The sequence below is a fragment of the Burkholderia sp. 4M9327F10 genome, assembly GCF_005503145.1.
Lineage (GTDB): Bacteria > Pseudomonadota > Gammaproteobacteria > Burkholderiales > Burkholderiaceae > Paraburkholderia.
This window is the reverse complement of record NZ_SCNV01000052.1, coordinates 1-57,671: the sequence shown is the minus strand read 5'-3', so window position 1 is coordinate 57,671 and position 57,671 is coordinate 1. Positions and strand designations below refer to the sequence as shown.

The 57,671-nt window shown below is 63.9% G+C and carries 46 protein-coding genes (1 of these 46 running past the window's edge); 24 read left to right on the top strand and 22 right to left on the bottom strand.

All coding sequences use genetic code 11. The features are described from left to right. The 10 genes from FFS45_RS32070 to FFS45_RS32025 form a co-directional block, all read left to right on the top strand. A protein-coding gene (locus FFS45_RS32070) for a phosphoribosylanthranilate isomerase (RefSeq protein ID WP_137958659.1) crosses the window boundary here: on the top strand, positions 1-256 show its final stretch. It extends 494 nt beyond the left edge of the window; 256 of the gene's 750 nt are visible here — the last part of the coding sequence; the start codon falls outside the window, past its left edge; it ends in the stop codon at positions 254-256. Positions 257-315: 59 nt separating this feature from the next. Next, the gene (trpB, locus tag FFS45_RS32065) at positions 316-1,509 is read left to right on the top strand and encodes a tryptophan synthase subunit beta (protein ID WP_137958658.1); all 1,194 of its coding nucleotides are present in this window, start codon (positions 316-318) and stop codon (positions 1,507-1,509) included. Positions 1,510-1,520: 11 nt separating this feature from the next. Then, complete coding sequence (locus tag FFS45_RS32060) at positions 1,521-2,513, top strand: site-specific DNA-methyltransferase (protein WP_137958657.1); 993 nt, start codon at positions 1,521-1,523, stop codon at positions 2,511-2,513. Positions 2,514-2,619: 106 nt separating this feature from the next. Further along, positions 2,620-3,435: a tryptophan synthase subunit alpha gene (gene trpA, locus FFS45_RS32055; protein ID WP_137958656.1), complete on the top strand. Its 816-nt coding sequence runs from the start codon at positions 2,620-2,622 to the stop codon at positions 3,433-3,435. A gap of 84 nt (positions 3,436-3,519) precedes the next feature. Further along, complete coding sequence (gene accD, locus FFS45_RS32050; RefSeq protein ID WP_137958655.1) at positions 3,520-4,392, top strand: acetyl-CoA carboxylase, carboxyltransferase subunit beta; 873 nt, start codon at positions 3,520-3,522, stop codon at positions 4,390-4,392. Positions 4,393-4,639: 247 nt separating this feature from the next. Next, positions 4,640-5,950 carry a bifunctional tetrahydrofolate synthase/dihydrofolate synthase gene (gene folC, locus FFS45_RS32045; protein ID WP_137958654.1) on the top strand — a complete coding sequence of 437 codons (1,311 nt, stop codon included), beginning with the start codon at positions 4,640-4,642 and terminating at the stop codon, positions 5,948-5,950. A 28-nt stretch (positions 5,951-5,978) separates the two neighbouring features. Beyond that, complete coding sequence (locus tag FFS45_RS32040; RefSeq protein WP_137958653.1) at positions 5,979-6,872, top strand: SPOR domain-containing protein; 894 nt, start codon at positions 5,979-5,981, stop codon at positions 6,870-6,872. A 7-nt stretch (positions 6,873-6,879) separates the two neighbouring features. Next, positions 6,880-7,374, top strand: a complete 495-nt coding sequence (locus FFS45_RS32035; protein ID WP_137958652.1) for a CvpA family protein — start codon at positions 6,880-6,882, stop codon at positions 7,372-7,374. 103 nt (positions 7,375-7,477) lie between these two features. Continuing rightward, positions 7,478-9,025, top strand: a complete 1,548-nt coding sequence (gene purF, locus FFS45_RS32030) for an amidophosphoribosyltransferase (RefSeq protein WP_137958651.1) — start codon at positions 7,478-7,480, stop codon at positions 9,023-9,025. Between the two features lie 321 nt (positions 9,026-9,346). Beyond that, positions 9,347-10,537 carry an O-succinylhomoserine sulfhydrylase gene (locus tag FFS45_RS32025; RefSeq protein WP_137958650.1) on the top strand — a complete coding sequence of 397 codons (1,191 nt, stop codon included), beginning with the start codon at positions 9,347-9,349 and terminating at the stop codon, positions 10,535-10,537. A gap of 42 nt (positions 10,538-10,579) precedes the next feature. Here FFS45_RS32025 and FFS45_RS32020 read toward each other — a convergent pair whose 3' ends face one another. Continuing rightward, positions 10,580-11,371: an AraC family transcriptional regulator gene (locus FFS45_RS32020; RefSeq protein WP_137958649.1), complete on the bottom strand. Its 792-nt coding sequence runs from the start codon at positions 11,369-11,371 to the stop codon at positions 10,580-10,582. Between the two features lie 16 nt (positions 11,372-11,387). Further along, positions 11,388-11,729, bottom strand: coding sequence for an FKBP-type peptidyl-prolyl cis-trans isomerase (locus FFS45_RS32015; RefSeq protein WP_090693236.1), 342 nt, complete (start codon positions 11,727-11,729; stop codon positions 11,388-11,390). 267 nt (positions 11,730-11,996) lie between these two features. On the opposite strand from FFS45_RS32015, the gene FFS45_RS32010 reads away from it, so the two are divergent. The 3 genes from FFS45_RS32010 to FFS45_RS32000 all read left to right on the top strand — a co-directional run bounded on the left by FFS45_RS32010 (position 11,997) and on the right by FFS45_RS32000 (position 15,049). Then, positions 11,997-12,755, top strand: coding sequence for a HAMP domain-containing sensor histidine kinase (locus FFS45_RS32010; RefSeq protein WP_137958665.1), 759 nt, complete (start codon positions 11,997-11,999; stop codon positions 12,753-12,755). A 112-nt stretch (positions 12,756-12,867) separates the two neighbouring features. Continuing rightward, the gene (locus tag FFS45_RS32005) at positions 12,868-14,220 is read left to right on the top strand and encodes a hemolysin family protein (RefSeq protein WP_137958648.1); all 1,353 of its coding nucleotides are present in this window, start codon (positions 12,868-12,870) and stop codon (positions 14,218-14,220) included. Positions 14,221-14,326: 106 nt separating this feature from the next. Further along, the gene (locus tag FFS45_RS32000) at positions 14,327-15,049 is read left to right on the top strand and encodes a sulfite exporter TauE/SafE family protein (RefSeq protein WP_137958647.1); all 723 of its coding nucleotides are present in this window, start codon (positions 14,327-14,329) and stop codon (positions 15,047-15,049) included. A gap of 97 nt (positions 15,050-15,146) precedes the next feature. On the opposite strand, the gene FFS45_RS31995 is transcribed toward FFS45_RS32000, so the two are convergent. Next, a complete protein-coding gene (locus FFS45_RS31995; RefSeq protein WP_249363015.1) occupies positions 15,147-16,655 on the bottom strand; it encodes a membrane dipeptidase in 1,509 nt (502 codons plus the stop codon). Positions 16,656-16,786: 131 nt separating this feature from the next. Continuing rightward, positions 16,787-17,443, bottom strand: a complete 657-nt coding sequence (locus FFS45_RS31990; protein ID WP_137958646.1) for a TetR/AcrR family transcriptional regulator — start codon at positions 17,441-17,443, stop codon at positions 16,787-16,789. 146 nt (positions 17,444-17,589) lie between these two features. Here FFS45_RS31990 and FFS45_RS31985 point away from each other — a divergent pair, with 146 nt between their 5' ends. After that, on the top strand, positions 17,590-18,054 hold the full coding sequence (locus FFS45_RS31985) for a nuclear transport factor 2 family protein (protein WP_137958645.1): 465 nt from the start codon (positions 17,590-17,592) through the stop codon (positions 18,052-18,054). A gap of 28 nt (positions 18,055-18,082) precedes the next feature. Here FFS45_RS31985 and treY read toward each other — a convergent pair whose 3' ends face one another. The 8 genes from treY to FFS45_RS31945 form a co-directional block, all read right to left on the bottom strand. Then, entirely contained in the window at positions 18,083-20,929 is a 2,847-nt protein-coding gene (gene treY, locus FFS45_RS31980; protein WP_137958644.1) for a malto-oligosyltrehalose synthase, read from the bottom strand. Beyond that, on the bottom strand, positions 20,926-23,130 hold the full coding sequence (gene malQ, locus FFS45_RS31975; protein ID WP_137958643.1) for a 4-alpha-glucanotransferase: 2,205 nt from the start codon (positions 23,128-23,130) through the stop codon (positions 20,926-20,928). The genes treY and malQ overlap by 4 nt, the downstream gene beginning before the upstream one ends. After that, entirely contained in the window at positions 23,127-25,037 is a 1,911-nt protein-coding gene (treZ, locus tag FFS45_RS31970; protein WP_137958642.1) for a malto-oligosyltrehalose trehalohydrolase, read from the bottom strand. Before treZ ends, malQ begins: the two co-directional genes overlap by 4 nt. A 49-nt stretch (positions 25,038-25,086) precedes the next feature. Further along, positions 25,087-27,207 carry a glycogen debranching protein GlgX gene (gene glgX / locus FFS45_RS31965; protein ID WP_137958641.1) on the bottom strand — a complete coding sequence of 707 codons (2,121 nt, stop codon included), beginning with the start codon at positions 27,205-27,207 and terminating at the stop codon, positions 25,087-25,089. Between the two features lie 124 nt (positions 27,208-27,331). After that, positions 27,332-29,548, bottom strand: a complete 2,217-nt coding sequence (gene glgB, locus FFS45_RS31960) for a 1,4-alpha-glucan branching protein GlgB (protein ID WP_137958640.1) — start codon at positions 29,546-29,548, stop codon at positions 27,332-27,334. Continuing rightward, positions 29,541-33,008 carry a maltose alpha-D-glucosyltransferase gene (gene treS / locus FFS45_RS31955; protein ID WP_137958639.1) on the bottom strand — a complete coding sequence of 1,156 codons (3,468 nt, stop codon included), beginning with the start codon at positions 33,006-33,008 and terminating at the stop codon, positions 29,541-29,543. Before treS ends, glgB begins: the two co-directional genes overlap by 8 nt. Next, positions 32,998-36,450, bottom strand: coding sequence for a maltotransferase domain-containing protein (locus tag FFS45_RS31950; protein WP_137958638.1), 3,453 nt, complete (start codon positions 36,448-36,450; stop codon positions 32,998-33,000). The genes treS and FFS45_RS31950 overlap by 11 nt, the downstream gene beginning before the upstream one ends. A gap of 446 nt (positions 36,451-36,896) precedes the next feature. Then, positions 36,897-37,559 (bottom strand): DUF1345 domain-containing protein, encoded by a 663-nt coding sequence (locus tag FFS45_RS31945; protein ID WP_137958637.1) that lies wholly within the window; start codon positions 37,557-37,559, stop codon positions 36,897-36,899. A gap of 296 nt (positions 37,560-37,855) precedes the next feature. Between FFS45_RS31945 and FFS45_RS31940 the strand changes: the two genes are divergently transcribed. The 4 genes from FFS45_RS31940 (at position 37,856) to FFS45_RS31925 (ending at position 42,598) form a co-directional block, all read left to right on the top strand. Next, entirely contained in the window at positions 37,856-38,461 is a 606-nt protein-coding gene (locus FFS45_RS31940) for a sugar dehydrogenase complex small subunit (RefSeq protein ID WP_137958636.1), read from the top strand. Positions 38,462-38,623: 162 nt separating this feature from the next. Continuing rightward, positions 38,624-40,225, top strand: coding sequence for a GMC family oxidoreductase (locus FFS45_RS31935; protein ID WP_137958635.1), 1,602 nt, complete (start codon positions 38,624-38,626; stop codon positions 40,223-40,225). Positions 40,226-40,249: 24 nt separating this feature from the next. Further along, entirely contained in the window at positions 40,250-41,704 is a 1,455-nt protein-coding gene (locus tag FFS45_RS31930) for a cytochrome c (protein ID WP_137958634.1), read from the top strand. A 156-nt stretch (positions 41,705-41,860) separates the two neighbouring features. Next, the gene (locus tag FFS45_RS31925; protein ID WP_137958663.1) at positions 41,861-42,598 is read left to right on the top strand and encodes a metallophosphoesterase; all 738 of its coding nucleotides are present in this window, start codon (positions 41,861-41,863) and stop codon (positions 42,596-42,598) included. 43 nt (positions 42,599-42,641) lie between these two features. On the opposite strand, the gene FFS45_RS31920 is transcribed toward FFS45_RS31925, so the two are convergent. Further along, positions 42,642-43,343, bottom strand: a complete 702-nt coding sequence (locus FFS45_RS31920; protein WP_137958633.1) for an RES family NAD+ phosphorylase — start codon at positions 43,341-43,343, stop codon at positions 42,642-42,644. Next, positions 43,340-43,702 carry an MbcA/ParS/Xre antitoxin family protein gene (locus tag FFS45_RS31915; protein WP_137958662.1) on the bottom strand — a complete coding sequence of 121 codons (363 nt, stop codon included), beginning with the start codon at positions 43,700-43,702 and terminating at the stop codon, positions 43,340-43,342. Before FFS45_RS31915 ends, FFS45_RS31920 begins: the two co-directional genes overlap by 4 nt. Positions 43,703-43,892: 190 nt before the next feature. On the opposite strand from FFS45_RS31915, the gene FFS45_RS31910 reads away from it, so the two are divergent. Further along, entirely contained in the window at positions 43,893-44,477 is a 585-nt protein-coding gene (locus FFS45_RS31910) for a hypothetical protein (RefSeq protein ID WP_137958632.1), read from the top strand. Between the two features lie 12 nt (positions 44,478-44,489). Here FFS45_RS31910 and FFS45_RS31905 read toward each other — a convergent pair whose 3' ends face one another. Together FFS45_RS31905 and FFS45_RS31900 are read right to left on the bottom strand one after the other, a co-directional pair. Beyond that, a complete protein-coding gene (locus tag FFS45_RS31905) occupies positions 44,490-45,431 on the bottom strand; it encodes an HTH-type transcriptional regulator ArgP (RefSeq protein ID WP_137958631.1) in 942 nt (313 codons plus the stop codon). Between the two features lie 129 nt (positions 45,432-45,560). Further along, on the bottom strand, positions 45,561-46,415 hold the full coding sequence (locus tag FFS45_RS31900; protein ID WP_137958630.1) for a LysR substrate-binding domain-containing protein: 855 nt from the start codon (positions 46,413-46,415) through the stop codon (positions 45,561-45,563). A 97-nt stretch (positions 46,416-46,512) separates the two neighbouring features. On the opposite strand from FFS45_RS31900, the gene FFS45_RS31895 reads away from it, so the two are divergent. After that, positions 46,513-46,896, top strand: coding sequence for a tautomerase family protein (locus tag FFS45_RS31895; RefSeq protein ID WP_137958629.1), 384 nt, complete (start codon positions 46,513-46,515; stop codon positions 46,894-46,896). 1,103 nt (positions 46,897-47,999) lie between these two features. Here FFS45_RS31895 and FFS45_RS31885 read toward each other — a convergent pair. Further along, positions 48,000-48,617 carry a LysE family translocator gene (locus FFS45_RS31885; RefSeq protein WP_137958661.1) on the bottom strand — a complete coding sequence of 206 codons (618 nt, stop codon included), beginning with the start codon at positions 48,615-48,617 and terminating at the stop codon, positions 48,000-48,002. 227 nt (positions 48,618-48,844) lie between these two features. Continuing rightward, positions 48,845-49,783, bottom strand: coding sequence for a transcriptional regulator GcvA (locus FFS45_RS31880; RefSeq protein WP_137958627.1), 939 nt, complete (start codon positions 49,781-49,783; stop codon positions 48,845-48,847). 135 nt (positions 49,784-49,918) lie between these two features. On the opposite strand from FFS45_RS31880, the gene FFS45_RS31875 reads away from it, so the two are divergent. Continuing rightward, entirely contained in the window at positions 49,919-50,527 is a 609-nt protein-coding gene (locus FFS45_RS31875; protein WP_137958626.1) for a LysE family translocator, read from the top strand. Between the two features lie 58 nt (positions 50,528-50,585). Further along, positions 50,586-52,268 (top strand): CHAD domain-containing protein, encoded by a 1,683-nt coding sequence (locus FFS45_RS31870; protein ID WP_137958625.1) that lies wholly within the window; start codon positions 50,586-50,588, stop codon positions 52,266-52,268. Positions 52,269-52,293: 25 nt separating this feature from the next. Here FFS45_RS31870 and FFS45_RS31865 read toward each other — a convergent pair whose 3' ends face one another. Further along, positions 52,294-53,004 (bottom strand): phosphatase PAP2 family protein, encoded by a 711-nt coding sequence (locus FFS45_RS31865; protein WP_137958624.1) that lies wholly within the window; start codon positions 53,002-53,004, stop codon positions 52,294-52,296. 408 nt (positions 53,005-53,412) lie between these two features. Here FFS45_RS31865 and FFS45_RS31860 point away from each other — a divergent pair, with 408 nt between their 5' ends. Both FFS45_RS31860 and FFS45_RS31855 read left to right on the top strand, forming a co-directional pair. Beyond that, positions 53,413-54,603: a PHB depolymerase family esterase gene (locus FFS45_RS31860; RefSeq protein WP_137958623.1), complete on the top strand. Its 1,191-nt coding sequence runs from the start codon at positions 53,413-53,415 to the stop codon at positions 54,601-54,603. A 131-nt stretch (positions 54,604-54,734) separates the two neighbouring features. Beyond that, complete coding sequence (locus FFS45_RS31855; RefSeq protein WP_137958622.1) at positions 54,735-54,911, top strand: DUF3563 family protein; 177 nt, start codon at positions 54,735-54,737, stop codon at positions 54,909-54,911. 113 nt (positions 54,912-55,024) lie between these two features. Here FFS45_RS31855 and FFS45_RS31850 read toward each other — a convergent pair whose 3' ends face one another. From FFS45_RS31850 to FFS45_RS31840, 3 genes are all read right to left on the bottom strand, one after another. Then, the gene (locus FFS45_RS31850; RefSeq protein WP_137958621.1) at positions 55,025-56,524 is read right to left on the bottom strand and encodes a deoxyribodipyrimidine photo-lyase; all 1,500 of its coding nucleotides are present in this window, start codon (positions 56,522-56,524) and stop codon (positions 55,025-55,027) included. Positions 56,525-56,650: 126 nt separating this feature from the next. After that, entirely contained in the window at positions 56,651-57,070 is a 420-nt protein-coding gene (locus tag FFS45_RS31845; RefSeq protein WP_137958620.1) for an organic hydroperoxide resistance protein, read from the bottom strand. A gap of 146 nt (positions 57,071-57,216) precedes the next feature. Continuing rightward, positions 57,217-57,669 (bottom strand): MarR family transcriptional regulator, encoded by a 453-nt coding sequence (locus tag FFS45_RS31840; protein ID WP_137958619.1) that lies wholly within the window; start codon positions 57,667-57,669, stop codon positions 57,217-57,219. Positions 57,670-57,671: the final 2 nt, after the last annotated feature.

The window sequence follows — 57,671 nt, the reverse complement described above, 5'->3', positions numbered from 1 at the left end:
GTTCGACACCCATGTTGAAGGCTTTGGCGGCGGCGGGAAGGTTTTCGATTGGTCACTTATTCCAGCAGAGCTCGCGCGTCGGGCCGTTTTGAGTGGTGGGTTGAACGCGCAAAACGTCAGTGATGCGATTCATCGCGTGCGCCCGTACGCGGTCGATGTCTCGAGCGGCATCGAAGTAGCGGGCGCCAAGGGCGTCAAAGATCACGCCCGGATGGCGGCGTTCGTACGCGCAGTGCGCGCGGCGGACGCAGAGTGATTCCGCCGGAGCCGGCTTCGTATGAAGCGGCCCGGCACACTGAGAAGAGTGACATCGTCATGTATAACTTGCCCGATGAACGAGGCCATTTCGGCCAATTTGGCGGCGTGTTCGTCGCTGAAACGCTGGTTCACGCACTCGACGAGCTGCGCGAAGCCTACGAAAAATTCCAGAAAGACCCCGAGTTCGTCGCCGAATATGAGCGCGAACTGAAGTATTTCGTTGGCCGTCCGTCCCCCATTTATCACGCCCAACGCTGGAGCGAACTGCTCGGCGGTGCTCAGGTGTTCCTCAAGCGTGAGGACCTGAATCACACGGGTGCCCACAAGATCAACAACGTGATTGGCCAGGCTTTGCTTGCGAAGCGCATGGGCAAGCCGCGCGTGATCGCGGAGACCGGCGCAGGCCAGCACGGCGTGGCTACCGCGACCATCGCCGCGCGCTTCGGCATGGAGTGCGTGGTCTACATGGGCTCGGAAGACGTGCGCCGCCAGGCCGCCAACGTCTACCGCATGAAACTGCTCGGCGCCACCGTCGTGCCGGTCGAGTCCGGTTCCAAGACGCTGAAAGACGCGCTTAACGAAGCGATGCGCGACTGGGTCACCAACGTCGAAAACACCTTCTACATCATCGGCACGGTGGCGGGTCCGCATCCGTATCCGATGATGGTGCGCGATTTCCAGCGCGTGATCGGCGACGAGTGCAAGGTGCAGATGCCTGAACTGGTTGGCCGTCAGCCGGATGCGGTGATCGCGTGCGTGGGCGGTGGATCGAACGCGATGGGCATCTTTTACCCGTATATCGACGACAAAGACGTGCAGTTGATCGGTGTTGAGGCAGCGGGTGACGGCCTCGAGACGGGTCGCCACGCGGCCTCGCTGATCGGCGGCAGTCCCGGCGTGCTGCACGGCAACCGCACCTATCTGCTGCAGGACGAAAACGGTCAGATCATCGAGACGCATTCGGTTTCGGCAGGTCTCGACTATCCGGGCGTCGGCCCCGAGCACGCCTGGCTGCACGAAAGCGGTCGTGCGCAATACGTCGGCATTACCGACGAAGAAGCGCTGAAGGCGTTCCACGACTGCTGCCGGATCGAAGGCATCATTCCGGCGCTCGAATCGAGCCATGCGCTGGCCTACGCGGCCAAACTCGCGCCGACCTTGCCGAAGGACAAGTGCCTTCTGGTGAACCTGTCGGGCCGCGGCGACAAGGACATGCACACGGTCGCTGAGCGATCGGGTATCAAGTTCTGAGCGCCGCGACGATGCGCGACGAGTTCGACGAGCCGCAACCGGCAATCGACGGCACCGAAGCGGAGACGGTCGAGGCCACCATGGCCCCGGCCGAAACAGCTCAGGCCGCGGTGGCTCACGCCGCGACGGCCCAGGCCGAAATGGCCGAGGCGCCTGCATCTGCGTCTTCGGCTGCCGCTGCCGCTGCTTTACCCGTGGTGCCTGCCGGCATCCAGCTCTTGAACCGCGATTTTCTGACCGATGTGGCGAACCTGCCGGATGGTTCGATCGACCTGATTCTTGCCGACCCGCCGTATGGGCTCGGCAAAGACTACGGCAACGACTCCGATATGCGCTCGGGCGACGACTTTGTCGCCTGGACGCGTAGCTGGCTCGAGCTGGCGATCCCGAAGCTCAAGCCGTCCGGTTCGCTGTATATCTTTTGCACGTGGCAGTACGCGCCGGAAATCTTCTGCTTCCTGAAGACGCGTCTGACGATGGTCAACGAGATCATCTGGGACCGGCGCGTGCCGAGCATGGGCGGCACTACCCGCCGCTTCACGTCCGTGCACGACAACATCGGCTTCTTCGCGGTGTCGAAGGATTACTACTTCGATCTCGATCCCGTCCGCATCCCGTACGATGCCGCCACGAAGAAGGCGCGTTCGCGTAAGTTGTTCGAGGGCAGCAAGTGGCTCGAGCTTGGCTATAATCCGAAGGATGTCTGGTCGGTATCGCGACTGCATCGGCAACACGCCGAACGCGTCGACCATCCGACCCAGAAACCTCTGGAAATCGTCGAGCGCATGGTGCTCGCGAGCTGCCCGCCGGGCGGCCGCGTGCTTGACCCGTTCATGGGCAGCGGCACTACCGCAGTCGCTTGCGCACGTCAGAAGCGCGAATTCGTCGGCTATGAAATCAATGAAAGTTACTGCGCGATAGCGCGCGAACGCGTCAGCGCGGCCGCGCAGGCTGCGCCCAACGAAACCGTCGCGCCCGTGGCGTCTGTGGCTGCTGAAACCTGAGTCAGGCGCTTTTCGGTGCCGAATAGCATCGAAATGCGCAAGAACATGGCTCAAATAGCAGCGAACCGCAACAAACGCGCAGCTAACCATTTTCGAGAATATTTCCATGTCCCGTATCAAGAACACGTTTGCAGCATTGGCTGCGCAGGGCAAGAAAGGGCTGATCCCGTTCATGACGGCTGGCGATCCGGACCCGGCTCGCACCGTCGAATTCATGCACGCGCTGGCCGCGGGCGGCGCGGATGTCATCGAACTCGGCGTGCCGTTCTCCGATCCGATGGCCGACGGCCCGGTGATCCAGGCGTCGTCGGAGCGCGCGCTGGCGCATGGCGTTTCACTGCGCCACGTGCTGGCCGATGTGAAGCAGTTCCGCGAGCGCAATGACAAGACGCCGGTGGTGCTGATGGGCTACGCCAACCCGATCGAGCGGATGGGCATTGAAGCATTCGCCGCAGCCGCCAAAGACGCCGGCGTGGACGGTGTGCTGGTGGTGGACTATCCGCCCGAAGAGTCCGTGATTTTCGCGGAAAAGATGCGATCTGCCGGTATCGATCCGATCTTCCTGCTGGCGCCCACTTCGACCGACGAACGCATTGCGGAAGTGGGCAAAATCGCCAGTGGCTACGTCTATTACGTGTCGCTCAAGGGGGTCACCGGAGCGGCAAATCTGGACGTTTCCAGCATCGCGGGTAAAATCCCGGCCATCAAGTCGCGCGTCCCCCTGCCGGTGGGCGTCGGTTTTGGCATCCGGGACGCCCAGACGGCGCGCTCGGTGGCCGAAGTCTCCGATGCCGTCGTGATCGGCAGCCGTATCGTTCAATTGCTCGAAAAAGCCGCGCCGGAGACGGCCGCCGAGACGCTCACGCGTTTCGTCGCGGAAATCCGCGAGGCGCTCGACAGCATTGGTGCGACCGCCCGATAACCGTTACTTTTTGTCTGCTGTAGGCTTGGCGGCGGGGTTTTGTCCCCGCCGTCGTGCGTACTGAGGACCCTGGAAGGAATCAACATGAGCTGGCTCGACAAGCTGCTGCCGCCCAAAATCAAGCAAACCGATCCGAAAAACCGTAAAGGGATTCCGGAAGGCCTGTGGATCAAGTGCCCGTCGTGCGAAGCGGTGCTGTACCGCAACGACGTCGAGGCCAATCTGCACGTGTGCCCGAAGTGCGACCACCACATGCGCATTGGTGCGCGTGAGCGCCTCGACGGCCTGCTCGATCCGGAAGGCCGCTACGAAATCGGCCAGGAAATCGTGCCGGTTGACGCGCTCAAGTTCAAGGACAGCCGCAAGTACCCGGATCGCCTGAAAGAGGCGATGGAAGAAACCGACGAAACCGACGCCATGGTCGTCATGGGCGGCGCGATTCACACGCTGCCGTGCGTGGTCGCCTGCTTCGAGTTCTCGTTCATGGGCGGCTCGATGGGTTCGGTGGTCGGCGAGCGCTTCGCACGCGGCGCGCAGAACGCGCTCGAGCAGCAAGTGCCGTTCATCTGCTTCACCGCTTCGGGCGGCGCACGGATGCAGGAAAGCCTGTTGTCGCTGATGCAGATGGCCAAAACCACCGCCATGCTGACCAAGCTCTCCGACGCCAAGCTGCCGTTCATCTCCGTGCTGACCGACCCGACCATGGGCGGCGTCTCGGCGAGCTTTGCGTTCCTCGGCGACGTGGTGATCGCGGAACCGAAGGCGCTGATCGGCTTTGCCGGCCCGCGCGTGATCGAGCAAACCGTGCGCGAAAAACTGCCGGAAGGATTCCAGCGTGCCGAATTCCTGCTGACAAAGGGCGCGATTGACATGATCATCGACCGTCGTAAGCTGCGTGAAGAGATTGCCCGTTTGATGGCGCTGATGTCGCGCCAGCCGGCTGACGCGGTGGCCTAAGCCTAAGCAGGCGGGCATAAAAGCCAGTCAGCCAGGTCAGCCGGCCTGGCCAGCGCAAGCGCCCAGCGCCGAACAAGCCTTGATGCCGTGCCCTGGAGGCATGGCAGAGGCATGGCAGAAGCGCGGCAGCAGCACAACAGAGTAAAAAGCAGCGCGCCGCGAGAGGTCATCAAGCGGCGCGCTGTCATTTCCAGGATAATCGCGGTCTCCCGCGTAATCTCGCATCACCGCTTAACCGACGTATCCGATGACCACATTCCCCACTCTCGACGCGTGGCTCACGCACCTCGAATCCGCGCATCCGGTCGGTATCGACATGGGGCTCACGCGGATCAGCAAGGTGCGCGACGCGCTGCAACTGTCCTTCGACTGTCCGGTGATCACGGTAGGCGGCACCAACGGCAAGGGCTCGACGTGCGCGATCCTCGAAACGATCCTGCTGCGTGCCGGTTACCGGGTGGGCTGCCACACGTCCCCGCATCTGCTCACGTTCAACGAGCGGGCGCGGGTGAACGGCGAGGTGGCGAGCGACGCAGATCTGCTGCCGCATTTCGCAGCGGTCGAAGCGGCGCGCCTGAGCCTCGCAGAGCCGGTCTCGCTGACCTACTTCGAATTCACGACGCTGGCGATCATGCATCTGTTCGCTTCGCGTGGGCTGGATGCGCTGATTCTAGAGGTGGGCCTCGGTGGGCGCCTCGACGCGGTCAATATCCTCGACGCCGATTGCGCGATCATCACGAGCATCGACATCGATCACACCGAGTACCTCGGCGATACGCGCGAGAAGATCGCGTTTGAGAAAGCCGGCATCTTCCGTGCGGGCAGGCCGGCGATCTGCGCCGACCCCATGCCGCCGCAGACCCTGATTGACCATGCGGAGTCTATCGGCGCCGATCTATGGCTCTTCGGCCGCGATTTCCGCTACGAGGGCCAGGCGGGCAGCGAGCGCCAGCAGTGGAGCTACGTGGGCCGCACGCTGCGCCGCTCGGCGCTTGCGTATCCGGCGCTGCGGGGCGCGAACCAGCTCATCAATACCTCGGCCGCCCTGGCCGGCCTCGAAGCCTTGCGCGACCGTCTGCCGGTCTCTGCGCAGGACATTCGCCTCGGCCTGGCGAATGTCGAACTGGCGGGCCGCTTCCAAGTGCTCCCGGGGAAGCCGTCCGTGGTCCTCGACGTCGGCCACAACCCGCATGCCGCTGCGGTTCTGGCGCAGAATCTCGGCAACATGGGCTATTTTCCGTACACGTACGCGGTTTTTGGCGCGATGCACGACAAGGACATCGCGGGTGTGATCGAGCATCTGAAGGGCGAAGTCGCCCACTGGTGCGTGACCGACCTGCCGAGCCCGCGCGCGGCATCTGCGGAGTTTCTCGAAACGACCCTGCGCGAGTGCGGCGTAACCGATGGCCCGGATAGCAGCGTCACGCGCTTCGCGTCGCCAGCCGAGGCTTTTCAAGACGCGCTAAAACGCGCCTCGGAGAATGATAGAATCGTGGTTTTCGGCAGTTTCTATACGGTAGCCGGCGTAATGGCCTATCGTAAATCGCAGCAACACTGAACGGGCGCCAGCTCGAACCAAGCGATTCATGGGAATTTTCTCGTTCGGCAAGAAAGACGATACGCCTACCCGGCGTGGCGCAAATACCGGTTCCACCCGGGCCGCCCGTGGCGAGCGCGTGGAGCGGCGAACCCGCCGCACGGAACGGCCTGACGCCGATGCGATGTTGCTCGACCCTACGCTGCCGGAAAAGCAGCGTGCGCGCCGCCGCCTGGTTGGCGCCATCGCGATGGTGGTCGCAGCCGTGGTGATCCTGCCCATGGTGCTGGATTCGCATCCCAAGCCGGTTACTGACGATATCTCGATCGATATTCCCAACCGTCCGGCTCCCAAAGCGGCTGCCGACGATGAAGACACCCAGGCAGGTGTCGCACCCGATAATCCGGCCCCAGATAGCGCGAGCAGCGCCCTCGCGGCTTCCGGCGTAGCTCCGGCTCCGGCAGCGCCTGCCACGGCGAATGCGACGACGCAGCAGGGCACCACCGCCGCAGCGGCGCAGGCTGGCAAGAGCAGCAAGTCGCAAGCGCCCGCCGTCGCCGCGAATCCGGCACCCGCTCCGGCCAGGCCTGTGAAAGTGACGCCCGCGCCGACCCAAAGCGCGGCCAACACGACCGCTACCCCGGGCAACACAGATGCAGCCGCCGCAGATGCCGATTCCGGCACACCGGCCTCGCCGCCGGGCAGCCGCTTCGCGGTGCAACTGGGTTCGTTCCCGGACGACGCCAGCGCAAAGACCTGGGCAGCCAAGTTGAAAGCGGCCGGCGTGCCCGCATATACCGAACGTAGGAAGCAGGCCGACGGCACGATGCGTACGCTATTGCGCGCGGGCCCGTTCGCCGACCGCGCCGCCGCATCGGACGCCATCGCGAAGGTCCGCGAAGCCGGCCTGACGTCGGGTTCGAACAACGGCTCGGCGCAGTAAGTCAGCGATGTTCACTGCCTTCGACTACGCTGTAATGGCGGTGATCGGTTTGTCGGCCCTGCGGGGCACCTGGCGCGGGTTCTTGTCTGAGATATTCGGGCTGATCGGCTGGGTGGCGGCGTTTTTCGTGGCCTGCTATTTCGTCGGTTATGTGGTGCCGTATATGCCGGCCAAGTGGCCCGGCGGCGCCCTGACTCAATGGCTGCTGGCGTTTGCCCTGCTGGTGATTGGCGTGATGCTGGTGGTCGGTGTGGCCAACGCGCTGCTGAGCCGGCTCGTGCAGGCATCCGGTTTGAGCGGCGTGGACCGCTCGCTGGGTTTGATGTTTGGCCTCGTCCGCGGGGTCATCCTGGTGCTGATTCTGGTCGCCCTCGCAGGCCTGACCGAACTGCCCCAGCAGGAATTCTGGCGCAACGCCTTGCTGCGGCCCTACGCGGTCCAGGGCGTGCACGAACTGAAACCGCTGCTTCCCGAGACGCTCGCAGCCTACGTCCACGTGTGACGAGGCGGGCGGTCAAGCAGAAGCACGCAGGACACCGGCGTGACCCGGATGCTTCCCCGGCACCGGCCGCCGTTACGAATTTCGTACCTTTGAAGGACATGCCATGTGCGGCATCGTAGGCGTAGTTTCCCAGTCCCCGGTCAATCAGTTGATCTATGACAGCCTGCTGCTTCTGCAGCACCGCGGTCAGGACGCAGCAGGCATTGCGACGGCGAACGGCAGTAATTTCCACATGCATAAGGCTAACGGCATGGTGCGCGACGTGTTCCGCACGCGCAACATGCGTAGCCTCCCTGGCACCAGCGGTATCGGCCAGGTGCGCTATCCGACGGCCGGTTCCGCGTCGAGCGAAGAAGAAGCCCAGCCGTTCTACGTGAACGCGCCGTTCGGCATCATCCTCGCGCACAACGGCAACCTGACCAACTGGCAGCAACTGAAAGACGAGATGTTCCGCGTCGATCGCCGCCACATCAACACCAACTCCGACACCGAAGTGCTGCTCAACGTGCTCGCGCATGAACTGCAGCTCTCCTGCTCCGGCCTGCAACTCGACCCGGCTGCCGTGTTCAAGGCAGTCTCGGGCGTGCATCGCCGCGTGCACGGCTCGTATGCGATCGTTTCGCTGATCGCCGGTTACGGCCTGCTTGCTTTCCGCGACCCGTTCGGCATTCGCCCGCTGTGCATTGGCAAGCAGGAAACGGCGCATGGCGTCGAATGGATGGTGGCGTCGGAATCGGTGGCGATTGAAGGTATCGGCTTCGAGTTCGTGCGCGATGTGGCGCCCGGCGAAGCGGTCTTTATCGACATCGAAGGCAATCTGCATTCGCAGCAATGCGCGCCCAGCGCCAGCCTGAACCCGTGCATCTTCGAACTCGTGTACCTCGCGCGTCCGGACTCGGTGCTCGACGGCGTGCCGGTCTACAACGTGCGTCTGCGCATGGGCGATTACCTGGCCGAGAAGATCCGCCGCGAACTGCCGGATGTGCCGATTGACGTGGTGATGCCGATTCCCGATTCGTCGCGCCCCGCTGCCATGCAGGTCGCCAAGAAGCTGGGCGTCGAGTACCGTGAAGGCTTCTTCAAGAACCGTTACGTGGGCCGCACCTTCATCATGCCGGGCCAGGCGATGCGCAAGAAGTCGGTGCGCCAGAAGCTCAACGCGATGGCCATCGAATTCAAGGGCAAGAACGTGCTGATCGTGGACGACTCGATCGTGCGCGGCACCACCTCGCATGAAATCGTGCAGATGGCGCGCGACGCCGGCGCGAACAAAGTGATCTTCGCTTCGGCAGCGCCGCCGGTGAAATTCCCGAACGTTTACGGTATCGACATGCCGACGCGCGGCGAACTCGTCGCTCACGGCCGCACGGATGACGAAGTCGCGCGCATGATTGGCGCGGATCACCTCGTGTACCAGGACGTCGACGCGCTCAAGCAGGCCGTGCGCGACATCAACCCGGCGCTCAAGGAATTCGAAGCGTCGTGCTTCGACGGCAATTACATCACCGGCGACGTGACGACCGAGTACCTCGACCGCATCGAAACGGCGCGTCTCGCCCCGTCCGCGCAATCGGACCGCGACGCTGCCAGCGAAGCGCTGGAAGGCGGCGCCGCGCGCTCGCAACTGCATCTGCAGTTGTCGGTGGAGTAAAGGCGCATCGAGGAGGGTGGCGCGTGCCGGCCGTGCACGCCGCGCGCCACGCGTGTTAGGATGATGGCTTGCGTCGATTTGATCTCAGCTTGCGGACGCGGGGCAACCCAAAACAGCTAAAGCGAACGGTGGAAATGTCGTAACTGTCCGCCGCCGCTCCAGCTTTCCCCCGCACATGAAGCCCGCTTATGCCGACGCAAAGCGGGCTTTTTTGTTGCCGGCGCGTTCGATGTTCAGCCTGACGGCGAACCTCGAGCGCTTTGCGCCGGTCTGGAAAACGTGCAACACGTGACACACGTGGAAAATGGAACTAGAACCAACATGGACGACTCCCTGAACTTCGACACCCTCGCGGTCCGCTCGGGCACGCTGCGCAGCGACTTCAACGAGCATTCGGAAGCGATCTTCCTGACGTCGAGCTTTGTGTTTGCAAGCGCCGCCGACGCCGCCGAGCGCTTCAAGAATTCCGAAGACTATTACACGTACTCGCGCTTCACGAACCCGACTGTCACGATGTTCCAGGACCGTCTGGCCGCGCTCGAAGGCGGTGAGGCATGCATGGCGACGGCCTCGGGCATGAGCGCGATCATGTCGGTGGTGATGTCGGCACTGCAGGCGGGCGATCACCTCGTGAGCTCGCAGAGTCTGTTCGGTTCGACGCTCGGCATGTTCTCGCAGATCTTCAGCAAGTTCGGCATTACGACCACGTTTGTCGATCCGACCAATCTGGATGCCTGGAAAAACGCCGTGCGGCCCGAGACAAAGATGTTCTTCCTCGAAACGCCGTCGAATCCGTTGACCGAAATCGCGGATATCGAGGCGATCGGCAAGATTGCGAAGGCATCGAATGCACTGTTCGTGGTCGACAACTGTTTCTGCAGCCCGGCGCTGCAACAGCCGCTGAAACTCGGCGCGGATGTCGTCATGCACTCGGCCACCAAGTTCCTCGACGGCCAGGGCCGTGTGCTGGGCGGGGCGCTGGTCGGCTCGAAGCAGTTCATTATGGAGAAGGTGTTTCCGTTCGTGCGCAGCGCCGGGCCGACCTTGTCCGCGTTCAATGCCTGGGTGCTGCTCAAGGGCATGGAAACGTTATCGCTGCGGGTCGAAAAGCAGTCGGACAACGCGCTGGAAATCGCTCGCTGGCTGGAAGCGCATCCCGCTGTGAATCGTGTGTTTTATCCGGGCCTGGAGTCGCACCCGCAGTACGAGATTGCGAAACGTCAGCAGAAAGCGGGCGGCGCGATTGTCTCGTTCGAGCTGAAGGGCGACACACCTGAAGCGCAACGCGCGAACGCATGGCGTGTGATCGATAGCACGAAGATCTGCTCGATCACCGGGAACCTCGGTGATACGCGTACCACGATCACTCATCCGGCCACCACCACGCACGGCCGCATTACGCCGGAAGCGCGCGCCGCGGCGGGCATCACGGAAGGGCTGATTCGTCTGGCGGTTGGGCTGGAGAATGCGGGCGATATCCGCAATGATCTGGCGCGCGGTCTGGCGGGTTAATTCTTGGCTAAGCCCTAAGCGGCCGCCCAAGTCGCAATCGGGTCAGTGGCGCACTGCGCGCCATTGGCCCGGCGCGAGGCCGAAACGCCGCGTAAAGGCGTGCGTATAGGCGCTCTGATCGCCGAAGCCCACTTCAAGCGCAATCTCGGTCAGCGAGCGCCGCGGATCGGCGAGCAACGTGATGGAAATATCGAGCCGTAGACGCTGCAGATAGCGATGCGGCGTCTCACCGAACGCTTCAATGAACAACTGATGAAAACGCCGCATGCCGAAGCCGCAATGCGCGGCAAGATCGGCAATGCGCAGCGGTTCCGACAAATGCGCGCGCAGCCAGCGGTCGATACGCGCGAAGTCGAGACCGGCGCCGGGCGCCCCATCGAAGCGCGCGGATTGCGTCGTACCGGCATCCTCCAGCATGGCCGCGCACAGACGCGCGGCGGCATCCCAGTGAAAGCGCCGCTTGCTGAGGTCGTCCGCGGTCTGTATGCCACCCGTCGCATGGGCGGCGATGCGATGCACAAGCTGCGTCAGCGATGCATCCACCGTTACCGCCCGCGCCCGCTCGAATAAACGTTCCGGCACCGCCAGCGACGCGGCAGGCAAATCGAGCACCAACTGACGGTTTTCGCCGACGCCCGCATAGTCATGCTGCGCGCCGGCGGGAATCAGCCACGCTGAACCGGAATCGATCTGCTGACCGATTCCGTCCACGGTCATCACCATGGCGCCGTCGAGCCCCAGCACGACCTGATGAAAGTCGTGCACGTCCGACGCTTCGACTGCGCCATAACGGCGCAACGAAACGCAGGGGGCGGTGAGGGCCGCGTGGCTCATCTGCAACCTTACAAACTTAGACGTCGAGCAGTTCGACTTCGAACACCAGCGTCGCATTCGGCGGAATCACGCCGCCTGCACCGCGCACGCCGTAGCCGAGTTGCGGCGGAATCGTCAGCTTGCGCACGCCGCCCACCTTCATGCCCTGTACGCCTTCGTCCCAGCCCTTGATCACCATACCGCCGCCCAGTACGAACGCGAACGGATCGTTACGGTCCTTGCTGGAGTCGAACTTCTGGCCGTCGGTCAGCCAGCCGGTGTAGTGGACGCTGACGGTTTGACCGGCTTTCGCTTCGGCGCCGGTGCCTTCGGTCAGGTCTTCGTATTTGAGGCCGGATTCGGTAGTCACGGTCGACATGGGTTGCTCCTTGAGACAGGTCGTAAAAACCGACATTGTAGGCGTGTTGAGGCGGCATCGCCCAGAACACCTGGGTTCTGCCGGGCCTTCCGGCGCGCGAGCCAGGCGGTATCGCGCACGGACGGCGAACCTGCGTCCTGACTCGCGAGAGAGCGTGCCTATAATGACAGTTCCGTTTATTTCCATGCACCGCCTGAGAGGGCCCAGATCGTGACATCGTCTTCCACCGGAGCCGGCAGCGGCCAGCAGGTCGCTTCCGGTGCCTCCATGTCCGAACGCGCCGAGCGAACCGAACGCACCGCGCATCTGTGCGCGGAGGCTGCGCTGTTCATGCGCGATCACGTTTTGTCGCTCGTATCGCACGACTTGCGCGGTCCGCTGAATGCGATCCATAGCTGGGCATACGTGCTCGAGCGCAAGCTCGACGCCAACGACCCCGCCGCGCAGCGCGCCATCGGCGGCATCCGTAGCGGTGTGGATCAACAGGTCAAGCTGCTGGAGACACTTGTCGATTCGACCCGTGCCGGTACCCGCACCCTCGCGCTCGTGCGCGAGCCGTTTGCGTTGCAGGCTTTGTTCTCGGATTCGGTTGACGAAGTGCGTTCGGGACTCGCGAGGGCGCGCGGCGTTTCGGTGGCATTCGAGTCGGGGTTGTCCACCGAGCAGTTCGGCGGCGACCGCGAGCGTCTCGCGGCGGCGCTATGGTTGATGCTCACGTTTGCGGTCGAAGCGAGCGCAGACGCAGCGAAGGTCACGCTCGCCTCGAGCGTCGACGCCAAAGCATGGCACGCAGTTGTCACCTTCAATGCCGTCCCTGCCGCGCTCGACGATCCGTCCGTGCCGCACCTGCTCGAACCGTTCGCACGCAGTCAGGCGCGCGCGCCGCGCGAAGCGGGCCGGATTGCGTGGGTGCTGGCGCTGTGCAAGCGCGTGGCCGAAGCTCATGGCGGCACCTTCGAACAGAGTGAAATGCCCGAGGGTCAGCCAGCAACGCTTGCACTGCATATCCCGCTCGTCGCGCCCTGAACGGCGCGGGTGGGCAATGTGCCGCGCGGTAGCGCCATTTCATTGTCCGTCAAAAACTTTCACTTTGCTTTCGACTCTATACTGACAACTTTTGTTGCCGGAGCCCATTCTCTTGATTCAGGTCGTCGCCCTTATTGGTGCGTTGTTGCTCGTTGCGCTCAACGGGTTCTTTGTTGCGGCCGAATTCGGCCTCGTGAAGCTGCGGCAGACGCGCGTGCAGAGCCTGGCCGCGCAGCACGGTGTGCGCGGCAAGCTGCTGGCGAAAGTGCACGGGCATCTCGACGCGTATCTCTCGGCGTGTCAGCTCGGCATCACGCTCGCATCGCTGGGCCTTGGCTGGATTGGCGAGCCGGCCTTCGCGGACCTGTTGACGCCGGTATTCCGCGTGCTCGGAATCGAATCGGAGAATCTGATCCACGGCATCTCGCTGTTCTTCGCGTTTTCGTGCATCTCGTTCCTGCATATCGTGGTGGGCGAACTGGCGCCGAAGTCGCTGGCTATCCGCCAGTCCGAGAAGGTTTCGCTGTGGGCCGCCACGCCGCTCTATGGCTTTTACTGGGCCATGTATCCGGCGATCTGGGTGCTCAACACCAGCGCGAACGCGGTACTGCGTCTGGCGGGCCTGACGGCGGACCATGGCGGTGAGGCGCATTACTCCACCGAAGAACTGAAGCTGATCCTGCGTGGCCGCCATGCCAACGTGGCAAGCGGGATGAGTGCGGCCGAAGGCGCCGGGGGTGCCTATAGCCAGGACGAATGGAACACCATTGCGCATTCGCTCGATTTCTCGCGCATGACCGTCTCTGATCTGATGCGGCCGGCCTACGAAATGGTGGGGCTGCGGCGCGACCTGCCCTTGCGCGAGAACATGCAGGTGGTGGCGCGGCACCGCTTCAGCCGCTATCCGCTGTTTGAGGACGGCTCGGGCGAGCGCGTGGCCGGCATGATTCACTTGAAGGACCTGCTGCTGGCGCGTCACGCGGGCAGCACGCTCGACGATCTGTCGAAGTACGTCCGGCCGGTTCAGTACGTGAAGCCCGATATGCCGGCGCTCGAACTGTTCCGGCGCTTTCGCAAGGGCGCGCCGCATATGGCGCTGGTGGGTCATAAGAACGCGGCGCCGATCGGCTTTCTGACGCTCGACAATCTGCTCGGCGCGCTGGTCGGGCAGATTCACGACGAGTTCCGCCAGGGCGACGCCGACTGGACCCGGATGGACGACGGCACGCTGATGGGCAAGGGCAGCTTGCCGGTGGTGTCGCTGGAGCGGGCACTGGGGATCGACATTGACGAAGGCCGCGCCGAATCGGTGGGCGGCCTCGTGATTCAGGCGCTCAACGACCTGCCGACCGAAGGCAAGCGTGTCGAGTTCGATCGCTTCGATATTGTGGTGAAGAAGATGAAGGGGCCGCGCATTCTGCTGGTGCGCGTGTATCCGAAGCGCTTCGATGACGAGGGCGGTTGAGCGGCGCGCAAGCAAGCGCATGGCCCGCGTGCCGCGCCTGCGCGCAGATTTTCACGAGATCGCACCTTCCGGTTAAAATTGTCGCCCTACACCGTCTGGGGGCGACATGGGTTATCTGCTTGTACTGTGCGTAGGGCTGTTGGCGGGCATGCTAAGCGGCGTGATCGGCACAGGCTCGTCGATGATGCTGATGCCCGTGCTCGTTATGCTGTTCGGCCCGCAGCAGGCCGTGCCGATCATGGCGATCGCCGCGATCATGGGCAATCTCGGCAAGATCCTGGCGTGGTGGCGCGAAATCGACTGGCGGGCCTGTGCGGCGTACTGCTCGACCGCGGTACCCGGTGCTGCGCTGGGCGTGCGGACGCTGCTGGCCCTGCCGCCTCATGCCGTTGAACTGGCCCTGGGCCTCTTCTTCCTTGCGATGGTGCCGACCCGCCGTTGGCTCGCGCGCCGCTCCATCCAGTTCTCGCTGTTGCATCTGGCGCTGATCGGCGGCGTGGTCGGGTTCCTGACCGGCATCGTCGTTTCGACCGGCCCGATCACCGTGCCGGTTTTCATGTCGTATGGCCTAGTGAAAGGCGCCTTCCTGGCAACGGAAGCAGCCGGCTCGCTGGCGGTCTACGGCACCAAGGTGGCGGTATTCAGGCACTTTGGCGCGTTGCCGCTGCATGTGGTGCTGGATGGCCTGATTACCGGCTCGGCGCTGATGGCGGGCTCGTTTGCCGCACGCTATGTGGTGCTGCGCATGAGCCCGCGCACTTTCAAACTGGTGGTCGACGGTTTGATGCTGTCGTCGGGACTCTCGCTGTTGTGGGCCGCTGGACGGTAACGGCGGGCGTTGCGCTAACGCGCCGTTTCGCCGCCTTTGCTGCTGGCCAATCGCTCGGTTCGTTCGGTTCGTTCCGTTCGCTCCATTCGTTGCCTCCTCAGCCCACGGAAGCCGCAAACACCCTGCGGTAGTTGCCGCCCAGAACCATCCCCACTTCTTCGTTGCTGAAGCCCGCGGTGAGCAGCGCGTCGGCCAACGCCGGCAATTGCTCGTAGCTGCGGAATACCGGCGGCGAGATGAAGCCGAGCATGTCCGAGCCTAGCCCCACATGCTCGACACCCACCACGTCGGCCATGCGTCGCATGCCGTCCGCCATCCCCTGTAAATCGCGGTACGTTCCCGAACTCGGCCAGACACCGATTACACCGCCTGTATCGGCGATTACGCGTGCGTGCTCCGCTGTAATGAGCCGGCTGCGTTCCTTTGGATGTGCCGATAGTGCCGTATGCGAGAGGATCAGCGGCTTGGTTGTCGTGTCGGCGGCGCGCTTGACCAGGTCGTAAGTGCCATGCGCAACGTCCACGACGATCCCCAACTGATTGCAGCGCCGCACCACGTCCGCGCCGAAGTCGGTGAGGCCGCCATGCACGGGCGGCTCGGTCTGGATGTCGCCGAGTTCGTTGACGCGGTAATGGGTGAGCTGCAGATGACGCAATTGATGCTGCGTATACGCTTCGTCGACGCGATCGAGCCGGCCTTCCAGAAAATCCGCTCCTTCGGAGGCGATGATCACGCAGGGGCCTGCTTTGCTGTTCGTGGCGAGCGACGCCATGTTCGTCACCACCTGCATCTGCTCGCGTTCAATCAGCTCATGCGCGCGCTTGAACTCGGCCTGCCCCAGGGCATATAGTTCGCCATCCTCAGGAGTGCGCCAGGCCTCGATGCGCTTCCTGTCTGCCGTCACGTGGGTGACGGTAGTGTCGGTGACGATGGCGAGGCAGATGACGTTCATGCCGCCTGCTTGCATCGGCGCTGCGAGCGGGAGGAAGGGGCGATTTGCGCCGAGCGCAGGATCGCGCGAAACGGTCACGCGCCCGGCGTGGCTGTGCATGTCGATGGTCAGCGTGTCGGCGGTGCGCCAGGCCGGTGTGCCGTCCGACGTTGCAGCCGCCGATGCCTGGCCGTCGGCGGGCTGAGTGCTTGATGCTGCGCTTGCCGTCGTTGCTCCGGCGTCCTGCTTCTCGGTATAACTGGCAAAGCGTCCGGGCGCGCAAGCCGCGAGACCCAGCGCGGCGCCGGACGCGAGAAACGCACGGCGGCTGGCGCTGCGCGGAGCGCTCTGCACGTCCAGGTCGAGCGCACGCGCGTCGATTAGCTGATAGCGCCAGCCGGCAGGGTCGTCGGTCAGGCGCTCGAGGCGCCCTCTGAAGGTGACGGCCTGCTCTTGCGGCGCGCAGGGCGCGGCAGCAAAAACCTCGATGGACGACAACGGATCACGCGGCAGACAACCGCCGCAGCAAGGGGCGTCCGCTGCCAGCAGAAAGTAATCGGCTTGATCCGCTGTGGGATCGAGCGGGATCATCCAGCCGCATAGATCGACAATTTTGCCGTGCAGTGCATCGGCGTCGCCGGTCCGGATACTCGTCCAGTCAAGGGTCATAGGCATTCCCGCAGTCTCGGTTGCAAGGTGGGCCGTCACAGTCTCTGATTGACGTGTGAAGCGCTGATGAACCGAATATCTGGCTACCTGGCCGCGCGGCGCTCAAGATTGGCACTCTACCGTGCGGCCAGGACCGGTTACTTCGTCGCTGAACTTTTGCGCCCTGCTGGCGCACGGCTTAAGCGCGGCTTACCCGCGGTCAACGCGGCCAAGGTCTGCTCGACGATAGCCAGCGCCTCAGCCTTGAGCGCCTCCGGATCGTGCGCATCCTCGAGCAGCAGCGCCGCCTCACACACCATGCGGCCGATCATGCGTGCTGCGAGGTAAGGGTTTGCCAGCTTCGCTTCGCCCTGCTCCGAGCGTTGGGTCAGTGCCGCAATCAGTAGCGCGTAAGTATGCGCTTCTTCGATCTCCCTGCAACGCACGGCGCCGAGCACGGCGGGCGCGGCTTCGATCACCAGCTGCCGGTAAGCGGGCTCGCTGCAAACCTCAAGAAACGCGCGAATCCCCGCGCTCATGCGCTTGGGCTTCGGCGCTGCCTCCGCTGCAGTCCGCACACGCGTGGCCGCAGCGGTCTGCAGCGACACCACCAGCGCATCGAACAGTTCTGCCTTGTCGCCGAAGTGGTGATAAAACGCCCCGCGCGTTACCCGTGCCTTGCGGGCGATGGCCTCGATACCGACCTGCTGATACCCCTCCGACGTAAACAACTCGCCGGCGGCGATGACCAGCGCTTCGCGCGTGGCGTCGGCGTATTCCTCTCGACGTGTTTTGAAGGGACCGACGTTTTCCATGGGGATTGTATTCAGCGCTTGATTTTTCACCTTCACATCGTAGTATACATTCACAGTGTATGTGAAATTCACTGCGTATGTTGTCGTGATTCATCGTGGCAGATGACGCCCGCGTCGCTTGCCGACGCTCTTTCGGGAGATTTGCAATGACTGGTTCAACGAATACCGATGTGAAGTACGTCCCGCCTTCAGCCGAGCAGTTGCGCAACGCTCGCAGCCTGGTCAGCCGTTTCGCCGAGCGCTGGAGCCAGCCCACCGCAGATGATCTGCGCGAGTTGATGCATGCCGACACCCGCAACCTGATCCCGCCCATGACCGTGCCTGCGGATCGGGAAGGCGTGGTCGAACACTTCAGGCAGGTGCTGAATCAACTACCGGATCTGAAAGTGGAGGTACTGCAATGGGCGCCGACCGGCGATGCCGTGCTGGTCGAGTGGCGCGCGTCAGCGAAGGTGGCGGGCGAGGCGCTTGAATGGCAGGGTGTCGACCGCTTCAATATTCGCGGCGATCGCATGTATCAGGGGCAGGTGTACTGGGACACGCGCCGGGTGGCCGAGCAGGTGGCGGATGCGGTCCGGCGCGCGAGCGAACGAGGCGCCGCGGCCTCGTGACCGTAGGAAAATGGGGGCTGCCGGGCGTTCAGGCCCGCGGCACCCCATCCTCGACCAGCACAGCCACCGGCATCGTCGCCAGGACATCGCGCAGATAGAGCACGCCGTGGTCTTCGACCTTGGGCGCGGCGGTGCTCATCCAGTCGAACAGGGCGCGCGATGCCAGTTCCGCGGGTATTTCAACGGCTGTATCGTCCCACTGCGCGGCGTCGACCAGCGGCAAGTCGCTGCCCTCATCGAGCAAACCTGCGGCTAGGCGAGTGGCGATAACGACCGCCCAGGCGTTCGCGTGCCGCCGCGCAAACGCGACCACATGCGCCGCTTGCTTGCCCTTGACGGCGAGCGGTAGATACGCGCCTTCGCTCAACAACGCCGGCAGATGCGCACGCAACGCCAGCAGGCGCTGGACGATGGCGAGCTTGACGCGACCGCTGCGCCAGTCAGGCAGAAAGTCGGACGGCGGCGTCTCGACCAGCCACGCCTGACGCTGCGCGAAATCCAAGGGACGCCGGTTGTCCGGGTCCACCAGACTGAAGTCCCACAGCTCCGTGCCCTGGTACAGATCCGGCACGCCGGGCGAGGCGAGCCGCAGCACGGTCTGCTGCAAGCTGTTGATCGCCCCGGCGCGGCCGATGCGCGCAACCAGGGCCGAGAGTTCGCTCAGGAAGCCGTCACGCCGTTGCGGCGCGAGGATATCGAACAGGAAGTCACGGCATGCGTTCTCATATGCCTCATCGGGCGCGAGCCAGGAGGTGCGCAGCTTCGCTTCGCGCAGCGCCTTCAACTGCCATTGCGCGACCCGCTCGGCGAGTTCCTTGACGCCGGCCTCGTCATCGGGGGAAAGATGCGGCGGCCAGCAGCCCACCAGGGTTTGATACAGCATCGCTTCCGCGGCCGCGCCGGGCGCCCAGTCGTGATCGAGTGTGCTCATACCGCCGTCGGGCGTGCGGCGTTGCGGTGCGTTCAAGGTGGACCATGCGCGCAGCGTCGCGCTCCAGTCGTGAGCGATCTCGCTGAGTACGGCGAGCCGGGCGCGCACATCTTCGCCGCGTTTGTGATCGTGCGTGGCGGTGGCCAGCATCGCATGCGGAAAGCGCTGTGCCCGTTCGAGATTGGCGGCATGAAATTGCTCGACCGAAAGTGCGAATTCACCTGGGTCCGAGCCGACCTCGTTGCGCGACAACAGACGGCCATAGCGATAGCACGCCGTATCCTCGATCGCTTTGGCGGCCACCGGCGCGGTCAGTTGCGAGAACAGCGTCTGCGCGGTGCGCCGCGACGATCCCGCATGATTGAACGGCACGTTACTCGAACCGGGCTGTGCGTTGGCAGGCGGGCGAGCAGGCGCGGCGTCGTCGGCCGCGCTGCCGCCCAGCCACGCGTCGACCTGCTCCAGCACGGCATGATCGGCAGGCGAGAGCGTCTGCCTTGCGCCAGCCAACGCCTGATTGAAGTAGACGTTGTCGGCTTCGCTGCGCAAGCCGTTCTGCGGATAGATGCGATAGACCGGGAAATGCACGACCAGCTCGGTCAGCACGCGGCGCAATGCGGTGAATGTGAAGTCGCGTGTGGTGATCGAATCGCGTGCAATCCGGTGCAACGCGCGTGCGGCGCGGTCGAGTTCCGCCGCGAGGTTTTCCGCCAGAATCTTGCGTCGCGCCAGCAGTGCTTCGTCGGCGAAGCTCGCGCTGCGTCCGCTCAGCTCGGCCCATGTGGCGGCGAGCGGTTCGGCGCCGGCCGGATCGTGCAACAGCGCGCCCACGTCGGCCATGAAGTCGTAGCCGGTCGTGCCATGAATCGGCCAGTCGCCGCGCAACGGTTCGCCGCGGCCGAGGATTTTCTCGACCACCACATACGGTTCGCCTTCGCGCAGATCGTTGAGCCTTTGCCGCAGCCGCTGGCAGTACTCGCGCGGCTCGGAGAGGCCATCCACGTGATCGATGCGCACGCCGTCGATCACGCCTTCCGCGTAGAGGCGAAACGGCAGCGCATGCACGGCGTCGAACACCTCGGGCCGTTCGACCCGTACGCCTGCCAGCGCGCTGATATCGAAGAAACGCCGCCAGTTCACTTCATCCGACGCCGTGCGCCACCAGGCGAGCCGGAAATGCTGGCGTTCGAGCAGGCGATGCAGGCGGTCGCGTGCCACGGACTCGGCGGGCGCATAGTTCGCCAACGCAACTTCGATGGCGGACAGGCCGCTTTGCGCGACGAACTCGCGCAGCAGCTCGCGTGCTTCGGCGGCACGCGGGTGGTCGGTGGGTTGCGTGGTCAAACCCTGGAAACGCTCGGCGAGCGCGCTCAGGTCCGCACGCTCGCCGCTTTGCAGGATCGACGCGTAGTCGATGGGACAGATGGGCCCGACATGAGGCCCATAGCGCACGTAGAAGTGTCCGGTTTGCGCGGCGAAGCGCAGTTCGATCCGGCCGGCCGCGAGTTCATCGCCATACGGAGCCGCGAGGCACGGCATGAGCACCTTGCCGCGCAAGGCCGGATCGGGCGAATGCCAGTCGATGTCGAAATGCCGGGCATACGCGCTATGGCGTCCCCACTCGAGAATATCGAGCCACCACGCGTTGTTCGATCCGCCCACGCCCATGTGATTGGGCACCACGTCCACAATCAGCCCCATGCCGTGTTCGCGCAGCTTCTCGGCCAGACGTTTGAGGCCGGCTTCGCCGCCGCATTCGGCGCTGACCTGGGTGTAGTCGACGGTGTTGTAGCCGTGCATCGAACCCGGCTCGGCGGTCGTCACCGGTGACGCGTAGAGGTGGCTGACGCCGAGCGCGGCGAAGTATTCGACGTGCGCGAGCGCGTCGTCGAACGTAAAGCCCTTGTGGAACTGGAGCCGGAGTGTGGAACGCGGGACGGTCATGGTGTGTCGGGCCCCGAGGAAGCGTGGGTGGAATCGGATGTGGAACGGGCCGCCGCCGCGGCGCTGCGTGCCCGCTCGGCGGCGAGCAGGCGGTCGCAGAAGGCCGGCTCTTCAAACAGCTCGTCGATGGGTAGAGCGACGCGCCGCCGCCAGTTCGGATGCTCGTCGATCGAGCCCGGCAGATTCGGCTGGTCTTCGAGCGCGAGCAGGTCTTCGAGCGGATAGATGACGAGCGGCGCCGGCGTGGCGGCGATGAAGGCAAGCGCTTCATCCACAGGCGCGCTTTCGGGCGGTGGTGCAGGTACGTCCTTCGCGGCGACGCCTGCCTGCTGGAATGCCGCCCACAGCAAGGCGCGATCTTCCGCGCGCTCGGTCTGCGCCAGCTCGACCGGGTCGCGGCCATCGGCGCGCGGCAGGGTCTGGCCGATGCGATTGCGCCAGACGATGTCCGCGCCGCGCCACCAGCCGGTAACGGTCGGCAAGTCGTGCGTGGTCGTCGTCGCCACGGCGTTGCGGTCCCAGCGTTGGGGCGGCTTGAAGCCGCGGCCCGATTCGCTGCCTTCGAACCACAGCACGCGAATGCCCGCAATGCCATGCTCGTCGAGCCGTTCGCGGAAGCCGGGCGGCACCGTGCCAAGATCCTCGCCGATCACAATCGAGCGATGCCGCCACGATTCGAGCGCGATCAGCCGCAGCATGTCTTCGAGCGGATAGCGCAGATAGGCGCCGTTGCGCGCGCTTTCGCCGTCCGGTACGAGCCACAGGCGGCGCAGGCCGAGGATGTGGTCGATGCGCACGCCGCCGGCGTGTGCGAAAGCGGCACGCAGCATGTCGATGAATGCCGAGAAGCCCTGGGTGCGCATGGCGCGTGGCGAAAAGGTGGTGAGCCCCCACGCCTGGCCCGCCTGGTTGAACAGGTCCGGCGGCGCGCCGACCGAGACGCCTTGCAGCATGTCGTCGCGATACGACCATGCATGACTGCCGGCGCTGTCGCAACCCACGGCAAGGTCGGCGATCAGGCCGACCGCCATGCCCGCATCGCGCGCCGCATGCTGGGCGTGCGACAGCCCCTTGGCGGCGAGCCATTGCAGGAACAGATGAAACTCCACTTCGTGCCGATGCTGATTGGCAAACGCTTCGACCTCCACGCTGCGCGGATCGCGCAAGGCCTCGGGCCAGTTGCGCCAGTGGCCGTTGCGCTCCGGCTGGGCAAGCTGCACGGCCTGCAACGCTTCAAAGCGCGCATGGTCTTCCAGCGAGCGGCCACCCTTTGCGCAGAACGCGTTGAATTCGAGGGCGCGAGGGGCGTCCTGGGCCCGGTCGTGCACACAGAACTGTTCGAACAGTGTGCGCAGCACCTTGAGCTTCAGCCGGACCGCACGCGGCCAGTCGATCAGGGTGAGGCGTTCGAGTTGCGGCCACGTTTCGCTACCGTCCGCCGCGTCGATAGCGGCGCGCGTCGCCTCTGCGCCAAACACGGCAGTGGGATCGATATGCGTGACGTTGAGCCACAGGCGTGACGAGGGCGAGTAGGGACTGAAACGCTCCGGTTCGGCGCTGAACATCGCATGCGTGGGACTGACGGCGAGCGCATGCGCGCCATGCCGCGCGCTTTCAACCGCGAAGCGTGAGAGTGCCGAGTAGTCGCCAATGCCGCCATCGCCGGTGCGGCGCAGGCCGTAGAGTTGCGCGGCGATACCCCACATCGGCGGGGTGGGGGCGTCCTGCAGGGCCCGCCACGCATCGGCCACGGTGTAGCAGCGCGACGGCGCCACCGCGAGCGTGATGCGATGGTCGTTGATGAAGAGCGTGTGATAACCGGGCTCGTCGATCGGTGAGAGCAGCGCCGCCTCGCCCTTGGGCGCAGTAAAGCGACCGTCGATCTGCGCGCCGCTTTCGAGTTCGATCCGGTAATGGCTGCCTGACTTGATCGCCGCCGCAGGCAGGGCGATGCCACGCTCGCATTCGGCGGTCATCAGGGGCGGCAGCTTGCGGCCGGACAGTTCAGCTTCGAGCGCGGCGGCGCTCTGGCGCGTCTGGGACGCACTGCCGCACGGCAGGCCCATGCGTTCGAGCAGCACCGCGAGCGTGCTTTCAGGGACGCGCTGGATGGTACGGTGGGCGTCTTCCCATTCGACCTCGAAGCCTGCGCGGGCAGCGAGGCTGTCGATCGTGTCAGGGGGGCGGCGAGCGGTGTTCATGCGTGCCACTCCCGTTCGATTACCTTGCGCGCGTCGTGCGTATGGGCGTACTCGTTGACGTCGCCGGTCAGCCATGCCACGAAGGTGTGGGGCGGTAGCGTCTGGGCGTCCAGCCGGTCGCGGACCCGGGGTGGCGTTTCGAACACGATCATCCCAGCCGGCGTTTGCGCAAACGGCACTTCTGCATCGCCGAGATTGATCGCAATGGACAGTGTCTCGCCATCGTCGAGGCGCCAGCGTGCGACTAGCGCGTTGGCGTCGCTGCCGTCCGGCGCGGCGAGTACGGTTGCGCCCAGCGCTTTCGTATTGGCGAGGCGCGGGGCAATCAGCTTCGCACGCACCGTGAGCGCGGATTTGTAGAAGTGCATCCAGTCGAGCCGCTCGTGGGCATCGGGTTGCGCGGCGATATCCGCAGGCGGCGACGATGCGGCGAAGGTCTGCGATGCGTTCGGATCGGGAATCTGTGCGCGGCGCGTTGCGTCGCCAAAGGCGGAGAAGCGGGCGAATTCGCGGCGCCTTCCTTCGCGCACGGCGTTGGCCAGCTCGCCGGTGTAATCGGTGAAAAACAGGAACGGCTGCTCGGAGCCGAACTCCTCATCCATAAACAGCAGCGGAATTTGCGGCGACAGCAGCAACAGGCCGGTAGCGGCTCGCAGCGCATCCGCTGTGCACAGCTTGCGCAAGCGCTCGCCGAAAGCGCGATTACCGACCTGGTCATGGTTCTGCAGGAACATCACGAACGAGGTAGGCGGCATATGGCTGCTTGGTTCGCCACGCGGTTTGCCGTCGTGGATCGGCGAAGGCTCGCCCTGATAGGCAAAGCCTTCGCTGAGCACGCGCGCCAGTTTGCGGATCGGCTGATCTGCATACGCGTGGTAGTAGCCTTCGGTCTCGCCCGTCAGCAGCACGTGTAGCGCATTGTGCGCGTCGTCGTTCCACTGCGCGTCGAAATGCGTTTCGAGCAGGCTCGCAGAGTTGTGCTCGTTTTCAAGCACCAGATGCACATGGCGTCCATGCCGAACCTTCGCGCGAATATGGTCCGAGAGTTCGCGCAGCCAGTCGTGATTGTCGATAGCGTGCACGGCGTCGAAGCGCAGGCCGTCGAAGCGATATTCATTGATCCAGTAGAGCGCGTTGTCGCAGAAGAAATCGCGCACCTCGGTACGCTCGAAGTCGATGGCCGGGCCCCATGGCGTATGCGTGCCTTCCCGGAAGAACGGCCGCGCGTACTGGTACAGATAATTGCCGTCCGGGCCGAAGTGGTTGTAGACCACGTCGAGGAACACATTCAGGCCCAGGCCATGCGCGGCGTCGATCAGCGCCTTTAATTCATCGGGACGGCCATAGGCCGAATCGGGTGCGTAGGGCAGCACGCCGTCGTAGCCCCAATTGCGCGTGCCGGGGAAGTCGTTCAACGGCATCAGCTCGATGGCCGTCACGCCAAGCTCGGCGAGCGCGGGCAGACGCTTCATGACACCCGCGTAGCCGCCGAGCGCACCGACATGCAATTCGTACAGCACGGTTTCTTCCCACGGCCGGCCATGCCAATGCGCATGCTGCCAGGCGTAGGCGCGTGGATCGATGACCTCGCTCGGACCATGCACGTCCTGCGGCTGGAAGCGTGAAGCGGGGTCAGGCACGGCCGTCGTGCCGTCGAGGCGATAGCGGTACAGGGTGCCCGCGCCGCCCTCGGCTTCGGCCTCGAACCAGCCATTGCCGGTCGGCGTCATCTCGACCGTGAGCGGGGCGCGCGGCCCTTCGATGGCAACCTGCACCGATTTGCACGAGGGTGCCCAAAAGCGGAAGCGCGTGCGCGGCCGCGCGCCCGCTGCGCCGAGCAACTGCGCGCCGAACGGCAGGCAATGCGCATGATGACGCGCATGCGGATCAATCGGACTTTCGGACATGATTCATCACCATTCGGTTTTGCTCTGCCGTTTCGAGGCCCCTGCAACACTACGTATGCGACTCTCCGCCGCTGCCCGGCAGCGCGGCCAGGATGACTATTCCGTGACCCGCCACTTCCACCTCCGGCACCGCGAGCGGGTGGGGCGGCGAATCAGGGTCTGCGCTATCCAGAAGCATCTGCCATTCCAGTTGCGGCGCGGGCGGCGCGAAGCGCAGGGTGTCGCCCGACGCGTTGAGCATCATCAACAATACTTCCGTTTCGCCATCGAGTCCCGGCCCCGCGCGGCGCAAGCTCAGCGCGCGTCCTTCCGGGTCTTGCCAGGCCTCGATGGACAAGGGATTGCCGCGCTCGTCGAACCAGCCGATGTCGTACACGCCCGGCAGCACCTCGCGGTCGCCGAACAGAAAACGCGTCTCGCGCAGCAGCGGATGTTGCTTGCGCAAGGCGATCACGCGCGACACAAACCCACTCATCCTGCGACCTTCCTCCGAGCCGGCGCGTTCCCAGTCGATCCATGATAATTCGTTGTCCTGGCAGTACGCATTATTGTTACCTTGCTGGGTGCGGCAGATTTCGTCTCCGGCCAGCATCATCGGCGTGCCGAGTGCGATAAACAGCGTCGCAATCAGCGAGCGGGCCACCCGGGCACGGGTTTCGCGAATCGCCGGATCGTCGGTGGGCCCTTCGACGCCCCAGTTCGAACTGCAGTTCTCGTTATGGCCGTCGTTGTTGTTCTCGCTGTTTGCTTCGTTGTGCTTCTGCTCGTAGGCGACGATATCGGCGAGCGTGAAGCCGTCATGCGAGGCAACGAAATTCACCGAGGCCCACGGCTTTCTGAAGCGGCGGTTAAAGAGGTCGGCGGAGCCTGTGAGGCGTGCGGCGAGATCGGGCCGCAGCCCGGCGTCGCCGCGCCAGAAGCGGCGCACGCTATCGCGAAAGCGGTCGTTCCATTCGGCGAAGCCCGGCGGGTGATTGCCGAGCTGATAGCCGCCGGGGCCGATATCCCACGGCTCGGAAATCAGCTTGCGCTGCGACAGGATGGGGTCCTGGCGCAAGGCGTCGAAAAAGCCGGAACCGGGATCGAAACCCGCGTGTTCGCGGCCCAAGGTCACGCCGAGATCGAAGCGGAAGCCGTCGATATTGAATTTGGTCGACCAGTAGCGCAGCGAATCCATGACCATCTGCAGCACGCGCGGATGCGGCAGGTTCAGCGTGTTGCCGCAGCCGGTGTCGTTGATATGGTGGCGTTCGTCGCCGGGCACGAGACGGTAGTAGCTGGCGTTGTCCAGCCCGCGCCACGAGACCGTCGGGCCCATCTCACCGCCTTCGCAGGTGTGGTTGTAGACCACGTCGAGAATCACTTCAATACCTGCCGCATGCAATTGCCGTACGGCGATGCGCATTTCGTCGAGCCGGTGGGTGCTCAGGTACGACGGTTCCGGTGCAAAAAAGGCTGCCGTGTTGTAACCCCAGTAGTTGCGCAAACCGCGCTCCACCAGAAAACGATCGTTCAGAAATGCGTGCACCGGCAGCAGTTCGACCGCTGTCACGCCGAGCGTTTGCAGGTGCCCGATAAATTCCGGCGACGACAGCGCCGCAAACGTGCCGCGCTCGTGAGCGCGCAAATCCGGACGCAGCATCGACGTGCCGCGCACGTGCGTTTCGTAGATGACGGTTTCGCCCCACGGCACATTCGGCCGGGTGTCGTGCGACCAGTCGAACGCCTCGTCGATTACCACGCACTTGGGCATGGCCGGCGCCGAATCGCGCCGGTCGATGGACAGGTCGAGCCGGTTCGAATGCATCCGGTAACCGAACAGCGCATCGGACCAGCGAAACTGGCCGACCAGCTTGCGCGCATACGGGTCGAGCAACAGCTTGTGCGGATTGAAGCGGTGCCCGTGCTGCGGCTGATATGGGCCGTGGGCGCGAAAACCGTAAGCCGTGCCGGGGTGCGCGTTGGGCAGATAGCCGTGCCAGATTTCGTCGGTGCACTCGGGTAGCGTGAAGCGCCTCATCTCCTTGCGGCCGGTCGGGTCGAACAGGCACAGCTCGATCTGCTGGGCATTGGCGGAAAAAACCGCGAAATTGACGCCGAGCCCGTCCCAGCTCGCCCCCAGCGGGTAGGGCGAGCCCGGCAACAGCCGGTCGGGTAATGCGTGCGACATGGTTCCCGTCCTTGTTCTGATTGGTCGTCTCTTTGCGGGGCGATTTTTACGTCAATCGTTACCTTGATTCCTGCGTTCCTTCCTTGCGTTGACTCAATGCAGCGGGGTTTGGCCGGCGCGCCTCTCAGGTGTCCGCGCGCAGCACGATGGTCGCGAGCGGCGGCAGGATCAACGAGGCCGATTGTGGCCTGCCATGGCTCGCTATGTCCTCCGTGTAGATCAAACCTGCGTTGCCGAGATTCGATCCGCCGTACACGCTGGCGTCCGTGTTGAGAATCTCGCTCCAGCGCCCGGCGAGCGGCATGCCGAGGCGGTAGCCGAGACGCGGCACCGGCGTGAAGTTGCACACGGTCACCAGTTCGCGGCCGGCGCCGTCGACGCGGCGGAAGGCGAACACGCTGTTTTCGCTATCGTCGCCGATCAGCCACTCGAAGCCGCCGGGCTCGCAGTCGAGCGTGTATAGCGCGGGCTCGTCGCAGTAGAGGTGGTTCAGGTCGCGCACCAGTTTCTGCACGCCGTGATGGAACGGATCGTCGAGCAGATGCCAATGCGGCGAGCCGTCGTGATCGAACTCCGCCATCTGGCCGAACTCTCCGCCCATGAAGAGCAGCTTCTTGCCCGGATGGGTCCACATGAAACCGAAATACGCGCGCAGGTTGGCAAAGCGTTGCCAACGGTCGCCGGGCATCTTGCCGAGCAGCGAGCCTTTGCCGTGCACCACCTCGTCGTGCGAGAGCGGCAGCACAAAGCACTCGGAATACGCGTACACCATCCCGAAGGTCATGTTGTGGTGGTGATAGCGGCGGTGCACGGGGTCTTCGTGCATGTAGTGCAGCGTGTCGTGCATCCAGCCCATGTTCCACTTGAACTCGAAGCCGAGGCCACCGTCCTCGACGCGTGCGGTCACCCCCGGCCACGCGGTCGATTCCTCCGCAATCGTGATGGCGCCGGGTACGCCCGGCACATAGCCGACTTCGTGATTCAGGCGCTTCAGAAACGCAATCGATTCGAGATTTTCGCGCCCGCCGTAGATGTTCGGCACCCATTCACCGGCGGCGCGCGAATAGTCGCGATACAGCATCGAGGCCACTGCATCCACGCGCAGGCCGTCCACGTGATAGCGCTTGAGCCAGGCCAGCGCCGAGGCGATCAGGAACGCGCTCACCTCGTTGCGGCCGAGGTTGTAGATCATCGTGTTCCAGTCCTGGTGATAGCCTTCGCGCGGATCGGCGTGCTCGTAGAGCGGCGTGCCGTCGAAGTCGGTGAGGCCGTGCGCATCGTTGGGAAAATGGGCCGGCACCCAGTCGAGAATCACGCCGAGCCCTGCCTCGTGGGCGCGATTGACGAAGTGCGCGAACTGCTCAGGCGTGCCGAAGCGCGCGGACGGTGCGAACTGCGAGAGTGGCTGGTATCCCCAGGAGCCACCGAACGGGTGCTCGGCAATCGGCATGAATTCGATGTGCGTGAAACCCATACCCTGTGCGTAGGGGATCAGCCGCTCCGCCAGTTCGCTCCAGTCGAGTCCGCGATGGCCGTGCTCGGCGATACGCAGCCACGACTCGGCATGCACCTCGTAGATGGAAATCGGCGAGCGCGGCGTCTGGTTGGCGCCACGTGCCTGAATCCATGCGCTGTCGGTCCATGGGAACTGCTCGATCTCGTCGACGTGCGCGACGACCGACGCCGTAGCCGGCGGCCTTTCGGTTTGCATCGCGCAGGGGTCGGCCTTGAGCGGCAGGGGATGGCCGTCGCGCGACAGCAGTTCGTACTTGTAGCGTGTGCCTGCACCGACACGCGGCACGAACAGCTCCCACACGCCCGCCTGATGGCGCAAGCGCATCGGATGGCGGCGCCCGTCCCAGGCGTTGAAATCGCCGACCACAGAGACACGTCGTGCATTCGGCGCCCACACTGCAAAGCGCACGCCCGGCACGCCGTCGATTTCAACCGGCCGCGAGCCGAGGCATTCGAGCACTGCATAGGGATCGCCGTGGGCCAGCCGCTGCAACGGCTCGTCGCCCAGCACGGGGCCAAACGAATAGGTATCCTCGATTTCCTGCACCGGACCGTGCCAGTCGATACGCAGCCGATACGGCACGGACGCGCTGATGCGTCCGACGAACAGCCCGTTGGGATGGATTTTCTGCAGCTCGCCGAGCGTCGCGCCATCGGTACGCGCAATCACCGTCACGCGTGCGGCGTTCGGCAGCAGCGCGCGCACCAGCGGCCCCGCGTCGCTCTGATGCAGGCCCAGTTGCGAAAACGGGTCGGGGTGCCGTGCTTCGACGAGCGCGTCGAGATCGAGCGGTTGCAGGCCGGAGGCCGGATCGAACTCACTCATAATCGCCCTCGGCCGGGTTAGGCGGTGTGGCGGCTGACGAATCCGCCGGCTCTGGCTCGTGGGGCGTGCCGGTGTCGCCCAGCAAGCGGCTCGCGAGCGCGGCCAGGCCGCGCACCGGGAGACCGAGCCAGGTTGGACGATTGGCGGCCTCATAGCGAATTTCGTAGGCCGCCTTCTCGATCAGGAACAGGTCGAGCAGGGCCTGTTCGGCGGACGGGGCAACCAGCGGTTGCGTGGCAAGGGCCACCGCGGTGCGGTATGCGTCGAGAAAGCTCTCGGCCGCGTAGCCGCGGAAGCGGTCGAACAGCGCGCGCTTGCGGTCCGCGGTTTGTTGCGGCGCGCTTTCCGTGGTGGATTGCGCGGCTGCGCTGGCGTACGAGAACGAGCGCAGCAGGCCGGCGACATCGCGCATCGGGCTCGATTTCTGGCGCCGTTCCTCAAGCGAGCGTGCCGGCTCGCCTTCGAAGTCGATCAGGAACACATCGCCCTGGGCGACCAGCACCTGACCGAGATGGAAATCGCCGTGAATGCGGGTGCGCAGGGCGCCGGCATCGGCAGAGACGAGGTTGGCGACGGCCTCGGTCAGCGCCGCACGCCGATCGAGCAGGCTTTGCGCCAGTTCCTTCGTATCGTCGGTCAGTTGCTCGACACGTTGCGCGAGCAGGTCGAGCGCGGTGGCGAGCATGGTCTGCGTGCCGTCGATCCATGCCCGGACGTCTTCCGGCGTGGCGGGTTCGGGTGAGAACGCGGGATCATCCGTCGGCGCCACGAGCGCGACATGCAGCTCGCCCAGGCGCTTGCCGATAATGGCGGCCATCTCCTGGTAGCCTTCGATGGCTTGCGCTTCCTTTTCGGGGTCCGGCGCGGCGTCGTCGGCATCGACGGCGAGCGCGAGTTCATCGACGGTGCGGCGCAGATAGTCGAGCGCCCAGTTCCACGCATCGCCCTGGTTGTCGATGAAGCCCTGCAGAATGCACAGCGTATGCGGCACGCCGGCCGGATCGATGCGCACCACTTCGCCATACAGCGGCGCGGTGTTCGCATAGCCGATCCTGGTCAGATAGCGGCTGATTTCCGCTTCGGGATGGATGCCGCTCACGAGCCGGCGCACCAGCTTGAGCACCACCGCGTCCTCGATCACCAGCGAACTGTTGCTTTGCTCGGCGGCCAGCCAGCGAATCTCCGGCCGCTCTTCCAGTTGGAGCTCGTCGAATCGCTCGGTGGGGATGAAGCAGATTTCACTCTTCTGCACCGTGGGCACGACTGCGCGCTCACGCAGCTTGCGCAGGACGTTGTGCGCAAAGATCGGCAGCGCGAACGCGTCCGTGAGATGCCCAACGTTGCGGCCGCGGCGCACGCGCGCCAGCGCCAGTTGCATGAACAAAGGCGAGGTGGTTTCGCCACCCCATGTAATCGCAATCGGCAACACATAACGCTCGGTGTGATCGCCGACATCCGCTTCGATTTCGGTGAAGGCGAAGCCGCCGTTCGGAATCGTTGTCAATGCGGCGAGGCGCACCGCGTGCATCTTCTGATCCTTCGAGGCGAACCAGCGGCGCCGGCTCAGCCACGAAGGCAACACTTCGGATTCGAGCAAGCGGACGTTTTCCGGCGTCGGACCCGTCTGGCCCTCGCGGATCACAATGGTGACGAATTCGGGCAACGGCTCGGAGGCCGCCTGGCCCCAGGCTGGACGCTGGGTGCCGGGGCACAGCAGGAACCACAGGAAGCCGTAGGGTGGGAACGTCAGCAGATAGGTAAGCTGGCCGATGGCCGGGAACACCGAGTCGGCGGTCATCTCGATCGGCACGGTGCCGTTGAACTCGGACAGATCGAGTTCGACGGCCTGCGGGGCGCGTGACAGATTCGCGACGCACAGAATCGACGGTTCACCCGGCATCTCGCGCAGATACGCGAGTATCTTGCGATTGGCCGGCTTCAGGAAACGGATCGTGCCGCGCCCAAAGGTCTGCTTTGCGCGGCGTGTGGCGAGCATGCGCCGGGTCCAGTTGAGCAGCGAGTGCGGATCGCGGCTCTGCGCTTCGACGTTGACCGCATCGAAGCCGTAGAGCGAGCCCATTACCGGCGGCAGCACCAGTTGCTCGGGATCGGCACGAGAGAAACCGCCGTTGCGGTCCGACGACCATTGCATCGGCGTGCGCACGCCGTCGCGGTCGCCGAGGTGGATGTTGTCGCCCATGCCGAGTTCGTCGCCGTAATAGATCACGGGTGTGCCGGGCATCGACAGCAGCAGCGAATTGATCAGCTCGATGCGCCGCCTGTCGCGCTCCATCAGCGGCGCAAGACGGCGCCGGATGCCCAGGTTCAGGCGCGCGCGGCGATCGCTCGCGTAGGTATTCCACAAGTAGTCGCGCTCCGAATCGGTGACCATTTCGAGCGTCAGTTCATCGTGATTGCGCAGGAAAATGGCCCACTGGTTCGTCTCGGCCAGGTCCGGCGTTTGCCGCATGATGTCGGTGATCGGAAAGCGGTCTTCGCTCGCAATCGACATGTAGATGCGCGGCATCAGCGGGAAGTGGAACGCCATATGGCATTCGTCCTCCTCGCCGAAATATTCCTTCACGTCCTCCGGCCACTGGTTCGCTTCGGCGAGCAGCATCCGGTTCGGATATTCAGCGTCGATCGTGGCGCGAATCTTCTTCAGGATCGAGTGCGTTTCCGGCAGGTTCTCGTTGTTGGTGCCTTCGCGTTCCACCAGATACGGCACTGCATCGAGACGCAGCCCGTCGATGCCCATATCGAGCCAGAAGCGCATGATTTGCAGCACTTCCTTCAGCACCGCCGGATTGTCGAAATTCAGATCGGGCTGGTGCGCGTAAAAGCGGTGCCAGTAGTAAGCGCCCGCGACCGGATCATGCGTCCAGTTAGACGGCTCGCTGTCGATAAAAATGATCCGTGTCCCTAGATACTTCTGATCCGTATCGGACCACACGTAGAAGTTGCGATGATTCGAGCCGGGCTTCGCCAGCCGGGCGCGCTGGAACCACGGGTGCTGGTCTGACGTATGGTTGATGACCAGTTCGGTAATCACACGAATGCCACGGGCGTGCGCTTCCTGAATGAAGTGCTTCACATCCGAAATCTGTCCGTAGTCCGGGTGCACACTGCGATAGTCGGCAATGTCGTAGCCGTCGTCGCGGCGCGGCGAGGGATAGAACGGCAGCAGCCAGATCGCGTTGACGCCCAGCTCGGCAATGTAGTCGAGCTTGGCGATCAGCCCGGGGAAATCGCCCACGCCGTCGTTGTTCGCGTCGAAGAACGACTTGATGTGCACCTGATAGATGATCGCGTCTTTGTACCAGAGCGGGTCGTCGCTGAGCGTCGATGCCTTGCCGCGCCGCACTGCCTTCGGTTTCGCGGCGCGGCTGCCTGTAGACGCAGCGGCTGCTGCGGCGGTGTGGGCTTGCAACGTGCTCTCGGTTGGGTCGTCACGTTTCATACGCACCTTCAGTCGGGAATGGGTGGCCAGCGTCTGCATGGCTGCCGCTGTCGTCGTCTGCGCTGGGAGGCTCGGGCGGCAGGCCGCCAGCGGGCGCAATGCGCCAGATCGCGTACGGCATGGCGCCGGGGTTGAGGCGTACGTGCTGCCAGCGGCCGTACCACTCGAAGCGCGCCCCGCTTATCTGGTCGACCACTTCGAGCGCTGCCTGATCGTTCAAATGCCAATGGGCAAACGTGGCCCACGAAAGCTCGACATCCGCACCCTGCTCGTTGAACGGATCGAGATTGATGGCAATCACGAGCACGTTGTCGCGCGCTTCGGTGGCCTTCTCGAAGAACAGGATCTGGTCATTGTGCGCCGTTAGGAACGTCACGCCCAGATGCGATTGCAACGCCGGGTTGGCACGGCGAATCCGGTTCAAGGCGCTGATCTCGCCGACGATATTGCCGGGCCGGTTCCAGTCCCACGCACGCAGTTGATACTTCTCGGAGTCGAGATATTCCTCGCTGTTCGGCAGTGCGGCGGCTTCGCACAGTTCGAAGCCGCTATACACGCCCCACAGCCCTGAGAGCGTGGCAGCGAGCGCCGCGCGGATCAGGAAACCGGAACGTCCTGACGACTGCAGATGGCGCGGGTTGATGTCCGGCGTATTGACGAAAAAGTTTGGCCGGTAGTACTCGCGGATGTTGGTCTGGGTGAGTTCGGTCAGATACTCGGTGAAATCGCGCTTCGACTCGCGCCACGTGAAATACGTGTACGACTGCGAGAAACCGATCTTGCCGAGCCGGTACATCATGCGTGGCCTCGTGAAGGCCTCCGCGAAAAAAATCGTCTCGGGATGGCGTGCGCGGACATCGGCAATCATCCATTCCCAGAACGGCAGCGGTTTCGTATGGGGATTGTCGACGCGGAAAATATGCACACCTGCTTCGACCCAGAACAGGATCACGTCGCGCAAGGCGAGCCACAGGTCGGGCTTGGCGTCATGTGCATAGAAGTCCGGGTTGACGATGTCCTGATACTTCTTCGGCGGATTCTCGGCGTAGCGCAGCGTGCCGTCGGGGCGCCAGGCGAACCACGTCGGATGCTCCTTCAGCCACGGATGATCGGGCGAGCACTGGATCGCGAAGTCGAGCGCGATTTCGAGGCCATGCTCGTGCGCAGCGGCGAGCATCCGCTTGAAGTCGTCGAGCGTGCCCAGTTGCGGATGGACGGCCGTGTGGCCGCCTTCGGCGGCGCCGATGGCGTACGGACTGCCTACATCTCCCGGCAGCGCTTCCAGCGAGTTGTTGCGGCCCTTGCGGTTGGCAAGGCCGATGGGGTGGATCGGCGGGAAATACAGCACGTCGAAACCCATATCGCGGATACGCGGCAGCTTCCTCGTGACATCCGCGAAGGTGCCGTGGCGCGCTTCGTCGTCGCTCATCGAGCGCGGGAAGATTTCGTACCAGCTTGCGAAGCGCGCGGCGGTCCGCTCGGCGTCGATCCGGTAGACCACCGGGTCGCGCGTCAGGAACGGCCGGTGACGCGCCGCGGTCATCGCCTTGGCCGTGGTGGGCGCGAGCAGCAGCGCGACGCGCGTGTCGAGGTCCGCCTTGGTGAAGACCTTGACGAAATGTTCGAGCGGCCCGGTCACGGCGCCTTCCACCGTTTCCACTTCGGCCAGCACCCGCGCAAACAGGTGGCTGGCTTCGTCGATTTCAAGCTCGACGGTTTGGCCGGCCTTCAGTTTCTTCTGTACGTGCTCGACCAGCGAGGCAAAGTCGTCGCGCCACGCGGTCACGACGAATTCGTGCCGGCCCAGCCGCTCGAGCGGAATGCGCGCATGCCACAGGTCGTTGCCTGCGGGTGGCGCGGGAAGCATCGGCACTTCATGCCAGGCCGTTTCATCGGCCGCACGCCACATGACGGCGGCCGCGATCTTGTCGTGTCCTTCCGCGAAGATCGCCGCCGTCACGTCAACCCGTTCGCCGACCGTGCGCTTGACGACAAAGCGGCCGTTGTCGACCGCCGGCGTTACGCTTTCGATCGCCACGCGCGGCGCGGTAATGGCCTCGAGCACGGTTTTGTGGCCGCTGCGTTTGCTGTTTGCCTTGTCGATGGGCGGCGCGAGCAGCACGGGTTTGTCCGCCTCCGCGTCGAACAGCAGGCAGGCGCCGGGTGCGAGCGTGAATGGGGCGAGCGGGGCGGACGGCGCAAGCGCCGCGGCTTCGAGCGGCACGAAGCGCGTGAGATTGCCCGGCACGCCGGCCAGAAAGCGCGCAGGATCGACCCGAACCGGTATGCCAAGGTCGGCGTTGATGACGATCAGGACCGCCTGCCGGCTGTCGCGCAGATCGAGGCGGTCGCCGCGCAACAGGACGGCGACAGGCGCGCTCGGACCGCTGAGCGCGCGCAGCTCGCCGACGCTCTGCAAAGCGTCGGTCTCATGCAGTACGCCGTTGGCATGTTTGATCCGCTCGGACAGATCGAAGCGCGCCGCCTTGCATAGCTCGGCATATTGCGCCGCGTTGCCGCGCGAATACGACATGGGCTGGGCGATGCCGTACTCGAAGCCCATCGGCATCAGCCAGCCGGTGCCGGTCGCCACCGCGGTGACCAGCGCGCGGCGGTAGGCGCGCTCGAGCATCGAGGCGTCGTGGGCGTCGCCGAGATCGGCCGCGAGGCGGGTGCCGTAAGGCGCTTCGGGAAACGCGATCGGCCGGCCGACGCGGGTCAGTGCGGCATGTTCGTCGGTCAGCCAGCTGGCGCGGAAGTCCCACCAGCGCACCGACGAGAACACGCTGTCGAAGCCCGCGCCTTCGAGATGCAGCAGATCGGTGCGTGCGAGACCCGGTGTCGCCGCGAGGAAGCGTATCTCGGGATGCTGCGCGCGTACCGCTGCACCAAGCTGGCGCCAGAACTGGACCGGCACGCGGTGCGGCGAATCGAAACGAAAGCCGGCCACCCCCGCTTCAGCGAGCGTGCACAACTCGCGGGTCCACCAGTCGAGCAGCGCGGCGGAGCTGCCTTCGTTGCCGAAATTCACATAGGCGACGTTGTCCTCGCGGTGCGCATGGCGTGGATCGAGCCGCGCTTCTTCCGATTCAAACGGGTGGAACCAGTCCGAATGTTCGGAGAAAACGGCGCTGTCGGCCGCGAAGCGATCGATCACGAGGTCGGCCAGCACGGCGAGGCCATGCTGGCGCGCCGCGGCGCCAAGGCTGCGCAGCGCTTCGGGCGCGTCCTGCTGTGCCCCGAAGACCGGGTGCAAATGACGGTGATCGCTGACGACCTGCGCGTGTCCGGCCCGTCCGGGCTGGAACAGCGCACCGATCAGCACATGATCGAAGCCGAGCGCGGCCGCGTGCGCGAAGTGCGCAGGCCACGCGTCGAGGGGCCCGACGAGGAGAGAGTGGAGAAAATAGATCCGCGGCGCATACCTTTGTGAAGGTTCCATCGGTCGTTTCCAGATTCGTCCTGCCGCGATGTGGATGCGTCGAGATGCGATCACACCGCTCATTGGGGCTTCCAGAGCCGGGGGCCGCGCGCTGTATGAACTCAGCGCGCGTACTGGTCAATGTAGTGCAAAGATCGCCTGCCCGCCGGGCAGTAACGAACACTACGCGCGCGCATGCACCCGCCACGCGGTCCTGGACCAGGTAAATGTACGCTCTTCAGCAAGCGTTGTGCCAACGGAGAAGGCGGCCGCGAAAGTGGAGGAAAGCGTGAGGGCGTGGGAGTAGGGTGGCGGCGTTGGCAGGATGAGGTGCGCCGCTGGTGTGTAATTTGGGTGCCCGTTACGCGGGTTTTACACGAAAAGGGAGAGGCGCCCGGATCGTTAAGTTAACAATCTACGATCCCGGTGCACGAGGTCATGATGCCGCGAGCGCGCTGGCGCTCGCGTTACGAGCCAAGCAACCCGGCTGCGATGTTGACGCACAGGCCCAGCACGGCCACGTTGAAGTAGAACGAGAGAATCGACTGCGCCAGTGCGGCGCGCCGGATCGAGCGCGATCTGAGTACCACGTCCGAAGTTTGAGACGCGACGGCAATCGTGAACGAAAAGTACAGAAAGTCCCAATAGTTCGGTTGCAGCTTGTGATCGGGGAACAGCAGTGCGGTTTCGTGCGGATCCGAGCCGTAGTAGAGGCGCGCGTAGTGCAGCGTGAAAATGGTCGGAATCAGGAACCATGCACCGAACATAGTCAGGCCGGTCACCAGATAGTGCGCGAGGGTCGATGCCGCGCCGAGGTTCTTCGCAGAAGCCAGTTCGAGGACGATGGCCGCGATGCTCGCCAGCGTGGCGGCGCAGATCACGATCAGGACAACGCCCGCGTTTTCGTCGTCGCGCTGCGCAAACTCGCGGACCTTGTTCTCATGCGCACCCGCCATATGCACCCAGATCAGCACGAGGTACGTCCATATTGCGACGTCCCATGCGGCCAGCACCCGCACCATGGGCCTCATGTGCCAGGGCAATGCCAGTGCGGCGGCGATACCGATAACGAGTGCCGCGATCATGCGCGGGCGGTTGCGTAGGACCTGCGGATAGAGGCTCGTTGGCATGGGCAGTCAAGGTGAGGTTGCGACGGGATCGGCACTGCACTGTCAAGCAGAATTGAGCGTCGTTGATTCTACCGCGAGCCTCGGGCGCCAATTGTCGAATGGCCGCGGGGCGGCTATAGTCTTTCGCAACGGCCTTGCGCCGGGTTTTCACGCTGTGTTGCGACACCATGACGAGACCGCTTAAGCGGCAATGACCAGGTTTTGGGGCGGACAACCGGAACAACTTGCAGGGTGCGGCATGCCGCAGCCAGTAAAGTTGGCCGGTTGAATAATGACTCATCATCTGTGGGGCCCCCATGGCAGATGTTCAAGACAACGATGAGAACGATGCGCACCGCGCCGTGACGCACGCCCATTCCGCAGGCCGCCGCACCTGGCTGCTGGGCGCGTGCGCCGCGGCTGCCGGGCTGGCGTTCACTAGCGCTGGCCGCTTCGGCATGCCGCCTGGCTCGTCTTTTGACTTGTCGTTCGGGATTTCTCCCGCCTTTGCGGACGCGCCTGCCGGTGGCGGTCTGGACGCCTTCCTTGCCCTTTCACAGCATCTGACCGGTCGAACCGCCTTCGATCCGGTCCTCAGCAAGCGCGTCTACGACGCCTTGGCCCGCTCCGACAGCCAGTTCACGCAGAATGTCACCAGCCTTAACACCTGGCTGCAAGGTCACGGCGGCGTGCCATCGGACACGGTCACACAAGCCTTGCAGACCGATCAGCCGGTGCTTGCCAGGACCGTGGGCGCCGTCATGCGCGCCTGGTACCTGGGCCTCGTCGGCGAGATGCCGCATGTGCAGGTGGTGGCTTACGAGAGCGCGTTGATGTTCGATCCGGTCAAGGACGTGCTGACAATTCCGTCCTATTGCCGCGACGTGCCGTTTTACTGGACCCAAAAGCCCGTCGGCGCCTGACGCACGGCATGCCTTTCGCGCATGCCGCCGGTCGGGCCGGTCGCCCTGGTTGCGACTGTGGCATGCACAAACAAGCAAGCAGCGATAAATGCAACAAGTTGCATGAGACAGGCGATGGCGCTTTAGCGCGAACCCCTGTCGACACAGCAGAAGAGGGCAACAATGGCAAATTCAAATTCCGCCGACATCGTCGTAGTCGGTTCGGGCGTGGCAGGTGGTCTGGTTGCACATCAGATGGCTCTGGCCGGCGCCTCGGTTATCGTGCTCGAAGCCGGGCCGCGCATTCCGCGCTGGCAGATTGTCGAGAACTTCCGCAATTCTCCCGCCAAGTCCGACTTTGCAACGCCGTATCCTTCCACGCCTTACGCGCCCCATCCCGAGTATGCGCCGGCCAACAACTATTTGATCCAGAAGGGCGACTACCCGTACAACTCGCAGTATGTGCGGCTGGTGGGCGGAACCACCTGGCACTGGGCTGCTGCTGCATGGCGGCTGCTTCCCTCGGACTTCCAGTTGAAAAAGCTTTACGGGGTGGGCCGCGACTGGCCGTATCCGTATGAAACGCTCGAGCCCTGGTATTACGCCGCTGAGGAACAGCTTGGCGTGTCCGGTCCCGATACCAGCATCGACCTCGGCTCGCCGCGATCCAAGCCCTATCCGATGAGCCAGTTGCCGTTGTCGTACATGGATCAGCGCTTTAGCGACGTGCTCAACGCCCAAGGCTTCAAGGTGGTGCCCGAGCCGGTGGCCCGCAACAGCCGTCCCTACGATGCGCGCCCGACCTGCTGCGGCAATAACAATTGCATGCCGATCTGTCCGATCGCGGCAATGTATAACGGCGTGGTGCATGCCGAGAAGGCGGAGCAAGCGGGCGCGAAGCTGATTCCGCAAGCGGTGGTGTATCGCGTCGAAGCCGACAATAAAGGTCTGATTACGGCGGTCCACTACAAGGATCCGAACGGCAACAGCACACGGGTGAGCGGCAAGCTGTTCGTGCTGGCAGCCAACGGCATTGAAACGCCCAAGCTGATGCTGATGTCGACCTCCGACAAGTTCCAGCATGGCATCGGCAACAGCTCCGACCAGGTGGGGCGCAACCTGATGGACCATCCGGGCACGGGCGTGACCTTCCTCGCCAACGAGCCGCTGTGGCCCGGACGTGGGCCGATGGAAATGACCTCGGTAGTGAACTTCCGCGACGGTGCATTTCGCTCTGACTACGCCGCCAAGAAGCTGCATTTGTCCAACGGCGTGCCGACCCTGTCCGTCACTGCCGAGCTCATCAAGCAGGGTCTCACCGGCGCCGAACTGGATCGCCAGATTCGTGACCGTGTGGCGCGCACGCTGAACATCAACAGCTTTCACGAGCATTTGCCCGAGCCGCAGAATCGTGTCGTGCCTTCGGCGGATCACAAGGATTCGCTCGGCATTCCGCAGCCGGAGATCTACTACTCGATCAACGACTATGTGAAGAAGAGCGCGGCGAACACGCACGAACTCTATGCGCAGATCGCGACGCTCTTCGGTGGCGCCGAAGTGTCGTTCGACGACACCTTCGCGCCGAACAATCACATCATGGGCACCACCATCATGGGCAGCGATCCGGCGGATTCCGTCGTCGATGCGGATTGCCGCACGCACGACCACTCGAATCTGTTCATTGCGAGCAGCGGCGTCATGCCCACGGCGGCCTCGGTGAATTGCACGCTGACGATTGCAGCCTTGTCCCTGAAGCTGGCGGACAAGCTCAAGCGTGAAATCTGACCTGCGCCCCGACGGAGAGCCACAATGACGAACAAGACGTCTCGCGTGCAGCCGGCCGGTTCGCCCGCTCAGGTCACGCGCCGCCGCCGGATCCGGGTGGCGACATGTGCCGCTGCTTTCTCGCTGTTTGCCTTGTACGTGGCCTGGCATGCGGCGTATGACCCGCCGGCTCGTCACGAGGACGAATCGCCGATTGCGCAGGCGCTCGCCGACGACGCCTCAGAGGCGGTCCAGACCGGACAACCGGGACCGGCTGTACAAGCGGTTGCAGCCGGCGCTGCCTCCGCCGATCAGGATCTGGTCAAGCGCGGCGAATACCTGGCCCGCGCCGGCGACTGCGTCGCCTGTCACACGGCCGACAAGAGCCGCCCGTTCGCGGGCGGTCTGCCGATCAACACGCCGTTTGGCACGATCTATACGCCGAACATCACGCCTGATCCCGACACCGGCATCGGCCAATGGACCGACGCCGATTTCCAGCGCGCGATGCACGAAGGCATCGGCAAGGGCGGCGAGCGGCTCTATCCCGCGTTCCCTTATGCCGAGTACACCAAGGTCACGGGCCAGGACGTGCAGGCGATTCGCGCCTATCTAAACACGCTGACGCCGATCCATTACGCGCCGCCGCGCAACAACATGCGTTTTCCGTTCAACCTGCGCTGGCTGATGGTGTTCTGGAACCTGTTCAATTTCAACGAAGGCCGCTTCGTACCCGATCCCAAGCAGAGCGCGGAATGGAATCGCGGCGCTTATCTGGTCGAGGGCCTTGCGCACTGCGAGGAATGCCATACACCGCGCAATATCCTGCAAGGCCTGAAGACGAGCGAGCGCTTTTCCGGCGCGACCCAGGCCGGCTGGCATGCGTTCAACATCACGCCGGACAAGAACAGCGGTGTGGGTAACTGGAGCGACGACGAACTGGTCAGCTATCTGTCCACCGGCGTGGTGCCTGGACGCGCAAATGCAGCGGGGCCGATGGGTGAGGTGGTGGCGGACAGCACGCAGTATCTGACGCCGGAAGACCTGACCTCGATCGTCACCTATTTGCGTTCGATCACTCCGGTCAGCGGCGGCGAGACGCATCCACGCGACCAGTGGGGCACGCCTGCGCATGACGTGACCGCGCTGCGCGGCACGGAGATCACGGCCGTCGACGGCGCGCAACTGTTTGTCGCCAACTGCGCCTCGTGTCACGACTGGACCGGGCAGGGCGTCGGCGCGAGTGCGCCGGGCGCGTATCCGTCGTTGATTCACAACAGTACCGCCGGCGCCAGCAGCCCCGACAACCTGGCAATGGTGATCCTGCATGGCGTCAGCCGCACGACGAAACAGGCCGATGTGCTGATGCCGGCGTTCGGCAGCGAACTCACCGACGATCAGGTGGCCGCGATCACCAACTACGTGACCCGGCAGTTCGGCAACCCGCAAGCGACGGTGACGGTGGATCAGGTGGCCAGGCTGCGTGCGCAGCAACAATGACCGCTCACCACCGGGCCCACGCAGCGCGATGCGGCATGGTTTTCCGGTTGCGTTGCGGCTGGCGGCTGAACGGGAGAGTGTCCCGTGCGTTCAACCATCTGAGAAAAGATGGAAACCGCGCATACGCACTTTGCGTTCGCGTTCTATCATGCACGAATGGTCACTGCTCTCGCTAATACTGTCGAACACCACGCTGTCAACCGCACCGGCCGCGACTTTGTCGTCGGCGATCTGCACGGCTGCGTCGATGCGTTGCGCTATCTGCTGCGCGAGGTGGCGTTCGATCCCTCTCGCGACCGGCTGTTCTCAGTCGGCGATCTGATCGACCGCGGCACCCAGTCCGAAGAGGCGCTGGCGCTGCTCGACAAGCCCTGGTTCTACGCTGTGCTCGGCAATCACGAGGACACCTTATGCGCAGTCGCCGAAGGGCGCCTGCGCCGGCAGTGGTGGTACGGCATTGGCGGTTCGTGGGCGGTGCAATTGTCGGACGAGAAACTGCGCCACTATGCACAGCGCTTGAGCCGCTTGCCGCTCGCGCGGGTGATCGGCAGCGGCAACGAGCGCTTTAACGTGCTGCATGCAGAGTACTTCGGCACCGACGCCGAACTCGATCTCGGCGAGTTCACTGCCGACGAGCGCCAGCAATTGCTGTGGGGGCGCCAGCTCGCGATGGGCAACGGCGACCCGGGCCGGCAGCGCAGCCTCTCGTTGACGTACTGCGGCCATACGCCGATGCGCAACATCCAGCAGATCGGCGCTCAGGTGTTTATCGATACCGGCGCGTTTGGACCGGGCGGCAGGCTGACCATGGTCGAAGCCCGCCGCACACACCGCTGGTCCGTGACGGTGGAGATGGCGCGGGCGGAAGGAGCGGCGGCGCTGGCCTTGCCTTGAGCGGTCCCCGCACGGTCCTGCGCTATGTCGTGCCTTGCGCCGTCTATCCCACCTGACTCAGTTCGAACACCATATCGACGGCGTTGCCGTTCCAGTTGTATTCCAGGTAGGCGGCGTGATGGCAGTCACGCAACAGCGAGGTCTTGAACGCCGCGAGACATTCACCGCCTGGATCGCGCACCGACGGATAAGCGATCCCCGGCGCCCCGGCTGCGCGTACCGCCCGCCCGAGCGACTGGCCGGCGAGGTAGTCATGCGGCGAGAGAACGCCGGCGTCGAGCGACGCGTCGTCGCGCAAATCGACCACTACTCCACTCGCCATTACCGTGTATAGCCGCATCTGCTGACGCATCGGCGCCTCGGCCGTGGCCGCGAGGAATTTGCCGGTGTGATAGCGCGTTTCGGCGATGGCGGTGGCCCGCGAACCGGCGCAATAAAACACGCCGTAGCTGCCGTCGGAAAACCGGCTGCCGAGCGGATTCAGATGCGTGAGCGCCGCCATGATCGGCCCATAGCCCGGTCCGAAACGCCGCTCTTCGCGAGGCACCAGATCGATTTCACCGACTTCGGTGCGTAGACGGTCGTTGGTCATGGCTTCGAGCGCGTAGAGCGCGTCGAAGTCTTCGGGCGAGGCCACCCGGTCGTACAGGTTCACCGCCGGAAAGCGCGTCGGAATCACGCGATAGGCGGGCGACCAGTCGAGCGGCGCAGTGCGCCAGCGATCTTGCCAAGTCAGTTCAGTCACGCCCAGCCGCCTCGCATTGCGTCGAGATACTGGCGCACGGCGACGAGGTCGCTGACATTGCCGGCGAGCATGCGGTCGAGCGCGCGGCGCCCGCCGAACGGCGGGGCGCTGTTGGGACGCTTGATCCAGCCATCGGCCGCAGCGGGTTGCGTCAGCAAGATCTGCAGCGCTTTGTAAATGCCGAGCAGCAGCGATAGCCGTTCGAGCGTGTCATGTCCCAGTCGCGCCGTTTGCGGCTCGGCCTTCCACTTGAAGAAGGTCGAGCGGCCCGGCGAGCCCAGCAGGACGATCTGTTCGTCGGTGCTCAAATCCCAGTCGCTCGCAATCCTGAAGAACGCACGCAAGCCCGCCGCCGACATCTCGGTCAGCGAGGGTTCCGTGACGGGCCGGCGCAGCGGCGGATCGTCATGAGAGGCACGGGCGGCGTGAGACATAGGGCTGGTCCTGTTTTGTACTTTGTCTCAATAATAGTCCAAATATGGATTATTGCAAGGGCGGATTGGGTATAATCGCCGCCGACCAGGCGAACGAGACGACGAGGAGCGGCAGGTGATGTGGTTGCGAGCAGTAGTGTTAGCGGCAGGGTGCTGGGCAGTGGGCGCGCAGGCCACGCAGTACGCTGAGGTGTGGAATCCGCCGGAGACGCGGCATCCGGTGAAGAGCGTGAAAAATCACGCGCCTGTGGGTAAGAAGAAGGTAGCGGCCAAGGGTGGTGCTGCGGCGGGGAAGAGCAAGCCGCATAAGCCCGCGGCGAAGAGGGCGGCGCTGCTTGCGGATCACAAGGTTGCGGTTCACGCGGGGCATAAGACGGCAGTGGCGAACGTTGGGTATTCGGGGAAGGCCCACGTCAAGATGGCAGCGGGGAGCGAGTCTAAGAAGCCGTTCAAGATGGCGCAGTCGAAGGGCGTTCATGTGCGTACCGCGACGCATGCGAGCGGGCAGAAAGTGGCGGCGAGACATGCGGCCGGGCATACCGGCCCTGGCGTGGCGAGTGCTTCTGCTAAACCTGCCGTGACGCCCATGGCGGCACACGCAGCGGCTTCCACCGCGCCTGCGCAACCGGCGCCCGTGATGGCGAGCGTGACCACGAAGCCAGCCGCTAGCGGTAGCGATCTGCCGCCGATTTTGCACTGAGCAGCACTGATCTCAAGCGGCGCGTTTGCGTTTGCCCTTGGCGCCCGTAGCGCCTGACGCACCCGGGCCGGCGAGCGCCGCGCGGCCTAGTTCGACAATGCGCGCCGACAGCTTCTCCAGCCGCGGCGACTGCACTTTCCAGGCGTGCCAGTACAGTTCGACATCGGTCGGCTGGCTGGGCGCCAGATCGATCAGCTCGCCGCGCTGCACGGCATCGCCAAACTCGAGTTCCGGCACCATTCCATAGGCAAGGCCGCGCTGGATCGCCATATAACGCGGCACGGGAGCGGGGACGTAGTGGCAGGGATACGCTTCCGGCGGCAAGCCGAAGCGCGTCTCCAGGAAGCGCGCCTGCAAGGCGTCCTTGCGCGACGACAGGATCACCGGCGCCCGGCGCGCGGCTTCCCGGGTCAAGCCGTTCGGAAACCAGCGTTCGACGAAGGCCGCCGATGCCACCAGCCGGTAGCGCATTGCGCCCAGCCGCTCGGCGAAGCAGCCGCGCATGGGAACCGGCTCGGTCGTGATGCAGCCGATTGCAAGGCCCGAGGCGAGCAAAGCATGCGTGTGGTCCTGATCGTCGACGGTCAGGTCGAGCAGCACGTTTTCCTGCAGCAGGATTTCGGAGAGGGCAGGGAAGAACCAGGTGGACAGCGTGTCCGCATTCACCGCTGCGGCAACATTAAGCAGTGCTTCGTTGGCGCCCGCCAGATCGCTGGCGAAGTCGTCTTCCAGCAAGGCGGTTCGGCGCAGGTACTGCAAGAGGCGCTGCCCCATGCCGGTGGCCCGGCATGGGCGTGTGCGAACGATTAACGGATTGCCCAGCCGCGTTTCCAGCGCGCGCACGCGCTGCGAAACGGCGGAGGGAGTGATGTTCAGACGCGCGGCGGCTTGCTCGAAACTGCCGGTTTCGATGACGGCGCGAACAGCGGTGGTTTGGCGCGGGTCGAGGTCCACTTGGTGCCTTGGGATAGTTAGCGTCTAAGCTTAAGTTGAGTTGTCCACTTCCGGTTCAGTGGACGTTGATAACTGGGCGGCTCCCGCGGTGACCTAAGTTCAGCGACGAACGTTCCGGCTAAGTAGGCGCTACACCCCACTCCCCAGCCCCCCCGCCAACAACCTCAACGTCTCCACCGAACGTGGATCGCGCAACCGCGAATGCAGCGTCACCCGTGACTCCGGCAATGGCGGCAAGCCGAGCCGCGTCCCAACGTCGACCAGCCCCCGCGGCGCCACCCGCCGCGCCAGCGGCGACACCGCCAGCCCCGCCGCTGCCGCTGCGCCGACCGCTGCCACTCCACCACCGACGAATGCCTCGCGCCACGCGATACCGGCCTCATCCAGCGTATGAATCGCCACGGCGCGCACGTTACATGGCGCGGTAAGCAGCGCAAGCGGCAGCGGTTCGCCGACCCGCAGCAGCCATTGGGGCGCCGCGAGCCAGCCGAGCGGTTCGGTAAACAGCACGGTGGCGTCTTCGCGCGGCGCGTCTTCCGGTTCGTAGCGCACGATCACGGCATCGAGCCGCCGCTCGTCGAACTGCGCAAGCAGCGCTGCCGACATGCCGAGATGCAATTCGACCACCACCCCAGGATCGTAAGCGTTCACCTTCGCCAGCAAATCCGGCAAGTCCGTACCGGCGACGTGCTCGCTGAGGCCCAGCGAGAGCCTGCGGCGCTCGACCGACAGCGAACCGAGCGCCCGTTCGTGCGCGTTCAGCAGGTCGCGGGCGGCGTTGAGAAAGACATGGCCATCCGCCGACAAACGCACCACACGCGGCGTGCGCTCCACCAACTGCTTGCCAAGGTGCGACTCCAGCCGCTTGAGCTTCAGGCTGACGGCCGATTGGGTGGTATCGAGCGCGTCCGCCGCGCGGGTGAAGCTATGCAGATCGGCGACCAGAACGAAGGCGCGCACGGCATCGAGATCGAGGACTTTCATTTCCACTGGAAATAGATGAAATCACCATGAATGTCTGTCAATTATGAATGATGCGGCCTAAGCTGTGTACTCCATCTACTCCAAAAGAGGTTTCATCATGCCGTTCACCCGTATCGCAGTACGCGCCGGCAAGCCGGCGGCTTACCGGAAGGCTATTACGCAGGGTATCCACCGTTCCCTGATGGAAGTGTTCAACGTGCCGGAAGACGACATATTCATGGTCATCACCGAACACGATGAGGACAACTTCTTTTACGGCAAGCACTACCTGGATATCCACCGCAGCGACGACCTCGTGCTGATCCAGATCACTGCCAACAACACGCGCACGGTCGAGTTGAAGAAGGCGCTGTACAAGCGGATTGCCGAGCGTCTGGCGGAGAGTCCGGGCGTGCGGCCCGAAGACGTGTTCGTGAACCTTGTGGACGTGCCTAAGGAGAACTGGTCGTTCGGCAATGGGATCGGGCAGTACGCGACTTGAGGAGCGGCAGGGGGCGAGTGACCGGTTGTGACCGGGCGTTAAGGGACTCGGCGAGGGTCGCGTTGCGGCGCGAAAGGGCGCAAGCGACCCCGCTAAGCCATTGACCGATTGCGGTCGAAAGACTTGTCTCTGTTAGAAAAGAGACATTGGTTTCAGGCAGATCGAATTATTCTCGCGGTCGCCGTTCTCCCGCTTCCCGATTCTCGGCCACGGCTCGGCGAACGGCTTCCAGGAGGTCAGGGCGCGGTTCAGCGATGGGCACTTCGGTCAACTTGCGCGGAGTCTTGGCGTGGGGTTTCAACGTCAGACCGTAAAGCTTTTGTGGAGCAGTCATATTTCGTCTCCGGCTTCGATAGCAGCCAATTCGGACGGCGGGGTCAGTCTTGCGCCTCGCTTCCGAAAATTACGCTTTCGGATCCTTGCGGGGTGGGGAACTGTGCACGCCGTGCGTGGTGTGCCTCCAGGCTTCGTCGGCTCGTTGCTGGGCCGATTTCACGGTGTATGCAACCCGTTGCCTGTCTTTCGGAGCCGGCGCAAAGGCCGAAGTGAGACCAGAAAGTGTCCGCCGGACGGTCTTGGTGACCATGGCGCGCTCCGCGTTCGTGTCGGGATAAGTAGTCTAGGCCTTTACGTGCAGATCGCGGTACTGTGTGTTTGAACAGTATTTTGACGGATCCGCTCTCTCCGCGAGACAGCGCATCGAGCGAAAGCGTGGCGTATTACCCAAACGGACGATGCTACCGACGACTCTGGAGGAGTTCGCGCCCCGCGTAGACGGCTAAAAAGAGACCAATGAGCACGGCCGCGACAGCCCACGATTGATCTTGTCGCGCATGGGACACCGGCAATGTCGCATAAAGCCAGAGGCCAATGCCGATCGCCGTCATGAAGATTCCAAAGATAAGCCCCCACACGGGGCCCGACGTATCAGAGCTTGCTAATCTGTGAGACATTTTCATTGTGATACTCCCCGATCCTGCACCGACGTTTTCTGGCCGCCGCGTTCTGAGATTTCCACACTCGCGCGGTTGAGCGGCATCGTAGGCGGTCAAAATCAGCCTTTCAACAGGCCAAATTGTTTTTCTTTTGGGGGAGATGCTGGGCTAACGAAATGCCTGCCGGATTCCCAGCGCAATCATGAGCCCTCCACATGTGAGATCGATCCATGCCTTCGCGCGACGATACGCCGTCGCAATCGCCGCATTCGATAGAACGAGCGCGACTGCTCCGTACCAGCACGTCGCTGATGCACCGACAGTGGCAAGCATCGCGACAAATGTTGGCATGGAAACGTGGGTGGGCACCGCTGAGGAAAAAACCGCCGCATAAAACGCAATGGACTTCGGGTTCGCGATATTTGTCGCGATACCTTGTAGGAACGCCGCACGAAACAGCGGCGCCTTCATTGGGTAACGTGCTCCTGAGGGGGTTGCCCGTGCCGACACAATGAGCCGCAGTCCGAACCAGATCAGATAGGCCGCGCCAGCAAGCCTCACGCCGACAGCGAGCCACGGGAAAATAGCGAACACCATTCCGATACCAAGGATGGCGCAAGTCGCCCAGAACAGATTCACCGTCACGATTCCGGCGACAAGCGCGAGCGCATCGGAGCGCGTGCCGGCCACCGCCTTGTGAGTGATTGCGACGAAGTTCGGCCCGGGTATGACGACAGCAGCCGCATACACAGAAAAGACTGTCGCAATAGCAGACCAATCAACCATCTGTAGCCTCAGTGAATTGTGGTTGTACAAAACGTGGAGTTGCTTCATCCGCCAGTATTCTGAAGCAATTCACAACTGACCGCTGTTGGCCGGACTGAGCGAACGCCGCATTCACAACACAGCAGATTGCACAGGCTCAATCCCTGTGCCACCCGCCAGATTCCTCCGAGGCCTTTAGAAACGCATCCGGCGTCAACCGTCGACGGTTTAGCTCGTTGTGTCGAACGTCACTTGATGGCCTCGGTATCCGCCGCAGACGTGGGCAAGCGGGCCGCGCCCAAACGTGCCGAACCCTTGGCTTCAGACAGCAACCACGCACGAAAGGCCGCGACATCCGGCCTTTCCGCAGCAGCGCGTGGAAAGGCCAGCCAGTAGCTGTAGTCGTTCGGAAGCACGATCTCGAACGGTTGAACGAGGCGTCCGGAGGCGAGATCGTCGGCCGCCAGCGTAAGCCTCCCCAGCGCGACACCCTGACCATCCACCGCAGCCTGCAGCGCAAGGCTTGCGTCATTGAACGAGGCGCCCGCGCCCCAATCGATCCCAGCCACACCCGCGTGCTCGCACCAGCGCCGCCAGCCGCTCTTCGGCTCGTCATGCAGCAGTGCCACCCCGCGCAGATCGGACGGCGTCCGCAGCGTGGGCGGCCCAACTGCCACGCTCGGACTGCAGACCGGGCTTAACGTTTCGTGCGCAATCAGATCCGCCTTGAGGCCGGGCCAACGGCCGAGGCCCGAGCGAATGGCGATATCGAAGCGATCAGTCGAAAAATCCCAGAGATCGGCCGAACTGGTGAGCTTGAGGTCCACCTCCGGATGCAGCACGCGGAACGCGTTGAGCCGTGGCACCAGCCAGCGCGAGGCAAACGACGGCAAAACCGTCACACGCAGCGGACCGTCCGCGCGTTCGCGCAGCCGCAGCGTGGCCGCCGACATGCGATCGAAGGCGTCGGTCAGGTCCGGCAGATAGGCGCTGCCCTTGCTGGTCAGCGTCAGGCTATGGCCGCGGCGCTCGAACAGCGCAAATCCGAGCCACCCTTCCAACTGGCGAATCTGATGGCTGATGGCGGCCTGCGTCACGCATAGCTCGTTGGCGGCGGCGGTAAAGCTCAGATTGCGCGCTGCAGCTTCAAAGGCGTGCAGCGCACCGAGCGAGGGGAGACGACGCATTCGGTCAATTAGCTGGGTTTATCGAGAGAATGACAATAACTCGTTTGGCCGCCGCGGAAAAGTCACTTCTAATCGGACCTCTGAAACCGTAGGGGCGTTTGTTTGCGCCGCTTCTTCTTCAATGCGAGGTGACCGATGCTGGGCTGGGATATCTGGGTCTTGTTTTTTGGCTACGCGGTTCCGATGGTGATTAGCCCCGGACCCGGCAATACCCTTCTGGCGAGTTCCGGAGGGCGCTTCGGTGTGCGTGGGTCGCTGTGGTTTTGGGCCGGCTTCGAGGACGGCAATCTGGTGCTATGCCTGCTTTATGGTTTGGGCCTCGGTCGCGGCTTGCAGAGTCATCCGGGGGTGCATGAGGCGCTCAAATGGGCCGGCACCGCTTACCTGCTCTACCTCGCGTGGAGTTTCTTGCGCTCGTCCGCCAAGCCGGCGGCCTCGGGTGAGCGGGTCATGAAGCAACTCACCTTCGTCGATGGGTTTGTCGCGGTGCTGCTGAACCCGAAAATCCATTCGATGATTCTGGTGATGTTCTCGCAGTTTCTCGATCCCGCGAAGCCGATCGCCATGCAGGTGCTCCAGTTGACGGGCGGATTTCTGCTGGTGGGTCTTGCCTGCCACTTTCCGTGGATCTACGGCGGGAAGGTTATCCTGGGGCGGTTTACCTCGGAGCGCGCGGTGCGCATTCAGGGCTGGGTGTTTGGCGCCTGCATGCTGCTGGTGGCCGCGTATGTCGTCTTCGCCTGAGTTTGATGAGGAGAGCGTGCCGCGCGTTGTGCCGTGCATGTAACATGAACAATGGGCTATGCGCTTTCCTTTTGCGCGCAGCCTTGCCCTCTCCCACGTTGAGGCGTTCATGGCCCGGGTCTACGAGCTTGTGCTGGATATCCCAACGCCCGCCGCGCAGGCGTGGCTGCTGCAACGTGAGCGGAGCCGCCGCGCTCATTCCGCGGAGAGGCTCGACGGGGCGCTCATGAAGGGGCTTACCACCCTGCCCGGAACGGTGCGCACGCAATGTGCCGGCTCGCCTGGCGCCGGGTACTCGGACACACGTGTTCAGCTGACAAGCGGCGTTTCGGGTTGCGACGAGACGCTGGCCGCTGCCGGCTTGCAGATCATGCTGGACACCTCGGCGAGCGGGTGCCGCGTCGTGGTTTGCCAGCAGGTGCGTTATTCACCGGGTGTCGCTGCGCACGAGCTTCTCTTTGAAGCGCCGCTTGAAGCCGACGCACCGGTTGGCGCGGCCCTTGCCGCCGCACCTGAAAACGTCCGCAGCATGCTGGGCGAAGCGAGCGAGCTCGCGCCGCTCACGAAGCTTGCCTGTCGGCGCGATCACTGGCACAGCCGGGTGGCGAACGGGATCGTTGTGGATATCGCGTTCGAGCGCCCGATCGCCGCACCGCCCAGCGAGGCGTTACTGCATCGCGAACTGCGCCTGACCACACTGTGCGTGGATGATGCCGCTGGCGAGTCGCTGAGCGCGCTGTTCGCCGTCGCGTACGAACTGGTTGCGGCGCTACCGGCTTTTCCGGCGCTGCATTCGGCGCTCACCGGCTCGCACGACGGTACAAGCGATACCGTGCATGATCCCGCTACACCAGCCCACGCCACGTCAATCGATCTAACCGGCCTCGCCACGCCGCATGCGGCGTTGATCGCTATCGGCGAAAGCCTTGCGGAACACTGGTTCGGCAACGATGCCGGCGTTCGCGATGCGGTCAGCACCGAGTTTGTTCATCAGATGCGCGTCGCGCAGCGGCGTCTGAGGACGGCGCTGCGGATCTTCCCGCATTGGGCCGACGAAACGTGGAAAACGCGCATTGCGCCCGACCTCAAGTGGCTGGGAACGGTCCTCGGCGAGGCGCGCGACTGGGATGTATTCGTCGATACGACGCTACCGGGCCTCGCCGCCGCGGATCTCGACAGCGCCGCCTGGAACACGACTCGCGCGCACGCCGATGCGCAGCGTCTCGAAGCCCGCGAACGCGCCTGCAGCGCCATGGGCTCGGCGCGTTACGCGCGGCTTGCGCTTGCGTGGCTCGAATGGCTGAGCGGCTTGCCATTGAGCGAGCCACCCGCCAAGGCAGCGGGGCATTCGCTGCGCGCGTACGCCCGCAAGCGTGTGAACAAGTACTACAAGCGGCTGGCCGGCGCACCGAAACTCACGACACTCGACGACACCGCCCGCCACAAAGAACGGATCCAGGCAAAGTACTTGCGCTATACGCTGGAGTTCTTCGAATCGATCGCCTCGCGCAAGACCCGTAGCGAGAGCGTGAAGACCGTTTCGCGCATGCAGAGCGTCCTTGGCGAAGGTAACGACGCGGCAGTCGCATTGCGCCACCTTGAGCTGATCGACGCGCCTGCTTATCAGTCTGGTTTCGCTCGTGGGTGGTGCGAGGCGTCGCAACGATACACCGCGCAGGAAGGCGAGCGCCTGCTGCGCAGATTGCGCAAGCCCAAAATTTCAGGCGGCGCAGGCGGCTGATGAGAGGCGATCTGCCTTGTGTACGCTATACGCTGTCCGCGTCCACCTGAATGGGCGCTGCGAGTGTATTTTGCGTTTGAGAGAGTGGCGCCGCGCTCGGCGTGTCGTAGTGGCCCGCCTTCCACTTTGCGCGGATGAACGGGCGTTCGTGGCCGGACACTTTGAGGGCGATATGGGTGACCCAGCGCTGCGTCGGCAGATGAACGCCGTGCAAGCCAACCGTCAGCATCATCAGGCTGACTGCGACGGGCACTGCCGACAGCTTGCCCGGCTCGGCATCCCACGACCAGCGGACGAACATCAGCGCGGTCACCGCGCCGACGATGCATCCGGTAATGGCTTCAGACGGCGAGTGCGCATCGAGCACCACCCGCGACAAGCCGACCGCGATCCCGGCGGCGAGCCCCAGCACCACGCCGACAAGCCGAAACGCCGGCCGTGCGGGCAGGAGCATCAGGAACAGGGCGACCGGATAAACGGCGGTGGAGAGCACCGCATGACCGCTCAGGCCGGTGAAATCCAGTTCGCGCACGCCGACGCCCCAGCCGAGAAAGGCCAGCTTGGTGAGGGTTACGACGCCAATGGCCGCTCCCAGCAACACCAGCCAGCCTGCGGCCATTCGCCACGAGTAGCCGAGCGCCAGCCACAACGCAATCGCGATGGCGAGCGGCAGCGTCAGACCGGCGCCGCCGAGGCTGGTGATCGAATACCAAAGGTGGGAGGGCAAGTCAGGCATGGAAAAACCGCGGCGCATGCCGCGTAAAATCAGGACCGTGGTTATTTAACGCGCCAGCCATCCATCTGGCCGACAAACGAACGAGACACGCCGCGCGTGTTTCATGCATGTGACTGTAAGTATAGACGGGAGTGCCCGACGGAGCTTGCTGCGCGACTGGATGACGCCCGTTCTGGCGCGCCGCGCCAAGGGGCCGCGGATGCCCGAGTGCGTATGAAACACCGGGCAAAAACACTTGGCAACGGCATGGGCCGAAGCAATCGGGCGAGGGCGCAACTCGCGCGCATCAGCAATCCTGGGTGGCCCATGCGCTCGGCATGGTCCCGGGATTGATGTTATTGTGCAATGCACAACAACTTATCTGTTCTAGCAGACAGTATCGGTCCCTTTTTGCGAGGTCACCATCCGATGGCAAAAAGTCTGACGAAAATCTGGCTGGGCGGTCTGAAGCGCCTGATTTCAATTCAGGCCCAGCATGCGCGCGATTCGGTCAAGCGCACTGCCGCACGGCCCGCGCGGCCGACCGGCAAAGTGTCCGCCAAACCCAAGCCGGTCAAGCCGGCCACGACCCTCCGCTCGCCGGGCAAACGTGAAGCGCCGCGTCCAGGCACCCGCGAATCGCGGGTTCGTCCGCGGGCGGCTGCGTGGGCGAGCGGCACGTGGACCCGCTCGTTCCATTCGGCGCCCGCTGCGCCGGGGCGGCTGGTCAATCACCTGCAATACGGCTTGTATGTGCCGGCTGCAGCGACCGCACCCATGCCGCTCGTCGTCATGCTGCACGGCTGCAAGCAATCCATCGACGAGTTCGCCGAAGGCACGCGCATGAACCTGCTGGCCGACCGCTTTGGCTTTGCGGTGGTCTACCCCGAGCAATCGAAGCACGTGCACGCACACCGCTGCTGGCACTGGTACGACAACAGCGACACCGCAGGCGGCGCAGAGGCGCGTGCGGTGGTCTCGCTGGTGGATGCGCTTGTCGCCGAACATGGCTTCGACGGCGAACGGGTCTACGTGGCCGGGTTGTCGGCAGGGGCCGGTTTGGCGACCCTGCTGGCGGCCTATTACCCCGAGCGCTTTGCCGCAGTGGCGTTGCATTCGGGGCCGGCGTTCGGCGAGGCCCATTCAGGGATCGTCGCCATGGATGTGATGCGGCGCGGCGCCCGGCACGACCCGGTTCTACTGGTCGACCAAGCCATTGATACCGTGGCCTACCCCGGCATGCCGGCCGTCATTTTCCACGGTGACGCGGATCATGTTGTCGCACCCGCCAATGCGGAACAGTTGACGACCCAGTTTTTGCGCCTGAACGGATTGATCGATGCCGCGGGCGAGCGCATAGCCGGCGAGGTGCGCGAGGAACGCAAGGCGGGCGTGGTCACACGCGACTATTTACGCGGCGGGCGGCGCGTCGTGCGCCTGTGCCGGGTGCAGGCCCTCGGCCATGCATGGAGCGGCGGTGACGACGCAGTGCCGTTTCATTCGTCCAAAGGGCCGGATGCGAGCGCGCTGATCTGGGAGTTTTTCAAGCACCAGCGGCGCCCCACGAGGGTGCAAGAAACCGAAGGCATCCCTGCGAGAGCCTTGTCGGGCGGGACTTAGCGGAGACCGGGCGAGTCCGGCGAGCGATCGAACAACACTTCAGAAAAGATGTCTTGGCATAGCCTAGGGTTTTCCCTATAATCAGGGTTATGCACTAGGTAGAAACCCTAGAATTTTTTTTGAGGTTGACCATGTATCTCCTGAGCCGCCTGTTCCTGTTCCTCACGAAGTCCGCTGACCAACTGGCTAAAGAGCGTAGCGACGCTTACCTGGCCGAAGCCACGGATCTGTACGACCTCGAGTTCCGTATGCGCAAGCTCGACCGCGAAGCAGCCGTGCGCCACCCGTCGTGGATGATCCAGCATTAAGCTGATGTCGCCAGAGCCGCCGGTCTTGCCGGGGTTCGAATATGTGAGTGGTCACTATCGCGCTCGCATTTGTTGAGCCGTGCTGTGAAGCTCGCACGAAGTGACGTGATGCGTCATTTGCCAAAGCGCGCCAGGGTCCGTTCCCGCGCCTGAGCATGATCTACGATCGGTTCTGGATACTCCTTGCCGAGCGTCACACCGAAATCCGCCAGCCGATCCGCCCCTGCCAGCCACGGTGCGTGAATCCACTTCGGCGGTATGTTTGCCAGTTGCGGTAGGTAGCGCTTGATAAAGCGCCCCTCTGGGTCGAACCGCTCCGATTGCGTGACCGGGTTAAAGATCCGGAAATACGGCTGCGCGTCGCATCCCGTGGATGCTGCCCATTGCCAGCCGCCGTTGTTCGCAGAAAAGTCGAAGTCGTTCAACTGCTCGGCGAAATAGCGCTCGCCGAGCCGCCAGTCGATTCCCAGGTCTTTCACCAGAAAACTTGCCGTCACCATGCGCAGGCGGTTATGCATATAGCCCGTCTGGTTCAACTGCAGCATGGCCGCGTCCACCAGTGGATAGCCTGTGCGCCCGTCGCACCAGGCAGCAAATGCGGCGTCGGCGTCCGGGCCGGTTTCCCAGCGCAGCGTGTCGTACTCGGCTTTGAATGCCGACCCGCTCGCCAGCTTCGGGTGATGCGACAAAATCATGAAGTAGAAATCCCGCCAGATCAGCTCCGACAACCACGTCGCCGAGCCTTGTCCGTCCGGCTGCAACGAGAGTTCGTAAGCAAGCCGCACCAGCGTGCGGATCGACACGGTCCCGAAACGCAGATGCATCGATAGATAACTGGGTCCCTTTACCGCCGGGAAGTCTCGCCGCTCCGCGTAGCCGGCAATCCGAGTCAAGAAATCGTCGAGGAGTTGCTGGGCGCCGCTCATGCCCGTGGGCAGTTTGAGGTCCGCGAGGTTGCTGGGTGCGAAGCCGAGCTGTTCGAGTGTCGGCAGGCCGCGAGCAAGGTTGGTAGGAGGCGCGGCGAGGTTCGGCAGATACGGTTCGACCGGATACGGTTTCAGGTCGAAGGCGTTGAGCTGCTTGAGCCACGCGTTCTTATACGGTGTGAAAACCGTGAACGACTTGCCTTGTCCGGTGAGAATCTCGTCGCGTTCGAAGATCACCTGATCCTTGAATGTCAGGAGTTCTCGATCCTTTTCAGCCAGTTGTGCGCGCACAGCTTCGTCGCGCTCGAGTGCCGCGGGCTCATAGTCGTGGTTCGTGAAAACCGCGTCCACTCCCAGTTGCGCGGCCAGCACGGGAATCGCGTTGCGCGCGTCGTCGTGCAGCACGATGAGGCCACCGCCGCTCTGGCGCAGTGCCTGATCCAGCTCTTCGAGTGCGGCGCGGATGAACTCGATGCGCCGGTCCTCCGGCGCTTGATCCGGCCGACGCGCGCGCCAGGTGTCGCGAATCGGCTCCAGGATGGTCGTGTCGAATACGAAGGCGCACCAGACCTGGCGGCAATGCTTCAGTGCGTAGTAAAGCGCGGCCTGGTCGGTGCTGCGCAGATCGCGGCGGAACCAGACGAGGCCCGCGTCGAATTCGGTGTAAAGGCGTCGGACACGCGTCATAAGTATCGATCGATGAAGTAGGCGCGCCGCATCGGCTAGATGCGGCGACGGCTTGGCTGTCCGACGATACCACTGTCGTATCGGATGCCGGGGGCGCTGCGGGCCCCCGGGCGCAATTCAACCAGCTCAGGCAACCTGAACGCGCACGGCGACGTTGTTGCGCGTGGCGTTCGAGTACGGGCAGACCTGATGCGCGGCGTCCACCAGTTCGCGTGCGGCCGCGGCTTCGAGGCCCGGCAGGGAAACGCGCAGTTCGATATCGAGGGCGAAACCGCCGTTGTCGTTCGGACCCACGCCGACATCCGCGGTGACCGTGGTGTCGGCAGGCACGGCCTGCTTGCGCTGGCCGGCGACGAACTTCATCGCGCTCAGAAAGCACGCGGAATAGCCAGCGGCGAAAAGCTGCTCGGGGTTCGTGCCGACGGCGCCGTTGCCGCCCAGCTCGCGAGGCGCGGCCAGCTTCACGTCCAGCACCTGATCCGACGATACTGCGCGGCCATCGCGTCCACCCGTGCTGGTGGCGGTTGCTTTGTAAAGTACGTTCATTTCGCTGCTCCTATGTCTGGGACGGGGAATTGCCTGGGTCCGCGACGCTTGCTGTCGCCCCGGCATGCTGTAAACATAGCGTACTAATCATTAGTGTGCAAATTAATTTGCAAATCGGACGGATAGCTCCGAACCGGTCGTTTGGGTCAGTGCTCGAGGTAGTCGTTGAGTGTACCGCGCAGACGTGTCAAATCGTCGCGTAGCCGGATCAGGAATTCCGGTGTTTGTTGGGTCGCGCAGAGGATTTCAGCAGGCACTTCACGCGCTGAGCGTTTGAGCGACGCGCCGGTCTTGGTGAGGCGGATATAGACCAGCCGCTCGTCTTCGACGCCGCGTACCCGCTCCAGATAACCCTGCGCCTCAAGCCGTTTGAGCAGCGGCGTGACGGTGGCGGAGTCGAGGTTCAGCCGCGCGGCGATGTCTTTCACGCTCAGGTCGTCGCTTTCCCACAACACCAGCATGGCGAGGTACTGCGGATAGGTCAGGTCGAGCTTTTCCAGCAACGGCTTATAAGCCTTCGTCATGGCGAGCGAAGTCGAGTAGAGCGCGAAGCAGAGTTGCTCGTCGAGCGTCAGCGGGAGGGCGGGGCGTTGGGTCATGA

Excerpts from the sequence above, each read along its gene's own strand:
- folC (WP_137958654.1), top strand. The coding sequence starts at position 4,640 with ATGACCACATTCCCCACTCTCGACGCGTGGCTCACGCACCTCGAATCC.
- treS (WP_137958639.1), bottom strand. The coding sequence starts at position 33,008 with ATGAAACGTGACGACCCAACCGAGAGCACGTTGCAAGCCCACACCGCC.
- trpA (WP_137958656.1), top strand. The coding sequence starts at position 2,620 with ATGTCCCGTATCAAGAACACGTTTGCAGCATTGGCTGCGCAGGGCAAG.
- FFS45_RS32020 (WP_137958649.1), bottom strand. The coding sequence starts at position 11,371 with ATGAGCCACGCGGCCCTCACCGCCCCCTGCGTTTCGTTGCGCCGTTAT.
- FFS45_RS31935 (WP_137958635.1), top strand. The coding sequence starts at position 38,624 with ATGGCAAATTCAAATTCCGCCGACATCGTCGTAGTCGGTTCGGGCGTG.
- FFS45_RS31990 (WP_137958646.1), bottom strand. The coding sequence starts at position 17,443 with ATGGAAAACGTCGGTCCCTTCAAAACACGTCGAGAGGAATACGCCGAC.
- FFS45_RS32040 (WP_137958653.1), top strand. The coding sequence starts at position 5,979 with ATGGGAATTTTCTCGTTCGGCAAGAAAGACGATACGCCTACCCGGCGT.
- FFS45_RS31850 (WP_137958621.1), bottom strand. The coding sequence starts at position 56,524 with ATGACGCGTGTCCGACGCCTTTACACCGAATTCGACGCGGGCCTCGTC.
- FFS45_RS31880 (WP_137958627.1), bottom strand. The coding sequence starts at position 49,783 with ATGCGTCGTCTCCCCTCGCTCGGTGCGCTGCACGCCTTTGAAGCTGCA.
- FFS45_RS32060 (WP_137958657.1), top strand. The coding sequence starts at position 1,521 with ATGCGCGACGAGTTCGACGAGCCGCAACCGGCAATCGACGGCACCGAA.
- treY (WP_137958644.1), bottom strand. The coding sequence starts at position 20,929 with ATGACCGTCCCGCGTTCCACACTCCGGCTCCAGTTCCACAAGGGCTTT.
- FFS45_RS31925 (WP_137958663.1), top strand. The coding sequence starts at position 41,861 with ATGGTCACTGCTCTCGCTAATACTGTCGAACACCACGCTGTCAACCGC.
- FFS45_RS32035 (WP_137958652.1), top strand. The coding sequence starts at position 6,880 with ATGTTCACTGCCTTCGACTACGCTGTAATGGCGGTGATCGGTTTGTCG.
- FFS45_RS31885 (WP_137958661.1), bottom strand. The coding sequence starts at position 48,617 with ATGGTTGATTGGTCTGCTATTGCGACAGTCTTTTCTGTGTATGCGGCT.
- FFS45_RS31895 (WP_137958629.1), top strand. The coding sequence starts at position 46,513 with ATGCCGTTCACCCGTATCGCAGTACGCGCCGGCAAGCCGGCGGCTTAC.
- FFS45_RS31915 (WP_137958662.1), bottom strand. The coding sequence starts at position 43,702 with ATGTCGGCGGCGGGCTTGCGTGCGTTCTTCAGGATTGCGAGCGACTGG.
- FFS45_RS31950 (WP_137958638.1), bottom strand. The coding sequence starts at position 36,450 with ATGGAACCTTCACAAAGGTATGCGCCGCGGATCTATTTTCTCCACTCT.
- FFS45_RS31985 (WP_137958645.1), top strand. The coding sequence starts at position 17,590 with ATGACTGGTTCAACGAATACCGATGTGAAGTACGTCCCGCCTTCAGCC.
- FFS45_RS31855 (WP_137958622.1), top strand. The coding sequence starts at position 54,735 with ATGTATCTCCTGAGCCGCCTGTTCCTGTTCCTCACGAAGTCCGCTGAC.
- FFS45_RS31870 (WP_137958625.1), top strand. The coding sequence starts at position 50,586 with ATGCGCTTTCCTTTTGCGCGCAGCCTTGCCCTCTCCCACGTTGAGGCG.
- glgB (WP_137958640.1), bottom strand. The coding sequence starts at position 29,548 with ATGAGTGAGTTCGATCCGGCCTCCGGCCTGCAACCGCTCGATCTCGAC.
- FFS45_RS31940 (WP_137958636.1), top strand. The coding sequence starts at position 37,856 with ATGGCAGATGTTCAAGACAACGATGAGAACGATGCGCACCGCGCCGTG.
- accD (WP_137958655.1), top strand. The coding sequence starts at position 3,520 with ATGAGCTGGCTCGACAAGCTGCTGCCGCCCAAAATCAAGCAAACCGAT.
- FFS45_RS31845 (WP_137958620.1), bottom strand. The coding sequence starts at position 57,070 with ATGAACGTACTTTACAAAGCAACCGCCACCAGCACGGGTGGACGCGAT.
- malQ (WP_137958643.1), bottom strand. The coding sequence starts at position 23,130 with ATGAACACCGCTCGCCGCCCCCCTGACACGATCGACAGCCTCGCTGCC.
- FFS45_RS32025 (WP_137958650.1), top strand. The coding sequence starts at position 9,347 with ATGGACGACTCCCTGAACTTCGACACCCTCGCGGTCCGCTCGGGCACG.
- purF (WP_137958651.1), top strand. The coding sequence starts at position 7,478 with ATGTGCGGCATCGTAGGCGTAGTTTCCCAGTCCCCGGTCAATCAGTTG.
- treZ (WP_137958642.1), bottom strand. The coding sequence starts at position 25,037 with ATGTCCGAAAGTCCGATTGATCCGCATGCGCGTCATCATGCGCATTGC.
- trpB (WP_137958658.1), top strand. The coding sequence starts at position 316 with ATGTATAACTTGCCCGATGAACGAGGCCATTTCGGCCAATTTGGCGGC.
- FFS45_RS32010 (WP_137958665.1), top strand. The coding sequence starts at position 11,997 with ATGTCCGAACGCGCCGAGCGAACCGAACGCACCGCGCATCTGTGCGCG.
- glgX (WP_137958641.1), bottom strand. The coding sequence starts at position 27,207 with ATGTCGCACGCATTACCCGACCGGCTGTTGCCGGGCTCGCCCTACCCG.
- FFS45_RS31875 (WP_137958626.1), top strand. The coding sequence starts at position 49,919 with ATGCTGGGCTGGGATATCTGGGTCTTGTTTTTTGGCTACGCGGTTCCG.
- FFS45_RS32000 (WP_137958647.1), top strand. The coding sequence starts at position 14,327 with ATGGGTTATCTGCTTGTACTGTGCGTAGGGCTGTTGGCGGGCATGCTA.
- FFS45_RS31945 (WP_137958637.1), bottom strand. The coding sequence starts at position 37,559 with ATGCCAACGAGCCTCTATCCGCAGGTCCTACGCAACCGCCCGCGCATG.
- FFS45_RS31900 (WP_137958630.1), bottom strand. The coding sequence starts at position 46,415 with ATGAAAGTCCTCGATCTCGATGCCGTGCGCGCCTTCGTTCTGGTCGCC.
- FFS45_RS31860 (WP_137958623.1), top strand. The coding sequence starts at position 53,413 with ATGGCAAAAAGTCTGACGAAAATCTGGCTGGGCGGTCTGAAGCGCCTG.
- FFS45_RS31840 (WP_137958619.1), bottom strand. The coding sequence starts at position 57,669 with ATGACCCAACGCCCCGCCCTCCCGCTGACGCTCGACGAGCAACTCTGC.
- FFS45_RS32015 (WP_090693236.1), bottom strand. The coding sequence starts at position 11,729 with ATGTCGACCGTGACTACCGAATCCGGCCTCAAATACGAAGACCTGACC.
- FFS45_RS31865 (WP_137958624.1), bottom strand. The coding sequence starts at position 53,004 with ATGCCTGACTTGCCCTCCCACCTTTGGTATTCGATCACCAGCCTCGGC.
- FFS45_RS31930 (WP_137958634.1), top strand. The coding sequence starts at position 40,250 with ATGACGAACAAGACGTCTCGCGTGCAGCCGGCCGGTTCGCCCGCTCAG.
- FFS45_RS31995 (WP_249363015.1), bottom strand. The coding sequence starts at position 16,655 with ATGCCTATGACCCTTGACTGGACGAGTATCCGGACCGGCGACGCCGAT.